The following is a 56,818-nucleotide window of genomic DNA, read 5'->3' on the forward strand; positions in this document are numbered from 1 at the left end:
CGCCGGGCGGCGGCGCGGACGGGATGGGCGGGGCGCCCGCGGGACCGGCCGGCGGGTAGCCGTAGCCGCCGGGGCCGCCGGCGGGCGCCCCGCCCATGCCGGGTCCGGCGGGGCCGGGGCCCGTGGGGCCCGCCTGGCTGCTGGAGGAGGCGAGTGTACGGCTGCGCACCCGGTACAGACCGGTGTCGAGGTCCTCGGCCTTCTCCAGGTGCACCTTGATGGGGCCCATGAAGGTGTAGCGCTGCTGCTTGGCGTAGTCGCGCACCATGCCCGCGAGTTCGTCGCCGAGCTGCCCGGAGTACGGGCTGAGCCGCTCGAAGTCGGGGGTGCTCAGCTCGACGATGAAGTCGTTGGGGACGACGGTGCGGTCGCGGTTCCAGATGGTCGCGTTGTTGTCGCACTCCCGCTGGAGAGCTCCCGCGATCTCCACGGGCTGCACCTCGGACTTGAACACCTTGGCAAAGGTGCCGTTGACCAGGCCTTCGAGTCGCTGCTCGAACTTCTTCAGGACTCCCATGTGGCACCTCCTCCGTCGTTGCCGTCCTGTGTACTGCCCTGTCTTCTGCTGCGTCTACTGCGTCTACTGCCCGGCGCACTGTTCCGTGCACCGCATAACTGGTACTGCTTACTGATCGTATCCACGCCCCGGTCGATCGGCTGGTTCCCCCTGCCCGCCCGGACCGACGGGTGTCGATGCCTGGCGGAGTTCCCTTCGGGGCTCGCCTTCGAACTTCTTCGGCCGTGCTCGTGCGAGCCCTCTGCCATGGATCGTAGAGGGGGCCGCGGACCAGTGTCCCGCACCCGGCTGTGGACTCCGCCCGGCACCTGGGGAGACGGGGTTCACCGGTACGAGGTTGATACGTGAAGCGGTTCTCGTCGGTTCTTGTCGATACGCGTCGATACGCGTCGGTACGCATGGGTACGCGTCTGCCCGGAGCTGCCGGGCGAGCGGGACAGCCGGGGCGATAAGGGTGGATGCGGGACGGCCGGTGCGGCGGCGTCACGGTGATCGCCCGTGACGGCTCGGGCGGTCCGTGGGCTGCGTACAGGCCGCTCAGGGGCTGCTTGTGGCCGGCGGGGCAGCTCGGGGCGGGCGGGCCTGGGGCGGGTGGAAAGGGATGTGAATCCACCCCGACCAGCGTGCTAATGTTCACCTGTCGGAAGGCGCCGACCCCCTGCGGGGAAAGGCTGGATGACACGCTCGATGCGCGAGTGGCGGAATAGGCAGACGCGCTGGATTCAGGTTCCAGTGCCCGCAAGGGCGTGGGGGTTCAACTCCCCCCTCGCGCACATCGCGAAACCGACGGAACGGGTCGCTGCAAGTGACGAAAGTCATAGCAGGGGCCCGTTTCTCGTTTGCTGCGGGTTGTGAGGCGATGCGCGGCCTGGTCGTGAAGCACGCAGGGCCCCGTCCGTGAGCTATCTCACGGACGGGGCCCTGCTTCGTTTGCCCATGGTTCGTGGTGACGCCGTAGGGGTGGTGCGTCCGGCTGGGCAACTCGTGTCAGGTGACCAGTCGGAGTCCGGGTCTCCGGCTCCCTTGTCGGGCGACGACGGTGTGTCGGGCAGGCGGTCGAGGCTGCCCTTGCCGGTGTTCGCCCTGCTCGCGGCCGCCGTGTCCTCCCCCTGGGTGCTTCATGGCCTCGACCTCCACGCCGGCAGGGGCGACCGCCGCACTCATCGTCCGATCCTGGGGTCCCGCTTCAGGCGTCCGGCGCGATTCAGGGTGCCCGCGTCTCGCGTCCCTTTCGTCTGGGACCCGGCCATGGTGGCGCGGTCATCACAGCAATCCGATGGACGTGAGCGCCGTGTCCCCCGACTCCCGCACCGCGGGCCTGAGCACCGTCCACTCCGACTGCGGGCGACGGACATGGCGGCGTACGCCTGAGGGGCGACCGCTCGTCAAGTAGGCCCTGAAACAGGTGCGTCGGGTCCGCCCGATTCGCACGCCGAGAAAGTTACCTCTCGTTACACAACCATTCACCTCATCTACGTGTCGAACACACGTATTACTCATCTCTTGGGCGGTTTCCAAGCCGCATCCTGGAAGGAACATCGAGCAACCATGGTCCGACCGCTGCGTGCCGCGCTGCGCATACACACGTGGGGCGGCTTTGCGCTGGCGCTCCTGCTCGGGGCGAGCTATGCGGCGCTACCGCTGTTCGCTCTACTTCCCCATTTGTGGGGGTTCATCGCCGCATCGGCCGTCAGCTACGTCACGGACGCGTGGCTGCACCGCGTCGAGCCCGCCTTCATCCGCCGGTTGGCAGGGTTCAGGCTCGACCGGATCATGCGATTCCTGGTCCGTGACGCGCTGCTTCTCGTGCTGGCGGTGCGCATGGACGCACCCGAGCCCGTGCTGGTCGCCGGACTGCTCGTCCTGGGCGGCCAGTTCGGGATACTCGTGCTCTACACCGCGTTGCACCGCGTCATCCACCGGAAGCGGAGGCTTCCGGTCGCCGTGCGCAACATGGACATGAGCGACGCAGGCATCCCCAAGGCTCCGCCGTCCCTGCTGGTCCGCCGCTACCTGCGCCGGCTGCTCCACCTCGACCTGCCGATGCACGCGGGGCTGCTCGTCGGTCTGGCGACCTCCGGCTGGTTCTTCACCAAGGCCGGATACGCGGTGAGCCTCGTCCTGCCCGCTCTCCTGCTGCTGGCACTGGCCGCGCAGGTGCGAACGGCCCGCCGGATGCCTGAGCGGGAGGAGATCATCGCCGCACTCAACCGGCAGCTGGCCGACTACCGGCCGGAGGTGGCCCTGTACTTCAGTTTCGCCGCGGTCTCCCGGAACTTCATGTACCAGGTCAACATGTGGATCGAAACCCTGGAGAACCTCGACCGCCGCCCGCTGATCATCCTGCGGGAACGCGCCTCCTTCTCCTACCTCAGCCGCACCCGCCTCCCGGTCGTGTGTGTGCCCAGGGCCGACGACCTGGCTCAACTGGACCTGCCTGAACTGAAGGTGGTGCTGTATCCGGGCAACGCGGGCAAGAACGTCCATATGCTGCGCGTCGCCGAGGCCAAGCACGTCTTCATCGGTCATGGCGACAGCGACAAGCTCGCCAGCAGTAACCGGGTCAGCAAGGTGTACGACGAGATCTGGGTGGCCGGACGCGCAGGCCGGGACCGCTACCAGCGGATTCGGCACGCCATCGACGACGCTGCGATCGTGGAGGTCGGCCGTCCCCAACTGGCCCCGATCCGACCGCACGCCGAGCACATACCCGGCCCGCTGCCTGTCGTGCTGTACGCGCCGACCTGGGAAGGCTGGAGCGACGACGACTGCCACACCTCCCTGATCCCCATGGGTACGGACCTGGTCGGTGCCCTGCTCGACGAGGGCGTACGGGTCCTGTACAAACCGCATCCGCTGACCGGCAAGCGCTCCGCCGAAGCCGCGGCCGCCGATCGGGCCATCCGGGAGATGCTCGACGCCGACAACCGCCGACGCCAGTCCGTCGGCACCCTGCCCGACCTCGCAGCCGGGCCGGAGCAGCGGATGCGAGAGATCAATGAACGGCTCAACGAACTCGCCGGCCGCAACCGAACCGGCGACGACGCCCAGCAAACGCGTGACGCGCGGATACCGGACCACACCGGCTCCGACGAGTGGCACGCACTGGAAGCCGAATGGCACCATCTCTTCTGGAGCCGCACCGGCCCCCTCCGCCACCAGGTGATCACCGGCCAACTGCCCACCCTGTACGAGTGCTTCAACCAGGCGGACATTCTCATCAGCGACGTTTCATCCGTCGTCGCCGACTTCGTCGCAAGCCTCAAGCCGTACGTCCTGACCAACGCTCACGACCTGCCCGACGAGGAATTCCGCGCCGCCTACACCACCGCGGGCGGCGCCTATCTCCTCGACCGGGCCTGCACCCGACTGCCGGAGATCCTGCGGTCGGTGCGAGAACCACGCCATGACCCGATGGCACTCGACCGGCACACGCTCAAGGAGTACGTCCTCGGCCCCGACCGGCCCACCTCGATGGAGCGGTTCAACACCGCCGTCAACACCCTCGCCGACACGGCCCTCCTCCACCAGCAGGAGCAGGAGCAGGAGCAGGAGCAGGAGCAGGCGCCGAGCGGCACGCTGCTGATACCGGCCCTCGACGCGAACCGAGCCGACCTGAGCTGACGGACAGGACGATCGGCGGCCGGTTCACCGTGGCAGGCGGGACGAGCGCGGTCGGCCTGCTGCGGACGGGCGGATGGGCCGGGACCGGTCGCTGAACACACCAGGCGACCGCCGGAAACCCCGTCGCCGCCGCGGCCCGTGCGCAGTGTCACCCAGGCGGCGTCCGGCGGACGGTCGGCGCGCAGCCAGGCGTGAACCACGGCAGCCCCGGCCCGGGGCTCTTCACGGGCCCCGTGGCGGTCGCTCCCGCGAGTCGGCAGCCCCGCAGCCCGACCAGGCTGCCGCCGTGACGGCGGATGCCACGAGGCTCGGGGGTGGGGCCGGGGTGGGATGCGGTCCGGAGACTGTGATGAAAATCTTATGTCTTTCCGGGTGTGAAGTAGCTGGACGTGCAGGTGTGGGTGCTGTCCGCACCCCTTCCGGGTGCCGTAAGGCGACGGCGGCTCGGTGACCGGATGGCGGCGTGATGGACCTTGGGTGTGGGTCGAACGTTTACTCCAGGGTGCAAACCGACGAGTTGGTTTGATGCCGGAGTGGCGGACGGGCACGGACGCGGGCCGGAGTGCGGGGGCGGTCGGTCAGGGCGCGCCGACGAACGACCGGTACCAAGAGGCCGCATGAGGGAAGGCGTGGGCGAAGGGGGCGCCCGGGGAGCAGTCCAGGGTGCTCCAGAAGGTGTCGTCCCTGAACCAGTGGTCGACGGTGAGCATGCCGAGATGGTGCAGGGCGCGCGGGGAGCCGGCGGCCCGCGCGCAGGCGGTCGCGATGTCGACCGGCGTTCCCTCGCCGGGCTGTTCCACCTGTGTGCAGACGGCCGCGAGCAGCTCCGACGCGGGTACCGGGTCCGGGTGGTTGACGTAGCGGACGCCGGGTCTGTGGGCCGGGGAGAGTGCCGCGGCGACGGCCGCGCGGCCCAGGGTGTCGACGTCGATCATCGAGTGCAGGGCCCCGCAGCCCGCCACGGTCGCCGACAACTCCCTCAGGAGTCCCACCAGTCCGGGGACCACCCAGCGGTCGCCCGCGCCGTACACCAGGTGGGGTCGCAGCACCAGGCCGCCCGCGTCGAGGACGTGCCGTTCGGCCGCGGCGCGGGTGCGGCTGGTGGCGGACGAGGGGGCGACGGGGGCCTCGCCGGGCCGTACGCCGTGGAAGGGGCCCCTGCCGTGGACGGCGGCGGTGCTCACGTACAGGATGCGGCGCACCCCGCTGCGTACCGCCTCCTCCACCAGGGCCTTCGTGCCCCGGTCGTTGACCGCCGCGACGGATTCCGGGTCGCCGGTGATGCGCGAGGCGCAGTGGACGAGGACATCGACGCCGGCGCAACTGCCGCGCAGGGAGGCAGGATCGGCGAGGTCGCCGGGGACGGTCCCGGCGGACGGGGGTGCGCCCAGGGAGGCGTTCGCTTGCGGGGCTTCGGGCCGTGTGTTCCCGGCGGGTGTGCGGCGGGACAGCAACCGGACGCGGGTGTAAGGGCGTTGGCGTGCTGCGGCGGTGACCCGGCTGCCGATGAAGCCGGTGCCGCCCGTGATCAGGAGGTTCACCGTCACGTCAGCGACCGTACTGGGGGCGGCCCCGGGGTCCGGCGGTGGGGCGCCGAGGCGAGGGTGACGGTGAAGACGGGTTCGCCGTTCTGCAGGCCGAAGACCCGTACGGTCACCTCGCCTCCGTTGCCGTTGTCCTCCCGGTCGGGGCTCCTGGCTTCTTCGCCGGCCCCATCCTTGTCGAAGACCTCGGTTTCGAGGAGGCAAGGGCTGTCCAGTTCGGTGTAGCGGCTGAAGGAGGAGGCCAGGTCGGACGGGAGGAAGACGCGTCCGTCGGTTGCCGCTGTCGCCGCCTGGCGGGCCGCCTCGAACAGAACCATGCCGGGGACGTGGTCGTTGGGCCGGGCGAAGAGGACGGGGTGACCGGTGTCGACGCGCAGGAGCCAGGTACCGGGACGGTCCGAGCGGGAGAGGACGACGTCCTCCGCGCGGCGGCGGCCGACCAGTTCATGAGGGACGGGGGGGAAGGGAGATATCGCGGTGCCCGGGCCGGCCGGCTGCCCGGCTCGCAGGCGGCGGTACGCGGCCGGCGAGGTGCAGCCCATGCTGCCGGTGCCCCGGGCGACGAGCCGTCCCGCGCGGTGGAACTCCATGATGGTCCGCATGCTGCTCAGACCGCGGCCCCGGCGGCGTACCTCGGAGCAGACGACGTCGACGGTGACCGGCTCCGCTGCGTCCGCGAGCAGCAGTTCGGAGGGGACGGTGGAGATTCCCAGGTCCCACATGACGAAGTGTGTGTCGAGGGGGGCGCCGAACTCGGCATGGGCGATGGCCATCGTTGTCTGGCGCAGTGTCTCGGCGATGATCATCGGATCCTGGTGGAGGTCGTCCACGGGGCCGAAGAAGGAGTGGTCGGCGGGCCAGTGCGCGGTGACGCGGAAATCGAGTTCGGACAGGCGGACCCATTCCGTCGGGAAGATGTCCGCCGCGCGGGTGCGGTGGGCGAGTTCCGCGGTGACCCGGGTGACGGCGCGGGCACCGGCGGCCTGTCCAGGGGTGGTTGCGGGCGCGCTCCGCTGTCCGGTCCGATCCTCCGTGGGCGTGCTTGGGGCACCTGACTGCGGCATGAGGAACCCTCCGGATAGAAGGCATGGCTCCGGTCAACTTCGCACTAAGATACGGACGAGCCGGTTTTTTTCAAGGGTGATCCACACCGTTGGAGACGAGCCCACAAGCCCACGCGCCCGCACGGCATCGTGGTATGGCGGTATGCCGACCGCACGGCTACCGCATGGCCACTTCACGGCGATCCACGAGATCCACGGAGATCAGGAGGCACCCGATGGCGCGACAGGAGCGCGCGATCCGCACACGGCGGACCATTCTGGACGCGGCCGCGGCCGTCTTCGACGAACGCGGGTACACCTCGGCGACCATCGGCGAGATTCTGGGCCGGGCAGGGGTGACCAAGGGCGCGCTGTACTTCCACTTCGGCTCCAAGGAGGAACTGGCGCTCGGTATTTTCGAGGAGCAGCTGGCGGTGACCCTGCCGCCCCAGTCCAGCAAGCTCCAGGAGCTCGTCGACTCCGGTCTGGTGCTGGCCCTGCGGCTGTGCACGGATCCGCTGGTGCGCGCCAGTGTCGGACTGGCCCTGGACCAGGGAGCGTTGGGGCTGGACCGGACCCCGGCGTTCCGGATGTGGATCGACCAGACCACCCGGACCCTGGCCGAGGCGAAGGCGGGGGGCGAGCTGCTGCCGCACGTCGAGGTGACGGAGACGGCGGAACTGCTGGTCGCGAGCTTTTCGGGAGTGCAGCTCCTCTCGCAACTGCGCTGTCAGCGGCAGGATCTGGAACACCGGGTCGTGGTGCTGTTCCAGCACATGCTGCCGGGCATCGCGGTGCCGGCGGTGCTGGCCCGGCTGGATATCTCGGCGGACCGCGGCCGACGGGCCCTCGATGCGGGGCGAATGGAACCGGCCACGGGGAATGTGGCCACCGAGGCAGGAGCGGGATAGCGGGACAGGTGTGACAAGCGGTCACCGTGGCTCAGGAGATGGCGTGGACGGTGGTTGTGGGGTGGGTGGTGGCAGAGGTGCGGGTGGGGGACGGAGTTGTCCACAGCCCCGGAGCTGTCCATAGCCCCGGAGTTGTCCACAGGGCCTGACGCGTTTCGGCCACCAGGCTGTACGGTCGGCACGGTTGATGTCATGGCCTGCGCCGATGCCCGTGTCGACGTCGAGACGGGGCGACGGTCGGTGGCCGTTCGCGTGCGGCGCGGCCGACGTGTGTGTACGGGCGTACGTGTGGGCGTACGGGGGAGGCGGTTGTGGTGACCGAGATGGGTGCCGGCGGGGCCGGGACGGGCAGGGCGGGGGAGCAGGCGGAGCCGGGCCTCGCCGCCGGTGAGGTGCGGCGGCTGCCGCGCATACCGGGTTTCGCGATGTGGCCGCCCGAGGGCTCGGCCAAGGCGGACGGCAAGGCTCTGCGCCGGCTGGTGCCGCGCAGTGCGCACTCCGCTCTCGACCGGGATCCCTCCCGCCCCGACGCGGTCAGCGCGGTCGAGGAGTCCAGCCGTGGCCGGCTGCCCGAGCTGACGCCGATACGAGTGGGCAGGATGGCGGCGACACCGTTCGCCTTCCTGCGAGGATCGGCGGGCCTGATGGGTCACGACCTGGCCCACACTCCCATGACGCGGATCCGCGCGCAGCTCTGCGGCGACGCGCACGCGGCGAACTTCGGCCTGTACGGCGACGCGCGCGGTGGGTTGGTCATCGACCTGAACGACTTCGACGAGACGGTGTGGGGCCCCTGGGAGTGGGACCTCAAACGGCTCGCCACCTCGCTGGTGCTCGCGGGACGGGAGGTCGGCGCGGACGAGGACACCTGCCGCAAGGCCGCCCGTGACACGGTGGGCGCCTACCGTCGCACGATGCGGCTGCTGGCCAGGATGCCGGTGCTGGACGCGTGGAACGCCATCGCCGACGAGGAGCTGGTCTCCCACACCGACGCGCACGATCTGCTCGGCACGCTGGAGCGGGTCTACGCGAAGGCCCGCGCCAACACCAGCGGCCGTTTCGCGGCCAAGTCCACCGAGGCGACGGAGGACGGCGGACGCCGCTTCGTCGACGCCCCGCCGGTGCTGCGTCGCGTCCCCGACGCCGAGGCCCTCGCGGTGGCCTCCTCCCTGGAGCAGTACGTCGGCACCCTCCAGCCCGACCGGCTTCCGCTGCTGGCCCGGCACGCGGTGCAGGACGTGGCGTTCCGCGTCGTCGGCACGGGCAGTGTGGGCACCCGCTCGTACGTCGTGCTGCTCCTCGACCACCGGGGCGAACCTCTTGTCCTCCAGGTGAAGGAGGCCCGCGCCTCGGCGCTGGTGCCACATCTGCTGACGGCCGGCTTCGACGTCCCCGACGCCGGTCACGAGGGCCGTCGGGTGGTCCTGGGCCAGAAGCGGATGCAGGTGGTCAGCGACAGCCTGCTGGGCTGGACGACCGTCGAGGGGCGGCCCTACCAGGTACGGCAGTTCCGCAACCGCAAGGGCAGCGTCGACCCGACGGCCCTGTCCGCCGACCAGGTCGACGACTACGCCCGGATGACCGGCGCCCTCCTGGCCCGCGCCCACTCCCACAGCGCCGACCCCCGTCTGATCTCGGGTTACTGCGGCAGGAACGACGAACTCGACGAGGCGATGGCCGACTTCGCCTTCCGGTACGCCGACCGCACGGAGGCGGACCACGCGGACCTGGTGGCAGCGGTGCGGTCGGGCCGGATCGCGGCGGAGATGGGGGTCTGAGTACTGCTTCCGTCCTTCCGGAGGCTCTCCGGTGGCCTACGGGTGCCCCTACGCGGTTCGTCAGGGGAATCGTGTCCGTGGGGGCGCGGTGGCTGACCTGTTGTGGGACGACGTCAAGTGCTTCTTCGACCCGGATCTGCTGGGGGCGCTGCCGGACCTGTGGGTGCCTGATGCCTCGGCGCAGGACTGGCAGGCGGTTCTCGATCTCGTCGTCGCGAGTGCTTGGAGGCGCCAGTACTCCGAAGGCGAGACGGTGCTGCCGATCCCGAGGGCGGAGGACGTGCTGTCCCGCACGGCTGACGCCGAGTGCCCGGCCCTGAGGGTGTGGCCCGCGGCCGATGTGCTGGTGATCTTCCGCTTCCACGCTGCGGAAGAGATCGACTTCGATGTGGATCTGCGGGAGCTCCAGGGCCAGGAACGACTCGATGTGTTCTGCGGGTTCCTGCGGGCGCTGGGGCGGCGGCTGGGCAAGCCGGTGATCATGGATGCCGAGGGCGGTGAGGGCAGCCGTCCGGTGCTTGGGTACGACGTCGAGGCCGACCGGGTGAGGGTGTGGGCGGGGCCGATGGGGCCATGACCTTGGTCGGTCCCAGGACCTTGGTCGGTCCCTGGTCGGTTCCTGGTCGGTTCCTGGTCGGTTCCTGGTCGGCCGGGTGGAGAGGCCGGCCGGCTGCCAGGGGGCAGGGTGGGCGGCGTCAGGAAGCAGGGTGATGGGATTCGGGGGTGACGGTGGTGCCCTACGCTGTTCGGGTGACGACCTCGGAGGGTGAGCAGGGCAGCGGCGGCGCCGGTGCGGAGCAGGCGGCGGCCGGCGGCGGTGCGCAGCGGCCCGAGGCGCGGCTGGAGCAGGCCGTGCGGGCCGCGGAGCAGGCGCTGATCGAGTTCGAGATCGCGGTGGACACCTTCCGCATCGAGGTCGAGAACTTCTCCCGGCTGCACGAGCAGCGGCTCGGCCCCGTGTACGCCCGCCTCGAGGAGCTGGACGCCCGCATCCTGGAGGCCAGGGCCGCCCGCAGCGGTGATCCCGAGGACCGTCGGCTGGCCGACGACGCGCGCTCCCGGCTGCAGCCGATCCCCGGCGTCGAGGAGCTGCTCAACGGCTGGATGGACGGCAACGGTCTCTTCCCGGAGGCCGCGGCCATGCTCACCGACCAGCCCGTCCGGCCCCCGGAGCGGGTGCGCCCCAGCGAGGAGGCGCGCAAGCTCTACCGCGACCTCGCCCGCAAGGCCCACCCGGACCTGGCGCAGGAGGAGGCGGAACGCCACCGCCGCGAGGAGTTCATCACCCGTGTCAACGCGGCCTACGCCCGCGGCAGCGAGGCCGAGCTGCGTGAACTCACGGAGGAGTGGGCGGCGGGACCGAAGCTGAGAGAGCGGGCCCCGAGCGCCGGTGAAGAGCTCTATGCCCGGCTCGAATGGCTCGCCCAGCGCAAGGAACTGCTCACGCTGGTCGCGAAGGAGCTCGAGGAGGGCGCCATCGGCTCGATGCTCCGACTGGCCCCGGACGACCCGGACCGTCTCCTGGAGGAGATCGCCGCGCAGCTGCGTGCCCAGGTGGCCGAGCGCGAGGCGGAGCTGGCGGCTCTGGAGGCCCCGGAGAACTGAGCTTCCGCCCTGCTGCGATGAGCTCCGGTCTCTTGTGGCGAGGGGCTCCGCTCCCTGTGGTGGTAGCCGGCCCGGTGGCGTGAGCTTCGGCCCGGTGGCGTGAGCTTCGGCCCGGTGGGCGTGAGCTTCGGCCCGGTGGGCGTGAGCTTCGGCCCGGTGGCGTGAGCTTCGGCCCGGTGGCGTGAGCTTCGGCCCGGTGGGCGTGAGTCCCGGGCCGTGGCTTCCGGTAGCGTCGGGGGTATGAGTTTTGCGACTGGGGTGCCCACGGTCGGGGTCTCGGACCTCAAGGACGGCGACTTCCTGCTGGATGTCCGTGAGAACGACGAGTGGACGTCCGGTCATGCCGAAGGAGCGCTGCACATTCCGATCAGTGAGTTCGTCGCCCGTTACGGCGAGCTGACCGAAGCGGCTCCGCAGGACGGCCGGGTGCATGTGATCTGCCGTTCCGGCGGGCGTTCGGCCCAGGTCACGATGTATCTGGTCCAGCAGGGCATCGACGCCGTGAACGTGGACGGCGGCATGCAGGTCTGGGAGTCCGCCGGACGCCCCGTCGTCACCGATGGCGGACAGCCCGGACACGTTCTGTAGGAACCGGAAGGGCGGCGGCCACCACGCGCGGCCGCTCCTCCGGCTCAGCACGGCGGGCTCAACCCAGCGGATGCGTCGCCGGCAGATCTCTCCCCGGTCCGGTGCTCCCTCGTGTGCTGTCACCCGGCCGAGCGAGAGTTCCGGGTGCTTGGTGGCGGGGGCGGGGCCGGGATCGCACCGTGTCCCCGGTGCCGACGGCCGTCAGCGGTCGAAGTCCAGTTCCACCCTCTCCGTCACCGGATGCGACTGGCAGGCCAGTACATAGCCCGCGTCGGTCTCCTCCGACTCCAGCGCGAAGTTGCGGTCCATCCGCACCTCGCCCGAGACGAGGAAGGCGCGGCACGTTCCGCACACCCCGCCCTTGCAGGCGTAGGGCGCGTCGGGGCGGTTGCGCAGCACCGTCTCCAGCAGGGACTCGCCGGCCTGGACGGGCCAGGTGCCGCCGCGTCCGTCGAGCAGGGCGGTGACCGTGCTGTGGGCGGGGGCCGGTGTCGTGGGGGCGGCCGGTGCGCCGGTGTCCACGTGGAAGACCTCCTCGTGGATGCGGGAGCGCGCCACGCCCAGACCGCGCAGGGCCCGTTCGGCCCCCTCGACCAGCCCGTACGGGCCGCACAGGAACCAACCGTCCATCTGTCCCACCGGCAGCAGGGCCGGCAGCAGGGCGGCGATCCGCTCCTCGTCGAGCCGTCCGGACGGCAGCCCCGCCTGCTGCTCCTCCCGCGAGAGCACCGGCACCAGCTGGAACCGGTCGGGGTAGCGGTCCTTCAGGTCGGCGACCTCCTCCAGGAACATCGTCGAGGCGGCTGTCCGGTCACTGCGGATCAGGCAGAACCGGGCCCCGGGCTCGCGCTCCAGAAGGGTCGAGACGATGGAGAGCACCGGGGTGATGCCGCTCCCGCCGACGATCGCCGCGTACCGGCCGGGCGCGGGCGGGAGGGTGAACCGGCCCGCCGGGATCATCACCTCCAGCTCGTCCCCGACGCCGATCTCTTTCAGGGCGTACGTCGAGAAGGCGCCGCCCTCGACCAGTCGCACCCCCACCCGCAGCGTGCCGGGCCCCACGCCGTCGGGGGCCGGGGAGCAGATCGAGTAGGTGCGCCTGATGTCCTCGCCGTCGGCCCTGCGGCGCAGGGCCAGGTGCTGGCCGGGAACATAGCGGTACTCCTCGCGCAGGTCCGGCGGGACGGCGAGGGTGAGGGCGACGGAGTCGTCGGTGAGCCGGTCGACGGCGGCCACCCGGAGCCGGTGGAAGCGCGCCATCACAACTCCTTGAAGTGGTCGAACGGTTCACGGCAGGCCAGGCACCGGCGCAGCGCCTTGCACGCGGTGGACGAGAAACGGCTGAGCAACTCGGTGTCGGCGGAGCCGCAGTGCGGGCACCGCACGGGCTCCGGCGTGGGCTCGTCCGCTCCGTTCGCCCGTGGGTTGCGGGTGCGGGTCGGCCCGAGAGCCACCGCGATCGCACCGGACGCCGGCCGTACGCGCGGCGGGGCGATGCCGAACTCCCGGAGCTTGCGCCGCCCTTCGTCGGTGATGTCGTCGGTCGACCAGGCGGGAGCGAGCACTCTGCGGACGGTGACCTCGCGCACTCCGTGATCGCGCAGCACCCGCTCTATGTCCGCCGACATCGCCTCGACGGCCGGGCACCCCGTGTACGTGGGGGTCAGTTCGACCTCGACGGTGTCCGCCCCGTGCGCGTGCACCGCGCGCACCACGCCCAGCTCACGCAGGGTCAGCACGGGCAGCTCGGGGTCGGGCACCGAACCGGCCAGTTCGAGCAGTTCCGCCTCCAGTGGGGTGGTGGCCGCCGGGGTCACCATGTCGCCCCCGGGTGGCTGCGGTGCAGGTGCTGCATCTCGGCGAGCATGCGGCCGAAGGACTCGGTGTGCAGCCCCTGGCGTCCGGCACCGGCCGTCCACGCACCCGTGCGCGGGCCGTCGGGCACGGTGAGCGTGGCCCTGTGCAGCACCTGCGTGATCCGCTCCAGCCAGGCCGTCTCCAGGGCCGGCCAGTCGACGCCGAGGCCTTCGACCGGCTGGAACATCTCGCCGGTGTACCTCCACAGGGCGTCCACCGCCCGCTGCATCCGGGTGTGGCCGGTGGCGGTGCCGTCGCCGAGCCGCAGGGTCCATTGCTCGGCGTGGTCGCGGTGGTAGTCGACCTCCTTGACGGCCTTGCCGGCCAGCGGTGCCAGCGGGCCGTCCCCGGCGGCGAGTTCGGTGTGCAGGAGGTACTGGTAGGTGGAGAAGTACAGCTGGCGGGCGATGGTGTGGGCGAAGTCGCCGTTCGGCTGCTCGACCAGCTGGAGGTTGTGGAAGGCGCGCTCCTCGCGGAGAAACGCCAGCTCGTCCTCGTCGCCCGCCAGCGACAGCAGTACGCGGGCCTGGCCCAGCAGGTCCAGCGCGATGTTGGCGAGGGCGACCTCCTCCTCCAGCACGGGGGCGTGGCCGGCCCATTCGCCCAGGCGGTGGGAGAGCACCAGGGCGTCGTCGCCGAGGGCGAGTGCGGCCGCCGTGAGGACGGTGTCCTGGGCGGATGTCGTCGTCACAGGTGCCGCACCCCCTCGGGGATCTCGTAGAACGTCGGGTGCCGGTAGGGCTTGTCGGCGGCCGGTTCGAAGAACGGGTCCTTCTCGTCGGGCGAGGACGCGGTGATCGCGGACGAGGGCACGACCCAGATCGAGATGCCCTCGCCGCGGCGGGTGTACAGATCGCGGGCATTGCGCAGGGCCAGCTCCGCGTCCGGGGCGTGCAGGCTGCCGGCGTGGGTGTGGGACAGTCCCCGGCGCGAGCGCACGAAGACCTCCCACAGGGGCCAGTCGGTGTCGGTCATGGGCGGATCGCTCCTGTCTCGCCGGTCGTGTGCTTGGCCGCGTAGGCGGCTGCCGACTCCCTGACCCAGGCGCCCTCTTCGTGGGCGTGCCTGCGCCGGGTCAGCCGCTCCTCGTTGCACGGGCCGTTGCCCTTGAGGACGTCCCGGAACTCCGTCCAGTCGATCGGGCCGAAGTCGTGGTGTCCCTGTTCCTCGTTCCACCGCAGGTCCGGGTCGGGGAGGGTGAGGCCGAGCGACTCGGCCTGGGGGACGCAGATGTCGACGAAGCGCCGGCGCAGCTCGTCGTTGGAATGCCGCTTGATCTTCCAGGCCATCGACTGCGCGGAGTGCTGGGACTCGCCGTCGGGCGGGCCGAACATCATCAGCGACGGCCACCACCAGCGGTCCACCGCGTCCTGGGCCATCGCGTGCTGCTCGGGGGTGCCGCGGCTCAGGGCCAGCAGCAGCTCGTAGCCCTGGCGCTGGTGGAAGGACTCCTCCTTGCAGATGCGCACCATCGCGCGCGCGTACGGGCCGTACGAGCAGCGGCACAGGGGCACTTGGTTGGTGATCGCGGCGCCGTCCACCAGCCAGCCGATCGCACCGACGTCGGCCCAGGTCAGCGTGGGGTAGTTGAAGATCGACGAGTACTTCTGGCGGCCGGAGTGCAGCTTGTCCAGCAGCTCGTCGCGCCCCGTGCCGAGGGTTTCGGCGGCGCTGTAGAGATACAGGCCGTGTCCGGCCTCGTCCTGCACCTTGGCCATCAGGATCGCCTTGCGGCGCAGCGAGGGCGCGCGGGTGATCCAGTTGGCCTCCGGCTGCATGCCGATGATCTCGGAATGGGCGTGCTGCGCGATCTGCCGGACGAGTGTGGCGCGGTAGGCGTCGGGCATCCAGTCGCGCGGTTCGATCCGCTCGTCGGCGGCCACGACCGCGTCGAAGGCGCGCTCGTACTCCGTGCTGCTGCCCGCGCCGCCGCCCACGCTGTCACCCGCGTCGGCGCCGACGCTGCCGACTGCTGTCGCCATGAGGTCCCCCTCGACCTGGGTTCTTCCCGGGTTCTCCCCGGAACACGCTCCCGACCGATCGTTCGGTTCGTGCGATTCCATGGTGAGACGGGCACCGCGAGGTGTCAACAGCTGTGGATAACCTGCGGGGGCGGGATCGTCGGCGGGGCGGGCCGCCTGTGGGCAACCGGGCCGGCCGTGGATGTGGTGACGGCCACGGAACGCGCGGACCGCTGGGTCTGTGCCGCGATGGCCGGTGCTGAGTACCGTTCCCGTGCGACGCTGCGAAGCGGTGTGCGGGCGGCACCTCGCCCCCGCACGCCGGACGGCGGCGGCGATCGACCGGGATTCGGGCCGGGACCAGTGGGGACCGGGACTGTGGGGACGGGGCGGGATGGACGCGTACGACGAGGGCTCGCACGCCCGGCACGGGCGGACCGGGCCGGGCGTGCCGAGCGCCCCTGCCCCGCCCTCCTTCCCGCCCGCTCCCGCACCGGCGCCCGCAGCCCAGGACGATCCCCGGCCCTCGGATGTCCCTCCGGCTCCGGATGTCCCTCCGGCTCCGGTTGTCCCTCCGGCCTCGGATGTCCCTCCGGCCCCGGACGCGGATCCCCCGACCCCTGAGCCCCGTACCGGCGTGGCCGCCCTCTCCCTCCGGCATCGGATCGTCGCCGCCGTCGCGCTCGGGATCGTCGCTGTCGTCGTCTGTGTGCACATAGGCATGACGTTCCTCTACGTCGCGCCCGCGAACACGGTCTCCAAGGGGCACGCCGAGGCGATCGAGGACTGGATCTACCCGGAGTTCGAGCAGAACTGGAAGCTGTTCGCGCCGAACCCGTTGCAGCAGAACATCTCCGTCCAGGTCCGGGCCGAGGTCCTGACGCCGGACGGGGGAGTGCGGACCACCGGCTGGTACGACCTGTCCGCCGAGGACGGCCGGGCCATCGACGGCAACCTCCTGCCCAGCCACACCCAGCAGAACGAGCTGCGCCGCGCCTGGGACTTCTTCGTCGCCACGCACGACGGCGAGGGCCGGCCGGTGGGGATGCGCGGCACGCTGGCCGAGTCGTATCTGCGCCGGATCATGGTGATGCGTCTCGACCGGTCGGACGCGGCCGGGCCGGGCGGTGTCGTCGACCGGATCCAGGTCCGCTCCCGCACGGCCAACGTGCCGCCGCCGGAGTGGAGCGAGGAAGAGGTCTCCACGAAGCTGGTGTACCGCACGCTGCCCTGGTGGCCGGTGCCCAAGGACGAGGCCCGGGGAGGCATCGGGTGAACCGCTTCTTGCTCAAGGTCTCCGGCGCCGTCGCGCGGGTCACCGATTCCGCCCTCGGCCCCCATCAGACCGCGGTGATCCGGATCGGCTTCAGCGCGACCTGGCTGCTGTTCCTGCTGCGCGAGTTCCCCCACCGCCAGGAGCTGTACGGGCCCGACGGCCCGTGGGACTGGGACCTCGCCGATCAGCTCGTCGGGTCCAACGGCGCCTTCACCGCGCTGCTGTGGTCGGACGGCCAGGGTTGGTTCGAGGCCCTCTACCTGCTCGCGGTGGTGTGGAGCGTCCTGTTGCTGCTGGGCTGGCGCACCCGCACCATGTCGGTGCTGTTCATGGTGGGCGTGCTGTCGCTGCAGAACCGCAGCGTCTTCATGGGCGACGGCGGCGACAACGTCCTGCACCTGATGTCGGTCTACCTCGTGTTCACGCGCTGCGGCCAGGTGTGGTCCCTGGACGCGAGGCGCGCCCGGCGCGCGGACGAGGTACGCGCGCGTGGAGAGCGGCCGCAGGACCGGACGGGCCCCGCGCTGTGGGGGGTGCTGGGCTTCCTGCTGCTCCTGGCGACCCTGGCCGGCCGGATGGACGGCGACTGGTTCGTCCCGGCGCTGCTGTGGACCGTATGGCTGGCGCAGGCGCTGTGGTGGCTGGTGGGGCGCTACGCGAGGACCCCGCAGCCGCGTGGCCTGCTGGATGTCGTCGCCAACATCGTGCACAACGGTGCCCTGCTGGTGATCATGGCCGAGGCCTGTCTGATTTACGCCACGGCCGGCTGGTACAAGATCCAGGGCTCCCGCTGGCAGGACGGCACCGCGGTGCACTACCCGCTGCACCTGGAGTACTTCTCCCCCTGGCCGGCCCTCGGTGACCTGCTGACCGCCAGCGGCACCCTGGTGATGCTGGTGACCTACGGGACGGTCGCCGTACAGGTCGCCTTCCCGTTCACCCTGTTCAATCGGCGGGTCAAGAACCTGCTCCTGGCGCTCATGATCACCGAGCACGCGGTGATCGCCGTCGTCCTGGGGCTGCCCTTCTTCTCCCTGGCGATGATCGCGGCCGACGCGGTCTTCCTGCCGACGTCGTTCCTGCGCCGCATGGGCAACGCCTGCAGGCGCGCCTACGGGTGGGTACGCACCCGGATACTCCGGATCCTGCCGCCGCGCACGCGCGCGGGCGGCGCGCCGGTGCCCGTACCCAGGACCGGGAGCCCAGGAGAGCCGGTGGATCACCTGGATCAGGTGGATCACGTGGACCGGGAGGAGCAGGCCGGTCAGGGGCCGACCGTCCCCGCGCCCGGAAAAGCACCCAGCACGCGCCCGTAGGCTGCATGTCATGGCCGCCCCCGACCGCGACACCGCCCCCGACAGCAACTCCGTGCCCCCTACGACCCCCGCCCAGGACACCGCCCCCGTGGCCCGCTGGCACCGGCACAGCGGTGGTGCGGTTCTGCTCGACGGCTTCCACGCCCTCAAGCACGCCGTGCGCTTCGGGGCCGAGGTCGAGGCGGCGGTGACCGCGGACCGGGCCGCCGCGCTCGCCCTCGCCGACGAGCTGGCCCCGGATGTCCGGGAGGCACTGGCGACGCTGCTGGCCGAGGTGCCGTACGAGACGTACGCCTCGCTCGTCCCGCGCCCACATCCCACCGCCGTCGCCGCCCTCGCGGTACGCCCCTCCCGCGCGGGCAACCTGGCCAGGCTGGCGCAGACCCCGCGCACCGCGCCCGTGGTGGTCCTGGACCAGCCGCGCAACCTGGGCAACGCGGGCGCCGTGATCCGGCTGGCCGCCGGTTTCGGGGCGACCGGGGTCGTCACCACCGGCACCCTCGACCCCTGGCATCCCACGGTCGTGCGTGGCGGGGCCGGGCTGCACTTCGCGACCGCCGTGGAGCGGCTGTCCGTCGACGAGCTGCCCGTCGGCCCGGTGTTCGCACTCGATCCGGAGGGCCAGGACATCCGCGCGCTGAAACTGCCGGACGGCGCGCTGCTCGCCTTCGGCTCGGAACGCAGCGGGCTCTCGCCCGAGCTGCGCGCGCGTGCCGACCATCTGGTGGCGCTGCCGATGCGCCCCCAGGTCTCCAGCTACAACCTCGCGACCAGTGTGGCCATGACGCTGTACCACTGGAGCGCCACCGGGGGCGCACCCGCCTGAGCGCCTTCCGCGCCGGCCGGGCCTACGCCTCCCGGCGCACCTCGATCACCCGGAAGCGGTTGGCCACGAACGCGGCGTCGGTGAGGGTCGCGTTGGCCGCCGGGTTACCGCCGGAGCCGTGGAAGTCGGAGAAGGCGGCCGTCTGGTTGACGTACACCCCGCCGGTGAGGTTGAGGGAGAGCTGGGCGGCCTCCTCCAGGCAGACCTCCCGCACCTCCTCCTCGAACTCCGGGGAGGTCGTGTACGCGCCGACGGTCATCGCGCCCTTCTCGCGGACGGTGCGCCGCAGCAGCTCCGCCGCGTCGGACGCCGAGTCGACGGCGACGGCGAAGGAGACCGGTCCGAAGCACTCGCTCATGTAGGCGGCCTCGGCGTCCGGCTTCGCACCGTCCAGCTTCACGATCACCGGCGTACGGACCACCGCGTCCGGGAACTCCGGGTGGGCGATCTCGCGGGAGGCGAGGGCGACCTCGCCCAGGCCGGCGGCGGCCTCCAGACGAGCCTTGACGCCGGGGTTGACGAGCGCGCCGAGCAGGCCGCCCGCGCGCGCGTCGTCGCCGAGCAGGCCGTCGACCGCCCGCGCCAGGTCGGCGACGACCTCGTCGAAGGACTTGGGGCCCTGGTCGGTGGTGATGCCGTCGCGCGGGATCAGCAGGTTCTGCGGGGTGGTGCACATCTGGCCGCTGTAGAGCGACAGGGAGAACGCCAGGTTGGCGAGCATGCCCTTGTAGTCGCCGGCCGATTCCACGATCACCGTGTTGACGCCGGCCTTCTCCGTGTACACCTGCGCCTGGCGGGCGTTGGCCTCCAGCCAGTCGCCGAACTCCGTGGAGCCGGTGTAGTCGATGATCCGGATCTCCGGACGCGTGGCCAGGGTCTTGGCGATGCCCTCGCCGATCGGGGTCTCCCCTGCTCGAGCGGAGCCGAGAGCTTGGGGACGCTCGGCGGCCAGCGCCACCAGGTTCGGGTCGAAGCCGGCCTCGGTGAGCACCTGGCGCGCGACCTGGACGGTGAGCGCGAGCGGCAGCACCGCCCGGGGGTGCGGCTTGACCAGGACCGCGTTGCCGGTGGCGAGGGAGGCGAACAGGCCCGGATAGCCGTTCCACGTCGGGAAGGTGTTGCAGCCGATGACCAGGCCGATGCCGCGCGGGACCGGTGTGAACCGCTTGGTCAGCACCAGCGGGTCGCGCTTGCCCTGCGGCTTGGTCCACTGCGCGGTGTCGGGGGTGCGCACCTGCTCGGCGTACGCGTACGCCACCGCCTCCAGGCCACGGTCCTGCGCGTGCGGGCCGCCGGCCTGGAACGCCATCATGAACGCCTGGCCGGAGGTGTGCATGACCGCATGGGCGAACTCGAGCGTCCGGTCGCTGATCCGCTTGAGGATCTCCAGGCAGACCACCGCGCGGGTCTCGGCGCCCGCGTCCCGCCAGGCCCGCATCCCGGCCCGCATGGCGGGCAGCAGCACGTCGAGGTCCGCGTGCGGGTAGCTGACGCCCAGTTCGAGACCGTACGGCGAGGTCTCGCCGCCCACCCAGTCGTCGGTGCCGGGCTGACCGAGGTCGAGGCGGGTGCCGAGCAGCGCGTCGAAGGCGGCCTTGCCCGCCGCGAGGTCCAGGCTGCCGTTCTCCCCGTAGGCCTTGGGGTGCTCGGGGTGCGGGGACCAGTAAGCGCGCGTGCGGATCGCTTCCAGTGCCCGGTCCAGGGTGGGCCGGTGCTGGGCGGTCAGCTGCTGCGCGGTGAGTTCGGCGGCCATCGGGGACCAACTCCTCGTCGAGTTCGGGGACCGGGCAAAGCCTGGGGCAGGAGGTGGGGGGCAGGGACATCGGAAGCCGACGGTGCCGGACGGCGGGGACGGCTTCCGACGCCGGAGGGAAGGGCGTCGGAGGCAAGGGATGTCGGAAGTCGGGCGGTCGGAGTTAGAGTAACCGAACGATCGGTCGGGACAAGGGGGTCCGCCGCATCTGTGGACAAGCCCGTGCGGGAGGATCGCGCACATGACAGCACTCGACCTCAGCAGCCCCGTGGCCGTCGTCGGCACCGGCACCATGGGCCAGGGCATCGCCCAGGTCGCACTGGTCGCGGGTCATCCCGTGCGGCTGTACGACGCCGTCCCCGGCCGGGCCCGGGAAGCGGCCGAGGGGATCGTGGCCCGGCTCGACCGGCTCGTGGCGAAGGAACGGCTCACTGCCGCCGACCGGGACGCGGCCCGCGCCCGCCTGCTGCCCGCCGACGACCTCACCGGACTCGCCGACTGCGCCCTGGTCGTCGAGGCCGTCCAGGAGCGGCTCGACGTCAAGCAGGAGCTGTTCCGCGCGCTGGAGGACGTCGTCTCCGACGACTGCCTGCTGGCCACCAACACGTCCTCCCTGTCGGTCACCGCCATCGGCGGCGCCCTGCGCGTCCCCGGCCGCTTCGTGGGCCTGCACTTCTTCAACCCGGCGCCGCTGCTGCCGCTCGTCGAGGTCGTCTCCGGGTTCGCCACCGACGTCACGTACGCCACGCGCGCGTACGAGACGGCCCGCGCCTGGGGCAAGACACCGGTCGCCTGCGCCGACACCCCCGGCTTCATCGTCAACCGCATCGCCAGGCCCTTCTACGCCGAGGCCTTCACGGTGTACGAGTCCCAGGGGGCCGATCCGGCCACCGTCGACGCGGTGCTGCGCGAGTCCGGCGGTTTCCGCATGGGCGCCTTCGAACTGACCGACCTCATCGGGCAGGACGTCAACGAGTCCGTCACCCACTCGGTGTGGCAGTCCTTCTTCCAGGACGTGCGCTTCACACCGTCCCTGGTCCAGCGCCGGCTGGTCGAGTCCGGCCGTCTCGGCCGCAAGAGCGGCCGGGGCTGGTACGACTACGCGGACGGCGCCGAGCGCCCCGAGCCGCACACCGCGGAGCAGGCCGGGCCACCCGCGTACGTGGTCGCCGAGGGCGATCTGGGGCCCGCCTCCGATCTGCTCGCCCTGATCCGCGAGGCCGGAATCCAGGTCCGCGCGGAGGACGAGGACAACGGCACCCGCCTGGTACTGCCCAGTGGCGGCCAGCTGGCGCTCGCCGACGGGCAGACCTCCGTGGAGTACCGGGATGTCGTCTACTTCGACCTGGCGCCGGACTACCGCGGGGCCACGCGCATCGCCCTGTCCCACTCCCAGGACACCTCCGCGCGGACCGTCGCCGAGGCCACCGGACTGTTCCAGGCGCTCGGAAAGAAGGTCAGCGTCATCGGGGACGTCCCCGGCATGATCGTCGCGCGCACGGTGGCGCGGATCATCGATCTGGCGCACGAGGCCGTCGCCAAGGGCGTGGCCACCGAGGAGGACGTCGACACCGCGATGCGCCTGGGCGTCAACTACCCCCTCGGGCCCTTCGAGTGGAGCCGCCGCCTGGGCAGCGGATGGGCCGGCTCGCTCCTGGAGGACCTGCACGAGCGCGATCAGTCCGGCCGCTACGCGCCGTCCCTCGCGCTCTACCGGCACGCGTGCGCCACCGAGAAGCGGGAGGACACCCCATGACCACCGCCAGGCGCGACACGTATACCCCGGAATCCCTGCTCTCCGTCGCCGTCCAGGTGTTCAACGAACGTGGCTACGACGGCACCTCCATGGAGCATCTCTCCAAGGCCGCCGGCATCTCCAAGTCGTCGATATACCACCATGTGGCGGGCAAGGAGGAGCTGCTGCGGCGCGCGGTGAGCCGGGCGCTGGACGGGCTCTTCGGCATCCTCGACGAGGAGCACGCGCGCGTGGGGCGTGCCGCCGAGCGCCTGGAGTACGTCGTACGGCGCATGGTCGAGGTCCTGATCGCGGAGCTGCCGTACGTGACGCTGCTGCTGCGCGTGCGCGGCAACACGGGCACCGAGCGGTGGGCCCTGGAGCGGCGGCGCGAGTTCGACCACCGGGTGGCGGCACTGCTGAAGGCCGCGGCGGCGGACGGGGACGTGCGCGGCGACATAGAAGTGCGCCTGGTGACCCGGCTGGTCTTCGGGATGATCAACTCGATCGTCGAGTGGTACCGGCCGGACGGGCGCGGCATGAGCGAGCGCGAGGTGACGGACGCGGTGGTCCAGCTGGCCTTCGGCGGGCTGCGCAAGGCGTCCTAGGGTCTTTCGTTTGGATCAGACGGGATCGGGGAGCGGGGTCCGGTGCCGGAGGGGGCACCGCCCACGCTCTTCGGGCAGTGGGGGACCCCCACCGGCTCATGGGGGTCCCCCCGCTCGAGCGAAGCCGAGCGTGGGGGAGGAGCCGAGAGCTTGGGGAAGGAGGCCCCGGGGGCCGCCGACAACGCGGCGAGGCGCGGTGCCGGGGCCCGCGAGCCCGGCACGATCCACACGAGAGGCCCTGGCTCCAGGACCGGCCCGGTGTGGCCCTCGCAGGGGACAGTTCCGCGTGGGGCTGTCCGGGAGCAGTCCTGGGCTTGTCCGGCGGTTCACCTCTGTGGTTCCAGGTCCTCCTCCTCGAACACCAGCAGGGTGCGCGTGCTGAGCACTTCGGGGATCGCCTGGAGCCGGGTCAGTACCAGCTCGCGCAACGCCCGGTTGTCCGGGGTGTGCACCAGGAGCAGCACGTCGAAGTCGCCGCCCACCAGGGCGATGTGGGAGGCGCCGGGGAGTTGCCGGAGCTGCTCGCGGACCGTGCGCCAGGTGTTCTGGACGATTTTCAGGGTGATGTACGCCGAGGTGCTGTGACCGGCCCGTTCGTGGTCGACGCGGGCGCCGAAGCCGCGGATGACGCCGTCCTCCACGAGCCGGTTGATCCGGGCGTAGGCGTTCGCGCGGGAGACATGGACCCGGTCGGCGACGGACCGGACGGACGCGCGGCCGTCCGCCTGGAGCATGCGCAGGATGTCCTGGTCTATGACGTCCAGGGGGCGCGCGGGCGGCAGCGGCCCGCTCCCCTCCGGACTCTCGGCCATTTGTTCAGACGACACCCGGCCCCGCCTCTCCGTCATGGACGTACTGCGTCCATCCCAGGCTGTGGAGAACCGTTTGTCCACAGCCTGGTGCCACCCGTAGCCAAAATGTGCCGACGACCGAACAATCGGTTGGTGAGGCGCGTCACAGACGCCGCGCCTCCATAAGCCGCTCCCACGAGGAGGTGCCGTCATGACGGTCATGGAGCAGCGGGGCGCGTACCGGCCGACCCCGCCGCCCGCCTGGCAGCCACGTACCGACCCCGCACCGTTGCTGCCCGACCCGGAGCCGTACCGCGTGCTCGGCACCGGGCGGGCCGACGCGGCCGACCCGGAGCTGCTGCGCCGGCTGTACGCGGAGCTGGTGAAGGGCCGCCGTTACAACGCGCAGGCCACCGCGCTCACCAAGCAGGGCCGTCTCGCTGTCTACCCCTCCAGCACCGGTCAGGAGGCCTGTGAGGTCGCCGCCGCGCTGGTCCTGAAGGAGCAGGACTGGCTCTTCCCGAGCTATCGCGACACGCTCGCCGTCGTCGCGCGCGGGGTGGACCCCGTCGAGACCCTCACCCTCCTGCGTGGTGACTGGCATACCGGCTACGACCCCTACGAGCACCGGGTCGCACCGCTGAGCACGCCGCTCGCCACCCAGTTGCCGCATGCCGTCGGACTCGCGCACGCCGCCCGCCTCAAGGGCGACGACGTGGTCGCGCTGGCGATGGTCGGCGACGGCGGGACCAGCGAGGGCGACTTCCACGAGGCGCTGAACTTCGCCGCCGTGTGGCGGGCGCCGGTCGTCTTCCTCGTCCAGAACAACGGCTTCGCGATCTCCGTCCCGCTTGCCAAGCAGACCGCGGCCCCGTCGCTGGCCCACAAGGCCGTCGGCTACGGGATGCCCGGCCGTCTGGTCGACGGCAACGACGCGGCCGCCGTGCACGAGGTCCTGGCCGACGCCGTGCGCCACGCGCGCGCGGGCGGTGGCCCGACCCTGGTCGAGGCGATCACCTACCGCGTGGAGGCCCACACCAACGCCGACGACGCGACCCGCTACCGGGGCGAGGCGGAGGTGGAGACCTGGAAGGAGCACGACCCCGTCGCGCTCCTCGAACAGGAACTGACCCGGCGTGGTCTGCTCGACGAGGACGGCGTCGCCGCCGTCCGCCAGGACGCCGAGATCATGGCCGCCGACCTGCGGGCGCGCATGAACCAGGACCCGGTGCTCGACCCCATGGACCTGTTCGCCCACGTCTATGCCGAGCCCACCCCCCAGCTGCTGGAACAGCGGGAGCAGCTGAGGGCCGAGCTTGCGGCGGAGGCCGAGTCCGGACCCGAACCCGAGTCGGGGAGGACGCAGCGATGACCACCGTCGCCGCCAAACCGGCCACCATGGCGCAGGCGCTCACGCGCGCGCTGCGCGACGCGATGGCCGCGGACCCGTCGGTGTACGTCATGGGTGAGGACGTCGGCACCCTCGGCGGTGTCTTCCGCATCACCGACGGACTCGCCGAGGAGTTCGGCGAGGACCGCTGCACGGACACCCCGCTGGCCGAGGCAGGCATCCTCGGGGCGGCCGTCGGCATGGCGATGTACGGGCTGCGGCCGGTCGTGGAGATGCAGTTCGACGCGTTCGCCTACCCGGCGTTCGAGCAGTTGGTGTCGCACGTCGCCAGGATGCGTAATCGCACGCGAGGGAGGATGTCCCTGCCGCTCACCATCCGCATCCCCTACGGCGGTGGCATCGGCGGTGTCGAGCATCACAGCGACTCCTCCGAGGCGTACTACATGGCGACTCCCGGCCTCCATGTCGTCACGCCCGCGACCGTCCCGGACGCCTACGGGCTGCTGCGTGCCGCCATCGCCTCCGACGACCCGGTCGTCCTCCTCGAGCCCAAGCGTCTGTACTGGTCGAAGGACTCCTGGAACCCGGAGCGGCCGACGACCGTTGAACCCTTGGGCCGTGCGGTGGTGCGGCGCTCCGGCCGGAGCGCCACGCTCATCACGTACGGGCCGTCCGTTCCCGTCTGCATGGAGGCGGCCGAGGCGGCCCGTTCCGAGGGCTGGGACCTGGAGGTCGTCGATCTGCGCTCGCTGGTGCCGTTCGACGACGAGACGGTGTGCGCCTCGGTGCGGCGGACGGGACGCGCGGTCGTCGTCCATGAGTCGGGCGGCTTCGGCGGTCCCGGCGGCGAGATCGTGGCCCGGGTCACGGAGCGCTGCTTCCATCATCTGGAGGCGCCGGTGCTGCGTGTGGCAGGGTTCGATCTTCCGTATCCGCCGCCGATGCTGGAGCGTCACCACCTGCCCGGCGTCGACCGGATACTGGATGCCGTGGGGCGTCTGCAGTGGGAGGCCGAAAGCTGATGGCACAGGTGCTGGAGTTCAAGCTCCCCGACCTCGGTGAGGGGCTCACCGGGGCGGAGATCGTGCGCTGGCTGGTCGAGGTCGGCGAGGTCGTCGCCGTTGACCAGCCGGTCGTCGAGGTCGAGACGGCCAAGGCGATGGTGGACGTGCCCTGCCCCTACGAGGGCGTGGTCACCGCCCGCTTCGGCGAGGAGGGCGCCGAGGTGCCGGTGGGCGCCCCGCTGATCACGGTCGCGGTGGGCGGCCCGGCCGACGACGACGGCCGTCCGGCGGGGGAGCCGCGTTCCGCAACGGATGTCTCCCGTGCCGACAGCTCCCGTGCGGAGGGCCCACGCTCGGAGGGCTCCGGCAATGTGCTGGTCGGTTACGGCACTTCGGAGGCGCCGGCCCGGCGTCGCAGGGTCCGGCCGGGGCAGCCGGCGCAGAGCGCGTCGGCGACGCCCACCACGCCCACGGCGAACGGGTGGGCCGCCGCCGCCGGCGGACGGCCACCCGCTGCCCGGCAGGCCCGTACCGCCGGGGCGGTGGACGGGCCGGTTCCCGTGATCTCGCCCCTGGTGCGCCGGCTGGCCCGGCAGAACGGCCTGGACCTGCGGGAGATGGCTGGTTCCGGGCCCGAGGGGCTGATCCTGAGGGCGGACGTGGAGTACGCGCTCCGGGCCGCCGGAACGCAGGCCGGCAAGGACCGGACGCCCACCACCGAGCCGTACCCGCGCGTGCCGCAGACGTCGGCACAGACCGTGCCGCAGACACCGGCACCGGCACCGGCACCGGCACCGGCACCGGCGCAGGCGCAGGCGCACATGCCGACCGTCGGTGCCCCGGAGGCCACCCGCATCCCCCTCAAGGGCATCCGCGGTGTCATGGCCGACAAGCTCTCCCGCAGCCGTACCGAGATCCCCGACGCGACCTGCTGGGTGGACGCCGACGCGACCGAGCTGATGCGGGCACGGGACGCGATGCGGCGTTTCGCCGAGGAGCGCCCCCAGAGCCCCGTGGCCGGCGGGCCGAAGATCTCCGTGCTCGCCCTGCTGGCCCGGATCTGCACCGCCGCGCTGGCCCGCTTCCCCGAGCTCAACTCCTCCGTGGACATGGCGGCCAGGGAGGTCGTCCAGCACACGGCCGTGCATCTCGGCTTCGCCGCGCAGACCGAGCGCGGGCTCGTCGTCCCTGTCGTACGGGACGCGCACGCGCGCAACGCGGAATCGCTGACGGCGGAGTTCGCCCGGCTGACCGAGGCGGCCCGCACGGGAACACTGACGCCGGCGGAACTCACGGGCGGCACGTTCACGTTGAACAACTACGGCGTCTTCGGCGTCGACGGCTCCACCCCGATCATCAACCACCCCGAGGCGGCCATGCTCGGCGTCGGCCGCATCGTCCCCAAGCCCTGGGTGCACGAGGGCGAGTTGGCGGTGAGGCAGGTCGTGCAGCTCTCGCTCACCTTCGACCACCGGGTCTGTGACGGCGGCACGGCAGGCGGCTTTCTGCGGTACGTGGCGGACTGCGTGGAGCAACCGGCGGTGCTGCTGCGGACGCTGTGACGTCCTGTTCTCCCTGTCCGTGCTGTCCGTGCCCCCGCGTTCCCCGTGCTCGCGGGGGCACGCATACTCGGGGGGTGACCGAGTACGAGCTCCCGGGTGCCCCCGGAGCCGCTGGCGACCGCGCCCGTGACCGCGACCCCGCGCCGGGCCGGGCGGCGCCCACCGCGTACGACGAGTCCGCCGCGCCCCCCAAGCGCCCCACGCCCGCCGTGCCCCTCGCGTACGACGCCCTCGTGCTGGCCGGTGGAGGTGCCCGGCGGCTCGGGGGTGCGGACAAGCCCGGGGTGCGGGTGGGCGGCCGATCGCTGCTCGACCGCGTGCTGGCCGCCTGCTCCGGCGCCCGCACCACCGTCGTCGTGGCCGACCCCCGGCCCACCTCCCGGCCCGTTTCCTGGGCGCGTGAGGAGCCGCCGGGCGGCGGACCGCTCGCCGCGCTCGACGCGGGGCTCCGGCTGAGCACCGCGGAGTACGCCGTACTGCTCTCCGCCGACCTGCCGTTCCTCGACGGACCCACCGTCGACGAGCTGCTGACCACCCTTCGAACGAGCACGGTGGACGGGGTCCTGCTGACCGACGCCGACGGCCGGGACCAGCCGCTCGTGGCCGCGTACCGGACGGCGGCCCTGCGTCGCGGACTGGCCATGCTCGCCGAACGGCACGGCGCGTTGGCCGGGTTGCCGCTGCGCCGGCTGACCGGCGCGCTCGACCTCACCCGAATCCTCGGCCCAGTGGCGTCGTTCGACTGCGACACCTGGGACGACATCGCCGCCGCCAGAGCACGCATCAGGGAGCATGGACACGTGTTGGATGAATGGATTTCCGCAGTCAAGGACGAGCTGGGCATCGAGCTGGACGTCGACACCGGCGTTCTCCTCGACCTGGCCCGTGACGCCGCCCATGGTGTGGCCAGGCCGGCGGCGCCGCTGACCACCTTCCTCGTCGGCTATGCGGCCGCCCGCGCGGGCGGTGACCAGGAGGCCGTCGCCGAGGCCGCACGCAAGGCCGCCGCCCTCGCCACCCGCTGGGCCGACGAGGACACCACCGACGCCACGCCCGCGCAGCCCGCGGACGGGCAGTCCGCAGACAAGCAGTCCGACGCCGCCGACACAACCCCCGGTGGGGCCCCCGACCCGGCCCCGGCCTCCGATCCGGCCCCCGGCACGCGCCCGGACGCCGAATGAACGCGCCCGAGGCCCGAGCCGACAAGGGCACCGGGGCCACCGACGACGCCGAGGACTCCGATGATCTCGACGTCGAGGAGGCTCTCGCCCTCGTGAACGACGTTTCCGGCCGCACCCCCGGTGACCCCGCGCGCGCCCGCACCCCCCGCCGGGGCGGGCCCCGGACCGCCGCGGACGGGCGAAGCCCCGCCACCCGCCATGACGACCATCACGCCCTCTCCTGGACCGAGGCCCGCACCGTCGCCGAGCGCGCCGCACGCCGGGGCACCGGCAGCCGGGCCGCCCACCGTGCCCCGGTCCCCGTGCCGCTCGACGCCGCCCTCGGCCTCACCCTGGCCGCCCCCCTCACGGCCCTCACCGACCTGCCCTCCTTCGACACCTCGGCCATGGACGGCTGGGCGGTCTCCGGTCCCGGTCCTTGGGCAGTACGGGAGGAAGGCGTCCTCGCCGGACACGCCGAGCACCCGCCGCTCACCGACGGCGAAGCCGTCCGTATCGCCACCGGCGCCCGTGTCCCCCCGGACACCACCGCCGTCCTGCGCAGCGAACACGGCCGTACCGATGACAACGGCCGGCTGCACGCCACCCCGCCCCGAGCCGCCACCACACCCCGGCCGGCGGGCGCGCCCCACGCCGGGCCCGTCTCCTCGGTCGCGCACGGTCAGGACATCCGCCCACGCGGCCAGGAGTGCCGCAGTGGCGAGCAGTTGCTGTCCGTCGGCACCCTGGTGACCCCGGCCGTGCTGGGCCTCGCCGCGGCCGCCGGATACGACACGCTCAGTACCCTTCCCCGCCCCCGCGTCGACGTCCTCGTCCTCGGTGACGAACTGCTCACCGGCGGCCTGCCGCACGACGGACTGATCCGGGACGCCCTCGGCCCGATGCTGCCGCCCTGGCTGCGCGCGCTCGGTGCCGAGGTCACCACCGTCCGCCGGGTCCGCGACGACGCGCAGACGCTGTACAAGGCGATCACGAGGTCCGACGCCGATGTCGTCCTCACTACCGGCGGTACCGCCGCGGGCCCCGTCGACCACGTCCACCCGACGCTGCGCCGTATCGGCGCCGAACTCCTCGTGGACGGAGTCGAGGTGCGTCCCGGCCACCCCATGCTCCTGGCCCGCATCAAGGAGAACCAGTACCTCGTCGGTCTGCCCGGCAACCCCCTTGCCGCGGTCTCCGGGCTGCTCACGCTCGCCGAACCCCTGCTGCGGACCCTCGCGGCCCGCCCCGCCCCCGAGCCGTACACGATGCCGCTGCGGGACGCGGTTCATGGACACCCGCACGACACCCGGCTCATCCCGGTCGTACTGCGCGGTGACGTAGCCCTGCCGTTGCACTACAACGGCCCGGCCATGCTGCGGGGCATCGCGGCGGCCGACGCCCTCGCGGTCGTCCCCCCGGGCGGCACACGACCCGGCCAGGAGGCGGAACTGCTCGACCTGCCCTGGGCGTCCGGGGGAATCGGGGTGTGTTTCACGTGAAACTTTCGGGTGAGGACGCCATTGCCCGCCAGGCGGACGAGCACCTGGTGACCCATCGGGTGAAACTGCCGAGGAAGGTGATCGAGCACCCGATCCGACAGGTCGTCAAACGGCTGTCCATCGCGTTGTTCCTCCTCGTGCTGACGGCGTTGATCGTGTACGTCGACCGCGACGGCTACATCGACAACTCCGACGGCACCCTCGACTTCCTCGACGCCTTCTACTACGCGACCGTCACCCTTTCGACCACGGGATACGGCGACATCACTCCGGTCAGCGACGCTGCCCGGCTGACCAACATCTTCGTCGTCACGCCGTTGCGCGTGATGTTCCTGATCATCCTGGTCGGCACCACCCTCGAAGCCCTCACCGAACGCACGCGGGAGGAGTGGCGACTGAACCGTTGGAGGTCCACGTTGCGTGATCACACCATCGTCGTCGGATTCGGCACGAAGGGCAGGTCCGCGATCAAGACCGTCTGCGCGACGGGGCTCCGCAAGGAGCAGGTCGTGGTGGTCGACCCCAGCAGCAAGGCGATCGAGGCCGCGGCGGCCGACGGATTCGCGGGTGTCATAGGGGACGCGACGCGCAGTGAGGTGCTGAAACGGGCTGAGGCCTATCGGGCGAAGCAGATCATCATCGCCACACAGCGCGACGACACGGCCGTGCTGGTGACGCTGACGGCCCGCCAGCTCAACCGCGGCGCGAAGATCGTGGTCGCGGTGCGCGAGGAGGAGAACGCCCCCTTGCTGAAGCAGTCGGGTGCCGACGCGGTCATCACCAGTGCCAGCGCGGCCGGCCGGCTGCTCGGTCTGTCCGTGCTCAGCCCCGCGGCCGGCATGGTGATGGAGGACCTCATCCAGCAGGGCACCGGTCTCGACATGGTCGAACGGCCGGTCATAAAGGCCGAGGTGGGCAAGTCGCCGCGCGAGGTCGGTGATCTGGTGGTGAGTGTCCTGCGTGGGCACCGGGTGCTCGGCTACGACGACGAGAACGTCGGGACGCTCGAGCTGACGGACCGGCTGATCACCATCGTGCGAGTGACGCCGGGCACCCAGGTCACCCCCGACATCCGCCCGCTCCACGACTGACACCGCCAGGACATTCGAGAAACAACGCGGTGCCCCGGGGGCAGGTGCCCCGGGGCACCGCGTTGTTCCTCGCGGCATTCGCCGGCCCGCGTCACTTGCGGTTGTAGAGCCGCATCGTGATCGGTCCGAAGACCAGGATGAACAGGGCGGACCAGCCCAGCGACCAGGCCACCTCGTCGGCCGGCCAGTCCCCCGCCATCAGTCCGCGCACCGCGGACGCCAGGTGCGTGACGGGACTGTTGTTGACGAAGGCCTGGAGCCAGCCCGGCATGGTGCCGGGGTCGACGAAGACGTTGGACAGGAAGGTGAGCGGGAAGATCAGCAGCATGCTGACGCCCATCACGGACTTCTCGGTGCGCAGCATCAACCCGAACATCGTCCAGATCCACGCGAACGCGAACGCGAAGATCACCAGCAGCGCGATCCCGGCGAGCACACCGGCGACCCCGCCGTCCGGCCGGTAGCCGAGGACGATGCCCACGGTGAGCATCACGACGGACGCGATGGTGTAGCGCAGGGCGTCCCCGAGCAGATAGCCGACCATCGTCGAGGGCCGCCAGATCGGCAGGGTGCGAAACCGCCTCCGCCCATGGACCGAGGCCGGTCCCCGGACCGAGGCCGGTCCCCGGACTTGAGCCGCCCACGGCCCGGCCAGGGGTAGCGTCGTTCCCATGTATGCGATCACGATTCCCGAACCCGGTGGGCCCGAGACGCTGGTATGGGCGAAGGTCCCCGATCCCGTTCCCGGCGAGGGCGAGGTACTGGTCGAGGTGGTGGCCGGGGCCGTCAACCGCGCCGACATCATGCAGCGGCAGGGCTTCTACGACCCCCCGCCCGGCGCCTCCCCCTACCCGGGCCTGGAGTGCTCCGGCCGGATCACCGCGCTCGGTCCCGGGGCGACCGGGTGGGCGGTCGGTGACGAGGTGTGCGCGCTGCTCGCGGGCGGAGGCTACGCGGAGCAGGTCGCCGTCCCGGTCGGCCAGTTGCTCCCCGTCCCCGAGGGACTCGACCTCAAGCAGGCGGCGGCCCTCCCGGAGGTCGTCTGCACGGTCTGGTCGAACGTCTTCATGGTGGCCCACCTCCGCCCCGGCGAGACGCTGCTCGTGCACGGCGGCTCCAGCGGCATCGGCACCATGGCGATCCAGCTCGCCAAGGCCGTCGGTGCCAAGGTCGCCGTCACGGCCGGTACGAAGGAGAAGCTGGAACGCTGCGCCGAGCTGGGCGCCGACATCCTGATCAACTACCGCGAGCAGGACTTCGTGGCCGAGCTGAAGCAGGCCACCGACGGCGCCGGCGCGGACGTCATCCTCGACAACATGGGCGCCAAGTACCTGGACCGCAACGTCAAGGCCCTCGCCGTCAACGGCCGGCTCGCGATCATCGGCATGCAGGGTGGCGTCAAGGGCGAGCTGAACATCGGCGCCCTCCTCGGCAAGCGTGCCGCCATCAGCGCGACCTCGCTGCGCGCCCGGCCGCCGGCGGAGAAGGCGGCGATCGTCGCGGCCGTGCGGGAACACGTCTGGCCGCTGATCGACGGCGGCCATGTCCGTCCCGTCGTCGACCGTGAGATCCCGATGCCGGACGCGGCCGACGCCCACCGGGTGGTGGAGGCCAGCAGCCACATCGGCAAGGTGCTGCTGATCGCGCCGTAGGACGTCCGGATGTCCGTGGGCTTCGCGCTTCAGCTCCGTCGCAGCCTGAGGCCCACGAACGCCAGTCCCAGCCCGAGCCCTATCAGGACCAGTCCGCTGCCCAGCGGCAGGATGCGCAGCATGGGCCCGGCGGAGCGCTCGGTGCCGGGGTTCGCCGCGTGCCGGCGCGACACCTCGGAGGGCACCGTGGCGGCAGCCTCCTGCGACGGGGTTGCCCGATGGGTGGCGCCGGTCCCGGGTTTCTCGGCTCCGTCCGTACCGTCTCCGGAGTCCGGGGCGGACCCGCTGTCCTTCGCCCCGACATGGGCCTCGCCCGGCTTCTCGGGGACGCCACTCACGCCGTCGCCCGGACCGGAGGGCTCCGGTACGGGGGTTGCGCCGTCGCCGGTGCCGCGCCGGCCGTCGCTCGGTCCGCCGTCCCGTCCACCCCGCGGGTCCGCCTTCCCGGTCCCCTCGGTCCCTTCGGGCCTCTCGCTCCTCTCCTCCGGTCCGGGCATCTCCCGCCCCGGCCGCTTCCGCCCCTCCCCGGGCCGGCTACCGGCCCTGGAGGGATCGTTGGAGAGCGACGGCGCCGCAGCCGCAGCCGCCGAAGCCACAGCCGAAGCCGGGCGGAAGGGTAAGGGCACGGAAGAGAGAGCAGGAGAGGATGAGCGTGCGGTTGCGGGGGAGGGCACATCGAACCCTCCGGCCACCGCCTCCTGACGCCCGCCCGCCGCCCCTTCGGAGCCGTAAGCCACCGCCGTACCGAAGGGCGTCACGGCAGCGCTGTACGGCATCGCCGCCCCCGCTCCCGTCCCGGCCGCGGCCCCCGCTCCCGTCACCACCCCGAGTGCGACGCCCGCCCGCAGGACGAGCCCCGCCCTCGTTACCCTCACTGCACACAGCCATGGAGCCACGACGGTGACCTCCCGCACCGGCCGGTGCCTGTTCGCACCGTCGGCAAGATGGGCCGGATGGACCCCCACATGCTCGCATTCCCGTGCATCCCCGGCATTTCGGATTCCTCCAGTCAGGGGGCAGTCAGGGGGCCCCGGAGGTGTGGGGCGGGCGTGCGAGAGAATGGCCGTATGGAGATGCCGAGGAACGAACGGTCGCCGGACAACCCGCATATTCTGGTCGTCGGCCAGGACGGGATGGCGCTCGGCGGGGGCACGGGGGACGAGGACTCCCGCGAGGTCCCGGTGACGGAGCAGGTGGAGCAGCCCGCGAAGGTCATGCGGATCGGCAGCATGATCAAGCAGCTGCTGGAGGAGGTGCGCGCGGCCCCTCTGGACGAGGCCAGCCGGGTCCGGCTCAAGGAGATCCACGCCAGCTCGGTGAAGGAGCTGGAGGACGGACTCGCGCCCCAGCTGGTCGAGGAGCTGGAGCGGCTTTCGCTGCCCTTCACGGACGAGGCGACCCCGAGCGACTCCGAACTGCGGATTGCGCAGGCCCAGTTGGTGGGCTGGCTGGAGGGCCTCTTCCACGGCATCCAGACCACGCTCTTCGCCCAGCAGATGGCCGCGCGCGCCCAGCTGGAGCAGATGCGCCGGGCCCTTCCGCCGGGCGTCGGTGACGGCGGAACCGAGGAACCCCCGATGGGCGGCCGCGTGGGTGGCCCCTACCTGTAGTCGTCCCTGCCCGCTTCGACAGGACGACGGTCGAAAGGGGGCCCGGCATCGAAGCCGGGCCCCCTTTGTATGTCCTTCGTCCCTTGTCCCTGTGTCCTGGTGAGCTCAGGTTTCCACAGGAGCTCAGGAGCTCAGCCGTTCGGCGGATTGCCCGTGGAGACGTCGAGCTGGATCTTGGGCATGTCCTCGGGGTCGACGTCCGTACCGGCGGCGGGGAACTGGTTCATGACTGCGCCTTCGCCGTACGTGTTCTCGTCGACGTTCCGCACGTCCAGGTCCCAGCCGGCGGCCTGGAAGCATTCCTTGACCGACGCTATGTTCTTGAACTTCAGCTTCGGGAGCTTGATCTTGTCCTCGTCGTTGTAGGACTCCTCCGGGTCCGTGCACTCCTCCGAGTCGATCGTCCTGTCCGGGTCGGGCCCGCGGTAGCCGGCCGCCTTGGAGGCCGGCGCCGACACCGACGCGCTGACGCCCGGGTCGCCGGCCTGGTTGTTCTCGTCGCCGTTGCCGTTGGCCAGCAGCGCCGCGACCAGGCCGCCGGCGGCGAGGACGGACACGACGATCGAGCCGATGATCACCGGCTTGTTGTTCCTGCCGCCGCCGCCCGATCCGCCCGAGCCCGGACCCTGGGGCGACAGGTTGTACGGCGGTGGCGTCGACGGGCCGCCGTGCTGCGCGCCGTACGGGGGGTGGGGTGTCGCGTGGCCGCCCTGCGGGGCGCCCTGCTGCGGATAGCCGTATGCCGGGGCAGGGCCCGGCGCGGCCGGGGTGCCGTACGGGTTCGGAGTGTGGTGCGGGGGCGGGCCCGGCGTGTACGGCGTCTGGACGCTGCCCGGGGCCACCGGCGCCGACTGGTCGACGGGCGGGAACACCGCGGAGCCGACGCCCGAGCCGCTCTGCCCGTGCGTGCCGGGGACGATGCTCGGCGGGGCGGCCTGGAAGGACTGGCTCACCCGCAGGCACTCGCCGCGCATGGCTTCGGCGCTGGGGAAACGCTCGTTCGGATTCTTCTTCAGCGCGCGGGTGATCAGCGCGTCCACGGCCGGGGGCAGCGAGCGGTTGACCGAGGAGGCGAGCGGCGGCTCCTCCTGCACGTGCGCGTACGCGATGGCCAGCGGCGAGTCGGCGTCGAACGGGAGCCGTCCGGTGACCAGTTGGAAGAGCATGATGCCGACCGAGTACAGGTCGGAGCGGGCGTCGACGCCCCGCCCGAGCGCCTGCTCGGGCGAGAGGTACTGCGGGGTGCCGACGACCATGCCGGTCTGTGTCATCGAGGTCACGCCGGACTGCATGGCACGGGCGATGCCGAAGTCCATCACCTTGACCACGCCGCGCTTGGTCGTCATCACGTTGCCCGGCTTGATGTCCCGGTGGACCAGGCCCATCTCGTGGCTGATCTCCAGGGCGGCCAGCACGTCCGCGGTGATCTTCAGCGCCTTGTCGGCGGGCATCGCGCCCTGCTGCCGTATGTCCTCGTCGAGCACGGAACCCAGCGGACGGCCCTCGACGTACTCCATGACGATGTACGGCATCGTCATGCCGTCCACATCGTCCTCGCCGGTGTCGAAGACCGAGACGATGTTGGTGTGCGTGAGCTTCGCCACGGACTGGGCCTCGCGGCGGAAGCGTTCGCGGAAGGCCTGCTCCCTGCCGAGTTCCGTGTGCAGGGTCTTGATCGCGACCTGACGGTCGAGCACGCTGTCGTACGCGAGATGGACGGAGGCCATGCCGCCCTGGCCGAGCAGGTCCCGCAGTTGGTAGCGGCCGCCGGCCAGCGCCCGCCCCGTGTTGTGGCCCTGTGCGCCGTCCTGGCTCATGTTCCGCGTCCCCCGTAGCCTCTCCGGCGCTGCTGCCGTCGGCGACCGATTCCTCGTAGATCCAATGCGCTATACCCGGCCAAGTCTGCCCCAGGCCACTGACACGTCAAGCGTGGGGCCCGTTCCGTGGCCGTACGGGAGAGAAGCGTCGCGGAAGCGTTACAAGGGACGTGAGGCGGGTGCACGGAATTTGCACGACGATATGGATTGCGGGTTTCATGGCCGGTCCGTCTCATGCCCGTTCCTGGCAGCCCGTCCCGGACGGGAGGCCGGCGTGAAGGCTGTAGCGTGGCCGACGGAGACCGTGACAACACCGCGCGCACCGCGGGCAGAAACGACGGCGAGGACTGATGGCACAGCAGCAGCGCGCTCAGGGCCCGTCCGACCCCGAGGCGACTGGCGGCGGCATGTCGGACGCGCCGGACAACTGGGGTAACGGCGGGCTTGTCGGTGACGGACGTTACCGGCTGACACACAGGCTCGGCCGGGGCGGCATGGCCGAGGTGTTCGCCGCGGAGGACGTGCGGCTCGGGCGGACGGTCGCCGTCAAACTGATGCATACCGATCTCGCCGAGGACCCGATCGCCAAAGCGCGTTTCACGCGTGAGGCGCAGTCGGTGGCCGGTCTCAACCACCACGCGATCGTCGCCGTGTACGACTCCGGTGAGGACATCGTGGGCGGCCAGGCCGTGCCGTACATCATCATGGAGATCGTCGAGGGCCGCACGATCCGCGATCTCCTGATCAACGCCGAGGCGCCCGGCCCCGAACAGGCGCTGATCATCGTCTCCGGCGTCCTGGAGGCGCTGGCCTACTCGCACCAGCACGGCATCGTGCACCGTGACATCAAGCCCGCCAACGTCATCATCACGGACAACGGTGCCGTGAAGGTGATGGACTTCGGCATCGCCCGCGCGCTGCACGGCGCGTCCACGACGATGACGCAGACCGGCATGGTCATGGGCACCCCCCAGTACCTCTCGCCGGAGCAGGCGCTCGGCAAGGCCGTCGATCACCGGTCCGACCTGTACGCGACCGGCTGCATGCTGTACGAACTGCTGGCACTGCGGCCCCCGTTCACCGGCGAGACGCCGCTGTCCGTGGTCTACCAGCACGTGCAGGACATCGCCACGCCCCCGTCGGAGGTCTCGGACGCCAGCCCGCCGGAGCTGGACGGGCTTGTCATGCGCTCACTCGCCAAGGAGCCGGACGACCGGTTCCAGACGGCCGAGGAGATGCGCGGGCTGATCCAGTACGGGCTGCAGATGCTCTACGACCAGGGCGGCCACACCGGCACCTGGAACACCGGTCCGGTCGACATGCACGACGGCGGGCGCACCCCGGCGGCGGGTTTCGCGGGCACGACGGCGATGCCGCACCCGGACGCCTCCGGCACCGCGGCCATCCCGAAGCCGATTCTCCCCAACCTGTACGGCGGCGGGGACGACGGCGGTTTCGAGGGCGGTGACAACCGGGGCAACGGCCGCGGCAAGCTGTGGATTCTCGCGGTGCTCGCGGTGATCGCCGTCGTCGCGGGGGTCGCGCTGGCACTGAACAGCGGCAGCGGCGACAAGGGTGACAAGGAGCCGTCCGAGTCGCCGTCCTCCTCGCAGACCAGCGACGAGAAGGAGAAGTCCAGCGCGTCGCCGGACGAGGACGACACCACCGCCGAACCGGAGGCGCCGAACACAGGCACCGGCACCGGCAACGGCTCCGGAGGCGGTGGCTGGGTCCCGCCGTACACCCCGTCCCCGACGGCGCCGCCGAGCCAGCCGCAGACCGAGGAGCCGACGGGCGAGCCGACGAACGTCCCGACGACGCCGACGGTGACGCAGACCGAGGAACCGCCGGAGACCGAGCCGGAGCCGGAGCCGGAGACGGGCGGCAACGAGGGTGGCGCGGTCAACGGCGGTACGGAGGGCGGCGCGGCCGCCGGCGCCGTCACCGGCGGCTGACCACGGACTACGAGCACGGACTACGGGGCGGGCGCTCAAGCGTCCGCCCCGTCCCGCGTCCGCCTCACCCCGCGCGGGGCCGTCTCACTCAGAGCACGTCCCGCGCGGGCTCATGCCGTGAACGGCCCGCCAGGCGCCCGCCTCACCCCGTGAACGCCGCGCGCACCGCGTCGTACTCCCGGCTCCACCACACCACCAGTGCGGCCGTGGCCGGGAACTGGGGGTCCGCGCGGGTGTCGTCGCGCTCGTAGTGCCAGCGGAGCATCCAGAAGTCGTTGAGGCGTTCCCACCACACCCGGTGTACCGCCGCGGCGAGCTGGGCGGGCGTGGCCCCCGCGCCGCACCGGTACGCGCGCGCGTAGGACCGTACGCGCGGCAGGTCGAGGGTGCCCGAGGGCCGGACGAAGAAGATCGCCGCCGCGCGTACGGCCTCCTCCGCGCGGGGCTGTACGCCGAGCCGGTCCCAGTCGACGATCGCCGCGGGCGCGCTCCCCCGGTACAGCACGTTGAACGGGTGGAAGTCGCCGTGCACCCACCCCACCACGTCCCCGCGCGGAGGGCGCCGGTCGGCGTGCCGCTCCAGAAGGGTCCGCCGTTCCAGGAGCCGGCGGCGGGCGAGGGCGTCGAAGGAGTCGGCGGGGCGGTGCCGGCGGACGCGGCCGAGCAATTCGTCGATGAGGGTGAGGGTGTCGGCCGGGTCGGCGCTTTCCGCCGGGGCGCTGTGGGTCCGTGCGGGTGCTGGCATCACGCGTTCCAGGCCGGCGTGCACCGCGCCGAGCAGTGCCCCGAGCCGTGCGCACTGTCCCGGTGTGAGCTGCCCGCCGTGCCGGTGCCGGCCGTCGATCCAGGGATGCAGGGCGTACGCGTGGCCGCCGACCACGGCGACCGTGCGCCCGTCCCGGGCGGGCAGCGGCGGGGCCACCGGCACGCCCAGTTCGGCCAGGCGCCGGGTGGCCCGGTGCTGGCGGACGATCGCGGCCGGATCGGCGGTCTCGGGGTCGAAGTGGTGCTTGAGGAAGTAGCGGCCGCGGGTCGTACGCAGGCGGTAGCCGCGGTTGAGCAGGCCCTCGTCGACGGGCTCGCAGGTCACCGCGGAACCGGCGGCGTACCGGCGCAGCAGGGCGCCCAAAGGGGGCGCGTAAGAAACAGGGGGTGGTACACGTAAGGGCGACACGCGCCAGATGCTAAGGCACCGCGTGGACCCGTGAGCTGCGCGTTGTCACAGGCAGTCATTTACGGTCGCACTATGTGCCCGATCTGCCGCCGGGCGGGAACCGGATGGGATGCCCGGCAGACACCGGGCGGGAGCCCGGCGGAAGCCCGGTGGGTGCAGGGCCCGCCGCCGATCTTCCATCGGGCGCGGCGCAGGGCGCGGGACACACCCCTTCCCGTGTCCGGGGTCGCCGGGATAACGTGCCGTTGCTCCGGCCTCCTGCAAGGCTGTGACCAGCGCACCTTTCCCGCCTTTCGGATTTACTTGGAAATCCAAGCAAAATCCCAGGTCAGGAAGGGTTTCACAGAAATGTGGCGCACTGGGTAACGTGCTATGTGCAGGTCGCTCGCCGGGGCACCTGTCACGCCTGTTCCCGGCCGAGCGGCACCCACCCCGTGCCCGTGGTCGAGAAGAGGTGAGCCTCCCCCAGGCTTCGACGAGCTGGAGGGGGACCCCAGACCTACCGGCAATCCCGGGGGTCGGACCGACGGAGGAGCACACGTGACCGTGGAGAGCACTGCCGCGCGCACACCGCGACGCAGCGCCGGAAGTGATGCCGGCGCCACCGGCGCCAAGCGCACCACCACCAGCACCACCGCCAAGAAGGCGGTCCCGGCCAAGAAGGTGGCTGTGGCCAAGAAGGCCCCGGCGGCCAAGAAGGCATCCGCCGCGAAGAAGGCCCCGGCGGCCGGGAAGACCGGTGGAACGAAGCCGCAGAGCGCCGAACCCGGCCTCGTACAGCTGCTGACGCCCGAGGGCGAGCGGGTCGGGAACGCCGAGTTCGACCCGTACGTCGTGGGCGTCACCCCCGAGGAGTTCCGCGGCCTGTACCGCGACATGGTGCTCACCCGCCGCTTCGACGCCGAGGCCACCGCGCTCCAGCGCCAGGGCGAGCTGGGCCTGTGGGCCTCGCTGCTGGGCCAGGAGGCGGCGCAGATCGGCTCGGCGCGCGCGCTGCGCGACGACGACTACGTCTTCCCCACCTACCGCGAGCACGGCGTCGCCTGGTGCCGCGGGGTGGACCCGACCAACCTGCTCGGCATGTTCCGCGGCGTCAACAACGGCGGGTGGGACCCGAACAGCAACAACTTCCACCTGTACACGATCGTCATCGGCTCCCAGGCGCTGCACGCCACGGGCTACGCCATGGGCATCACCAAGGACGGCGCGGACAGCGCGGTGATTGCCTACTTCGGCGACGGCGCTTCCAGCCAGGGCGACGTGGCCGAGGCCTTCACCTTCTCCGCGGTCTACAACGCCCCGGTGGTGTTCTTCTGCCAGAACAACCAGTGGGCGATCTCCGAGCCGACCGAGAAGCAGTCCCGCGTCCCGCTGTACCAGCGCGCGCAGGGCTTCGGCTTCCCGGGCGTGCGGGTGGACGGCAACGACGTGCTGGCGAACCTCGCCGTGACCCGGTGGGCCCTGGAGCGGGCCCGCGCCGGTGAGGGGCCGACGCTGATCGAGGCGTTCACCTACCGCATGGGCGCCCACACCACCTCCGACGACCCCACCCGCTACCGCCACGACGAGGAGCGGGTCGCCTGGGAGGCCAAGGACCCGATCCTGCGCCTTCGCCGCTACCTGGAGTCCGCACACCACGCGGACGAGGGATTTTTTGCGGAACTGGAGACCGAGAGCGAGACGTTGGGCAAACGAGTGCGCGAAGCGGTCCGTGCCATGCAGGACCCTGACCACTTCGCCATCTTCGAGAACGCGTACGCGGACGGACACGCCCTCGTCGACGAGGAGCGGGCCCAGTTCGCCGCCTACCAGGCGTCGTTCGCCGACGTGGACGGGGGTAAGTGACATGGCAGAGAAGATGGCCCTGGCCAAGGCGATCAACGAGTCGCTGCGCCGCGCTCTGGACACGGACCCCAAGGTCCTCGTCATGGGTGAGGACGTCGGCAAGCTCGGCGGCGTGTTCCGGGTGACGGACGGGCTGCAGAAGGACTTCGGTGAGAGCCGCGTCATCGACACCCCGCTCGCCGAGTCGGGCATCGTCGGCACGGCGATCGGCCTCGCCCTGCGCGGCTACCGCCCGGTGGTCGAGATCCAGTTCGACGGTTTCGTCTTCCCGGCGTACGACCAGATCGTCACGCAGCTCGCGAAGATGCACGCGCGTTCGCTGGGCAAGGTGAAGCTCCCGGTCGTCGTGCGCATTCCCTACGGCGGCGGCATCGGCGCGGTGGAGCACCACTCCGAGTCCCCGGAGTCGCTGTTCGCGCATGTGGCGGGCCTGAAGGTGGTCTCTCCGTCGAACGCGTCGGACGCGTACTGGATGATGCAGCAGGCCATCCAGAGCGACGACCCGGTGATCTTCTTCGAGCCCAAGCGGCGCTACTGGGACAAGGCCGAGGTCGACGCCGAGGCGATCCCCGGCCCGCTGCACACCGCGCGCGTGGTCCGTGAGGGCACCGACCTGACGCTGGTGGCGTACGGCCCGATGGTGAAGCTCTGCCAGGAGGTCGCGGACGCGGCCGCCGAGGAGGGCCGCTCCCTGGAGGTCCTGGACCTGCGCTCGGTCTCGCCGCTCGACTTCGACGCGATCCAGGCGTCGGTGGAGAAGACGCGCCGCCTGGTCGTCGTCCATGAGGCACCGGTGTTCTTCGGTTCGGGCGCGGAGATCGCCGCGCGGATCACGGAGCGCTGCTTCTACCACCTGGAGGCCCCGGTCCTGCGGGTGGGCGGCTACCACGCCCCGTACCCGCCGGCCCGCCTGGAGGAGTCCTACCTCCCGGACCTGGACCGGGTGCTGGACGCCGTCGACCGCTCGCTGGCGTACTGAGGGAAAGGGAGGGTCGTGACGACGATGACGCAAGCGCCCGTCCGTGAGTTCAAGATGCCCGACGTGGGCGAGGGGCTGACCGAGGCCGAGATCCTCAAGTGGTACGTCCAGCCCGGTGACACGGTCACCGACGGCCAGGTGGTGTGCGAGGTCGAGACGGCGAAGGCGGCCGTGGAGCTTCCCATCCCCTACGACGGGGTGGTCCGCGCGCTGCACTTCCCCGAGGGCACCACGGTGGACGTGGGCACGTCCATCATCGCGGTGGACGTCTCGGGCGGGGCGGCCCCGGAGCCGGAGGCCCCCGCGGCCGCGCCGGTTGCCGTACCCGCACCCGCCGCTGCCGCACCCGCCGAGCAGCCGGCGAAAACCGAGCCGACGGCGGTGGGCTCGGGCCGCCAGCCCGTGCTGGTCGGCTACGGAGTGTCGACATCCGCCACGCGCCGCCGCCCGCGCAAGTCCGCCCCGGACGGCTTCGCCCAGCAGACGGTGGCGGGGGCCCAGGCGGAACTGAACGGCCACGCCCCGGCTGCCCCGGCTGCCCCGGCGCCCGCCGCCGGTCCGGTGGCCGACGCGCAGCGCCCGCTGGCCAAGCCACCGGTGCGCAAGCTGGCGAAGGACCTCGGCGTCGACCTGGCGACGGTCACCGCGACCGGCCCGGACGGCATCGTCACGCGCGAGGACGTCCACGCGGCGGTGGCGGCAGTCGCGGCAGCGCCGAAGGCACCGGAAGAGCCGACGACCGTTCCCGTCCCGGTGACCGCTTCCGCGCCGGTGTCGTACGACACCGCCCGGGAGACCCGTATCCCGGTCAAGGGGGTGCGCAAGGCGACGGCGGCGGCGATGGTCGGCTCGGCGTTCACGGCGCCGCACGTCACCGAGTTCGTGACGGTCGACGTGACACGCACGATGAAGCTGGTCGAGGAGTTGAAGCAGGACAAGGAGTTCACGGGCCTGCGCGTGAACCCGCTCCTGCTGATCGCCAAGGCCCTGCTGGTCGCGATCCGGCGCAACCCGGGCGTCAACGCGTCCTGGGACGAGGCGGCCCAGGAGATCGTGGTCAAGCACTACGTGAACCTGGGCATCGCGGCGGCCACCCCGCGCGGTCTGATCGTCCCGAACATCAAGGACGCCCACGCCAAGACGCTGCCGGAACTGGCCGAGTCCCTGGGTGAACTGGTGTCCACGGCGAGGGACGGCAAGACCTCCCCGTCCGCGATGCAGGCCGGCACGGTCACCATCACCAACGTCGGCGTCTTCGGTGTCGACACGGGCACGCCGATCCTCAACCCCGGCGAGTCCGCGATCCTCGCGGTCGGCGCGATCAAGCTCCAGCCGTGGGTCCACAAGGGCAAGGTGAAGCCCCGTCAGGTCACCACCCTGGCGCTGAGCTTCGACCACCGCCTGGTCGACGGCGAACTCGGCTCCAAGGTCCTGGCCGACGTGGCCGCGATCCTGGAACAGCCGAAACGGTTGATCAGCTGGGCGTGACGATCACGAACCGAGTAGGTTCAGCACAGGAGGGGCGCCGCAAGTTGGTGTTGCGACGCCCCTCCTGCTGTGCCCGGGCTCAGATCTGATGGAGCACATACACCGGAGCCCCGTCCTCAGCCCCGCCCCGCGAGCGGATACAGGCGTGCTTGCGCAGCAGCCGGAGGCACTCGTTGACGCGACGCACGGAAAGCCCCGTACGGGAGGCGATCGACTCCAGCGGCTCGCACAGTTCACCCTTCTCGACGAGTACCGGAGCGATCACCACGGCCACCGCCCACACGTCCTCGGTCACGGACAGCCGCTGCCGCCAGTCGGCCAGGACCGTTTCGGTGGTGGGCAGCGTAGCGAGGTGGACCTTGGGCGTCCGACGTTCGAGGACGAGGGTGTCGAACCGGTCCGCGATGCGTTCCATCGCCCGGACCATGGCCTGCTGCACGGCGAGGGTGGCCTGTTGTGCGGCCAGCATCTCCCTCTGCATGGCCAGCGTCTCCTTTTGCAAAGCGATCGATTCGCGCTGCCCGTTGGCCAGCTCCTCGTCCAGCTGAAGGTTGTGCGCCTCCAGCCGGACGATGGCCTCGGCGACCTGTTCCGGCATGGCGTAGGCGATGGGGGCACCTGGCTCGGGTGACTGCACCTCGGCCTTGTCGAGAGAGTAGGAGCCCTCGCGCTGAACGGTCTCGATCACTTCGGCGACCCACTGCTTGAAGGGGGCGCAAGCCGGTTTCGTGCAGGCGTTGACGAGGAGAATGAGACCTTGGAGATCGATGAGTTGCAGGTCTCTTCGCCAGCTCCTACCTGCGGGAATGCCGAGACAGTGACTTCCAGTCACTGTCTCGAGATTGTCTCGATGCTCCTCCGGGACATGGTCGAGGAGTGCCTTTCGGGGTGTGGTGTAGCCCAACCGCTTGCAGACGTCCACCGCCGGGAACCAGTGCGTCCCGTCCGGCATGGTCAGTCTCCGGACCCGTTCTCCGGTCGCCGCGTACACGAAGTCGCTGACGTCGATCGCCTCATGCCGTTCGGCATGCTTCGGTCGTTTGCTGGGTTCGTTCATGTGAACCACCTCCGCTACGGAACGTAGAGCGGGGCGGAGCGAATATGCCGGCCGGTTCGAGGATGTTCACGACTGCGAGCGAAGATGATCGAAACCGCTGTTCCGGCCGACGGGAGTGTGTATGGGGACGGCAGTGTGAGGCATGGGAAAGGGGCCCACATGCAACTGTGGGCCCCTTTCGTGTTCCAACGTGTCAGGTCTTGCTGAAGCCGTAGTCCAGGAACTTCTTCGCGTGGCCCGAGCCGGTCCTCACGCCGATGGTGCCGCTGTAGTTGTCGAGCGGAACGGTGAGTCCGCGAACCGGCTGTCACAGGGCGGTGCTGCCTACCATCAGGATCTTGATGGCAACAGTGCTGCCGTCGATCTCATAGGTCACTCGGTACTTCCCCACCCGTAAACGCCGGAGGCTGGTTCCTCCGAGTTTGCTACTGGAGGGCGGCTCGGGGTCGGCGGCGAGGGCATTGACCGCTTTCACCAGCGGTTTCACCGCGTCGCCGTCCCGGGCTCGGATCGCTTCAGGCCTTCGGAGGCCGTCCGCTCCCAGATGATGGTGTAACTCACGAGGCTTCCGCCCCCATGACGAGGGCGTTGATCTCTGCCTGGGTGGCTGTGGGACCGTCCGCGAGGCGTGCGTGCAGGGACACGGCCGCATCGGCGAAGTCGATTGCCTGCTCGCGCGCGTCCTCGTGCGGCGCGGCGTCGGCGAGGGCCTGGGTCCACCAGTGGTTCAGGAAGGCGTCAAAGCCGTCGGCGTCACCCAGAGCGCCCAACTCCGTGTAGAACTCGGCGCGACGATCAATGCGGAGCGCCGCACCGATCCCGTCCACGGTGCGGGGAACGACCTCGCCGGTGAACCCGGTGGCCCCGGGGTGCCCCCGGTCGACGACGAGTTGTGCGACGTGCCTGCGGGCGCGGGGGATGTTCTGGGGATAGGGCGTGTAACTGACCGTGTCGTAGCGGTCGTAGCCCTTGGAAAGCGGGAGCGGACAGGAGTCGGTCATGGGGCGCACCTCCTTGTGCGAGCCGGCGGTGGCTCCGCCGTGCGGGTGTGGGCAGCACGGCGCACTTCCACCAACTGATGGCTTTAGGTGATTGCTTGGAAGCCGACGGTGGCGGTGAGCTGCTGCGTATGCGTGAGAGGCGGGGGATGCGCCAATCTCATGCGGCTGAGGCGTTGTCGGCTTCGGTGGCCAAGGTGGCCAAGATGGAGCGAGGCGGAGTGCCCATCCGGGATCCGGACCTCCGTTCGCTGTGTCATCTGTACGGCGAGACCGACGAAGTGGTGATCGGAAGGCTTCTGCAGCTTGCGCGCACGGATCGGGAAAGACGCAAGGCGAGTGGTTGGTGGAATCAGTATCCGCAGCTCCCGGCGATGGTCGAGTACGTGGCGCTGGAGGACATCGCCACCAGCATTCGCACGTGGCAGCTCGCCTTCATCCCAGGGCTGTTGCAAACGCCCGATTACGCACGAGCGGTGGCGGTCGGCGCCGGTTCCTGGGAGGACCCGAGCGAGGTCGAGCCGTTTGTGGAGGCCCGGTTGGCCCGTCAGGCAAGGCTGCGGTCGGAACATCCGCTGGAGTTGTGGGCGGTGATACACGAAGGGGCACTGCGCCAACTCGTCGGCGGCCGGGACGTGATGCGGGAACAGCTGGGGTACCTGCTGGACCTCTCCCGCACCGACAACGTGAAGGTGCAGGTGGTGCCCTGGCTGGCGGGTGCCCATCCGGGCATGATCGGCGCGTTCAGCATTGTCTCGTTCACCGAACCTGGCGCGCTGGACGTCGTACACATGGACGTACCGTCTTCTACGCTCTGGTTGGAGAGCGAGGAGGACGCCGCCAGACACCGGCGCATCTTCGACCGCATCGCGCGGGTGGGGCTGGCGGAGCGTAATGCCCTCGATCTGATGGAAGCGATCCGCAAGGAGATGTAGGCGTGGTGACCGAGTTCGAGTTCCTCAAGTCCACCTACAGCGGCGGAGACGCCGGCCAGGAGTGCGTCGAGGTCGCCCGCAACGTCCCCGGTGCCGTCGCCGTCCGGGACTCCAAGGACGCCGGCGGGGCGATACTCCGGCTCGGGGCGTCCGCCTGGGCGGCGTTCCTCGCGGGGGCCGTCAAGGAGTGAGCTTCACGGCCCGCCTGATCGCGGGGGCCCACCGGAAGGGGTGGGCCCCCGCGTGCGCGGGCCGCTTACCCGGAGACGCCCCTGCTGTCCGCCCGGGTGGACAGCAGGTGTCCGAACAGTCCGCCGGCGCGGAGCCAGTCCAGTTCCAACGGCGTGTCGATGCGGGATGTGGCGGCACCGTTCCACAGCACGTGGTCGCCGCGGCGGACCCGGACGGTGGCGTTCGTCGAGGACGCGAGGTCGTCGATGCCGAGGAGGTCGATCTCCTCGGTTCCGTCGAACAGGTCGGGGGACGGGCCGTCCCATTGGACCGGCAGGACGCCGAGGGCGACCAGGTTGGTGCGGTGGATGCGTTCGAAGCTCCGTGCCAGCACCGCGCGCACGCCGAGGAGCCGAGTGACCTTGGCTGCCCAGTCGCGTGCGGAGCCCGCTCCGTACATGTCGCCCGCCACGACGACGAGCGGGGTGCCCCGGCGGCGGTGGTACTCGGCCGCGACGTGGACGGGCACCGGTGTCTCGTCGGGCGCGGTGCGGGTCCAGCCGCCTTCCCTGTCGGGGGCCAGGTGGTTGGACAGGCGCGGGTTCGCGAAGCCGCCCCTGACCATGACGTCGTGGTTGAGGCGGCGGGAGCTGAAGGTACCCAGAGCCCGCTCGTCGACTCCTCGCTCGATCAGCCAACGGCCCGCGGCGGAGTCACGCAGAATCCGTGCGACCGGCGAGATGTGGTCGGTGGTCACCGCGTCACCGAGCACCAGCAACGGACGGGCGCCGAGCAACTCTCCGTCGACTGCGGGTCTGGTCAGATCCGCGTCAGTGAACGGTGGCCGTCGAATGCTGCCGGCTTCGCCGTCCCAGGGGTAGGTGTCGTCCCGTGGATGCTCGAGCGCCAGCCATCGCTCAGTGGTCAGGGGCCGGCGGGCTCCGCGGCCCAGCGACGCAGCCTCATGGGCGGACAGCAGCTCGTCGATCTCACTCTCATCCGGCCAGAGGTCGGCGAGCACGATCGGTGAGCCGTCGGCGGCGTGACCGAGGGGTTCGCGCTCCAGGTTCGTCCGCACCGTGCCGGCCAGTGCGTAGGCCACGACCATGGCCGGCGAGGCGAGGTAGGCGTGCGCGACCTCGGGGTGAATGCGACCGGTGAAGTTGCGGTTTCCGGAGAGGACCGCGGCCAGGGCGGTGTCCTTGGTCCGGGCCGTCGCATCAAGTGCCGGGCTCAAGGGCCCGGAGTTGCCCATACAGGTGCCGCACCCGAATCCCGCGACGTGGAAGCCGAGGTCGTCGAGGTACTTCTGCAGACCGGCCGAGACCAGGAGGTCAGCCGCCGACCTGGAGCCCGGCGTCAGTGAGGTCTTGGTCCACGCCGCCGGCCGGAGACCCGCCTCGACCGCGTTGCGCGCCAGGAGGCCTGCGGCGACCAGGGAGCGCGGGTTCGAGGTGTTGGTGCAGCTCGTGATCGCCGCAATGGCCACCTTGCCGTCCTGAGGCCGGGCGGCGCCACGGGATGCGGGGACCTCGCCCGGACTGAGCGCTTCGTGTGGCCTCGAGGGACCTGCGAGGGTTGTCGAAATGGAGTCCAGTTCGACGGTCACCTTGGTGTCGAAGCGCGGAACCGGGACGGCCGGACTGTGCAGCAGGCCTTGTGCCTTCAAGTACTGCTCGGTCAGGTGGACCTGTTCGGGCGAACGACCGGTGGTCGCCAGGTAGGCGAGGGTGCGGCGGTCGGCCGGGAACCATGCCATGGTCGCGCCGTACTCCGGTGCCATGTTGGCGACCGTCGCGCGATCGGGCACCGACAAGGAGGACAGGCCCGGGCCATGGAATTCCACAATGGACCCCACGACATTCAGCTCACGCAGTCGTTCGGCCAAGGTCAGGGCCAGGTCGGAGGCGAAGACCCCCGGGGCGAGCCGTCCGGTGAGCTCCACACCGACGACGCGCGGCACACGGATCATGATGGCCTGACCGAGCGCGGCGGCGGTGGCCTCGATGCCTCCCACTCCCCACCCGGTGACTCCCAGGGCGTTGATCATCGTGGTGTGCGAGTCGGTTCCGACCAGTGCGTCGAGCGCGGCGATTCGCGTGCCGTCGGACTCCTCGGTGGTCACCACCGGGGCGAGGACCTCGAGGTTCAGCTGATGGCAGATGCCCACGCCGGGGGGCACGACCTGAAGTCCGGGAAGCCGTTCCTGGGCCCATCGCAGGAACCGGTAGCGATCATGGTGCCGCGCATACTCCAGGTCGATGTTCCGTGGCGCCGCGGTCCCGCTCGCGTACTCGTCCACTTCCAAGGCGTGGTCCACGACCAGATCGAGCGGAAGCACCGGCTCGAGCGCCGATCCGTCCAGGCCGTCGGCGGCGGCCCGCTCGAGCAAGGTGATCAGGTCGGCCAGCACCGGAATACCGGACGCGTCCTGCAGGAGGACACGGCCGGGGAAGAACGGAACCGCCGCGGATGTGTCACGTCGAGTGATCGCGCGTACATGCTCGGGGAGCACCTGCGGGTGCCCCTGGTGGCGCAGGATGCCTTCCACCAACGTCCTCAGCGACCATGGCAGGTCACTGATGGGCCCGGCGCCGTTGGCCTCGGCATCAGCCAGGCTGTGGTACTGCAAGGGAACCCCGGGCGCGCCGTCGACCGGTAGCGCCCTGAGGGACCCGAACGAGTCCGGCGCGGTGAACGGCGTGCTCATGGCGTGTCCGTGGTCTCGGCGGTCCCGGCGGCCCATGCCCGTTCCGCGTGGCCGGTATACGTCGGGAGGAGCGGCGGAGGCATCGGGCCCTTGATGCGGCGGCCGCTCTGGGACTCCTCCCAGCTGTGGGCCAGCACGCCGACGGACCTCGACAGGATGAAGAGTCCCCGGGCGAGTTCGGCGGTGAAGCCGAGTTCGGCGTAGATCACGGCGGTGGCGCCGTCGATGTTCATCGGGACGGGGCGCTCCCGCCCGACCGACAGTTGGGCCTCCAACTCCTTGGCCGCGGCGAGGTGATGACCGGCGACGACCCCGGCGTCGACGGCTTCCTGGACGAACTCCAGGAGCGGGTCCCGGCGCGGGTCGCGGGGGTGGAACCGGTGGCCGAACCCGGGGATGTAGGCCCGGCGTTCGCGGTGGGCGGCGACCTCGGCGGCAACGGCCTCCTGAAGGGAGACCGCGGCGGGGGAGGAGCCGTCGTCAGCGCCCTCGCCGCCTCCACTGGCGGCGACCAGGCGTTGCAGCAGTTCGACACATTGCTGCCCGGCACCCCCATGGACGTCCCCGAGCAGTCCGACACCGGTGGACATCGCGCCGTGCAACCCCACACCGCACGTGGCGGCCATGCGGGCCGCCGCGATGGAGGGCGCCTGGGGTCCGTGGTCCACCGCGGCCACGAGTGCCTTCTCCAGAAGGGCCGCCTGGGCGGGGGACGGCATCGAGCCGCGGACCATGGTCCAGATGGTCTCCACGAAGCTTGCCCGGCGGATGAGGTCCTGGACCGGGTATCCGCGGAACCGGATGACGCCGGGTTCGATGTCCGACACCTCGGTGGTCCACCAGTCGGCCACCTTGCGGGAGGTCACGGCGTCGAGTGCCGCGGCGCGGGCCGGCGAGGTCCGGTCCATGGGCTCGTTGCGGCCGGCGCCTGCGCTGTCGGTGGTGTCCGGTCGGGTTCTCATACGGCTCCCTCCTTGCGGAAGTCCTCGATCTGTTCGGTGGTGAACCCGATCTCGAGCAGGATCTCCTCGGTGTGCTCGCCGAGTGCGGGTGGTGGCGAGGAGGGCCTCACCGCTCGACCGTCGACATGGGTGGGCAGTCCCAGGACCTGGACGGTTCCGGCCGGTGCGACGGGCATCGGCACCTCGGAGACCAGTTCCCGGTGCTCGACCTGTGCCGAGGTGAGCGTTTCGGGGACCGACACCACCGGAGCGGCCGGAACCCCCGTGTCCAGCAGGACCTCGTCCCATTCGGCGGCGGTCTTCTCCTTGAGCGAGATCTCGAGCTCGTCGCGCAGGAGTTCGCGGTTGAGCTTGCGGTCCTCACGGGTGACGAAGCGAGGATCGGTGAGGAGTTCCTCGCGGTGGAGGACCTTGCACAGCGTCTCGAACTGTTCCTGTTTGTTGGCCGCGATGTTGAGCATTCCGTCGGCGGTGGCGAAACTGCCCGACGGCGCCGAGGTCATGTTCTCGTTGCCCATGGGCACGGGCTCCTGGCCGGTCACCAGGTGGTTGGAGACGATCCAGCCCATGGAGGTGATGGCCGCGTCCAGCATGGAGGTGTCGAGACAGGCACCCTGCCCCGTGCGCCGCTGCCTGACGACGGCGGCGCACACGGCCATGGCGGCGGCGAGGCCACCGAAGCTGTCGCACACCGGGTAGCCGACGCGCAAGGGCGCGGACCGGGTGTCACCGGTCACGCTCATGATGCCGGAGAGGCCCTGGATCACCTGGTCGTACGCCGGGCGACCGCGCATCGGCCCGGTGGCGCCGAAGCCGGAGACGGCGCAGTAGACCAGGCGGGGGTTCAGTTCCCGCAGTCGCTCCCAGCCGAAGCCGAGGCGCTGGAGAACTCCCGGGCGGAAGTTCTCCAGGAGCACGTCGGCATCGACCAGCAACTGTTCGAACACCTTCTTGCCGCCGTCGGTCTTGAGGTTGACCGTCACGGACCGTTTCTGGGAGTTCTGGGCGAGGAAGGACACGCCCATCCGCGCGGCGCTCAGTTCGGGGTCGGCGCCGAGCTGGCGTGCCAGGTCACCGCTCCCGGGCGTCTCCACCTTGATCACATCGGCGCCGAGCAGGGCGAGTTGATAACCGGCGAACGGTCCGGCGAGCACGTTGGTCATGTCCAGGACTCGAACGCCCTCGAGCAGGTCTGCGGTCACAGGAAGGCCTCCACGGTGCCGAGCCCGACGGCACTGATCTGCCGGGCTGCTTTGGTTGCGGCGTCGACGTACTGGGCGACCCGGTCAGCGGTGAACCGTGAGGTGGGGCCGCTCATGGAGAGCGCGGCGAGAAGACGACCGTCGGCGGCCGTGATCGGAGCCGCCACCGCGGAGGCGCCCAGTTCGCGATCGCCGTGCGTGATGGCGAAGCCGGCCTCGCGGGTGCTCGCGGCCCCGGTGCGCAGGTCCTTCGCGTCGACGTGTGCGTCCTGTGCGGACAGGGCTGCCAGCACGGTGTCCGGGCAGCCGCCGAGCAACACCCTGGCCGCGGCACCCCCGGTCATGGAGTAGGGCTCACCGACCCGCACCACGCTCCGTACGGTCGCGGTGCCCTCGACCTGGGCCACGCAGATGCGGTGCAGATCCTGGCGAATGTAGATGTTCACCGTTTCGCCGCAGTCGTCGCGCAGGGCCGTCATCACCTGCCGGGCTTCGGCGCCCACCTCCCACATGGCCTCGGCCAGCTTGACCCACCGCAGGAACGAGGGGCCGATGCTGTAGGTCGATTCGCTCGGGCTGGTGATGATCCCCGGATTGCTGAGCGTGCTGAGCAGACGGACGACCGTCGACTTGGGCAGACCGGTGAACTCGACGAGTTCACGCAGTGAGCGGACCTTGTGCTCGGCGTCGAACGCTCTCAGAAGGTCGAAGGCACGGGTCACGCTACGCACGCCGCCGTCGGCTGCAGCGGCCGCTGAGGGCAATGTCATGTCGTCACCATAGGTCCATCAGGTGGTTCACGTAAACCAACTGATGGATTGACGCGCGAAGTCTCGCGTGATTCCATCCGTGACACACACCACAGAACCGTCAGGTGGTTTAAGCGAACCATCCAGTGGTCAGCGCAGACTGGCGAGGAGAGCCCATGACCATCACCTCGAACCTCGAGGAACAGCGCAGAACCGAAGCCGGCGATCCGAGCATGGCGCGGCGAGCCGCCGTCGCCGGCGGTGTCGGCACGGTGATCGAGTACTACGACTTCAGCGTGTACGGCTTCCTCGCGCTGAGCTTGGCACCACTGTTCTTCCCCCAGCAGGACCCGGCCACGGCGACGTTGGCGGCGCTGGCCCTGTTCGCCTCGTCCTACGTGGTGCGGCCGATCGGCGGATGGTTCTTCGGCATCCTCGGCGACAAGCGGGGCCGGCGCTTCTCGCTCGTGGCGACCGTCCTGATCATGTCCGCTGCCTGCGTCGCGATGGGCTTGCTGCCCACGCACGCCAACGTCGGTATCGCGGCGACGGTCGCGATCGTGCTGGTCCGTCTGGTGCAGGGATTCGCCGCCGGCGGCGAGATCGGCGGCGCCGCCACCTATGTCGCCGAACTCGCGCCTCCCGGCCGCCGTGGCCTGTACGGCAGCTCGACCGCGATCGGGGCGACGCTCGGCTTCGCCGTGGCCGCGGCCGTGGTGGGGGCGGTCCGCCTCGGTTTCAGCCCCGAGCAGATGGCGTCCTGGGGCTGGCGGGTTCCGTTCCTGCTCTCGGCTGTCTTCGCCGTCCTGGCCCTGTGGGCGCGGCTGCGCATCGAGGACAGCCCGAAGTTCAAGGAACTCGAGGAGCGTCGTGACGGAGCGGCCTTGGAGAAGCGCCCGCTCATGTCGGTGATCCGGGACCACCCGGTCTCGGTGCTGCGCGTGCTCGGTCTCTCGATCGCCCTGAACGGCACCGTCTACATCGGGCTCACCTACTTCGGGATCTTCCTGGAGCTGAAGGGCAATGTCTCGCCCACCGCGGTTGCCTGGACCGCTGCCGCAGGCATCGCGCTCGCGGCCATGACCTACCCGTTGCCCGGCCTGCTCTCGGACCGGTTCGACCGAAAGCCCATCCTGGTCACGGCCTACCTCGCGTTCATAGTGATCGCCTGGCCCGCGTTCCTCGTCCTGTCCCACACGAGCAGCCTGCTGGCGATCGGCCTCGTCTACTTCGTCTTCATGTTCTTCAGCGGATGGGTGCAGGTGCCCACCTGGGCGCTGGTGGCCGAACTCTTCCCGACGAAGGTCCGCTTCACCGGCATCGCGCTGGGATACAACCTGGGGGCGATCGTCGCCGGCGGAACCGCGCCGTTCATCGCCGAGAGCCTCGTGCAGAGCACCGGGTACGACACCAGCCCCGCGGGCTGGATCATCCTGGTCGCGCTGATCGGCCTGCTCAGTGTCGCCTCGGTGGGACGGACCGCCTCCAAGTCGCTTCCACACCTCTGAGGGAGACGAGAAACCGATGGGCAACACCACGGCAGCGGACGTCGACCAGAACCGTCACGCCGCACCGCCCGACTCCGCCGCGGGCCCCGAGGAGCGGATCGCCCGCTTCGTGGCGCACACCCGGGCCGCCGACATCCCCGCGGAGGTGCTCGACGTCACCCACCAGGTCCTGAGGACCGTGTGTGGCACCGCGGTCGCCGGAGCAGCGCAGGACGGGATCGCCGAACTCCGGCAGCTGGTCGTCACCCAAGGGGGGCGAGCGGAGGCCAGGTCCTTCGTCCACGGAGACCACCTGACGGCCCAGAGCGCCGCGCTGCTCAACGGCTCCATGGCGCGTGCGCTGGACTACTGCGACACCATGGTGCCCGGACTGCACCTCGGGTCCTCGGTCGTGCCCGCGGCGCTCGCCGCCGCAGAGCTGCGTGGAGGCTGCACAGGGGCCGAGCTCCTGGCCGCGCTGGCAGTGGGTCTCGAGGCAGGTGTGCGGTTCAACCTCACCGAGGAGCAGTACGGTGGGCTGGACCCGACGGGCGTCGCCGGTCTGATGGGAGCCACCGCTGCCGCGGCGCGGGCTGCCGGTCTCGACGCGGAGCACACGCTGCACGCGCTGGCATTCTCCTTCAACCGTTGTTCGGCGAGTTTTCAGAGCAATGTCGACGCGTCCCTGGCGGTGCGGCTCATCCAGGGATGGACCGCGGCCTCGGCTGTTCAGAGCGTGCAGTTCGCCCAGGCCGGACTGACCGGACCCCGTCACTTCATCTCCGGCCCGTTCGGGTACGCGCGACTGTACGCACGGGGCGAGCGCTCCCCGGAGTCGTTCGCCGACCGGATCGGCCGTCACTACGATCTGGAGGGGATCTTCTTCAAGAAGTACCCCAGTTGCGGGCTCACCCAGGGAATCACCGAGTCGGCCCTCCTGGCGCTGAGCGACGACTCGGTGAACACGCGGGAGATCGAGCGGGTGGACGTCTTCCTGCCCGACTTCGCCTTCAAGCTCATCGGTAAACCCTTCGAGGCCGGTACCAACCCGCGGGTCAACGCCCAGTTCAGTGCGCAGTACTGCGCTGCGAACGCTCTGGAGCGGGGAGCGTCGTCGCTCAAACACTTCGAACCCGAACAGGTCGCCGAACTGGGCGCGTCCGCCATGATCTCGCGGATCCACGTGCACTTCGACCCCGCACTCACCGGTCATTCGGCGTCGCGGTTCGAGATGCGCACCGCCGGCGGAGGCCGGTGGGTCAGAACCCTCGAGATCGGTCCGGGATATCCGGGTAACCCGCTCACTCCCGAGGATCATGCGCAAGGGTTCGACGACTGCGTGGGCTACGCGCCCTGGGGCCTGCAGCCCGAACAGGTGCGGGACCTGAAGAGAATGACCTCGGACCTTGCCGCGGTCCAGGACATCCGTGATGTCGTGTCCGCGTTGATCAGTCCGAGCGCGGTGCCACTGGCGACTCGTGGGAGTCGTGCGGCGTGATCGAGGGAGAAGTCCGTGCGGATCGATTCCGCACGGACTTCTTTTCGTTGTGTCAGGCTCGTTGTGTCAGGCCGTGACGGGGCGGATCGGAGCCGGCGAGGTCCGGCGCCGTCCTCTCCGTCGGCCCACCGCCCCGGGCGTGCTCGGCACCGTCGACCAGGAGACCCGGCGCGCCGGTCACGACCGAGCCCTTCACACGGCCGACTCAGGAGCGGCATGATCATCACAATGGGGAAGCGGGGCAGGCCGTATGGCCTGCCTAGACTGTTTCCCGAGCAGCAGAGACCGCGCAACCACGGATGTGAGACAGCCGTCTCGCATCGACAAGACTCCGGGAGGTCACCCCATGAGCGACGAGCTCGATGAGTTCTTTGTCGAGGAGGTCGAGGTGGGCGACGGGGAGAAGTCCAAGACGCTGAACCTGGCCGACAATCCGACAGTCCTCCTGGTGTGGGCCGCCAATCGTTTCAACCGGAGCTTCTCCCGGCATTACCAGAACGAGTTCGGCATCAGCGCGATGGAGTGGCGGATGCTGGTGATGCTCTGCAAGGAACCGGACGTCCCGGTGACCGCCGCCAGCCCTGCCGTGGGCTACGACAAGGGCGCGGTCAGCCGGTCCCTGAGCAAGCTCGCCAAGCTCGGCCTGGCGGAGGCCAAGGTCCTCGGCAACAATCCGCGCAACCGGCTGTGGCACCTCACGCCCGCAGGGTACGAACTCCACGACCGGATCCTCAAGTCGGCTCTGGAACGCCACAAGCAGGTGCTCGCCGGATTCACCCCCCAGGACGTGGAGAAGTTCAACGAGATGCTCAGGCTCTTCGGCGAGAACGCCGAGAACCTGCCGGAGTGACGACAAGCCGGGGCCGGCGCCATGGGAATGGCGCCGGCCCCGGCCAGAACGCTGTCTCAGGCGGGACGTTCCTGATCCTTGATCACGCCGAGCGGTGTCGGCACGACGGTCCCCGTGGTGTCGAGGAGCGGGCCGATCCAGTCCGTCGCCCGGGCCTGGTAGTTGTTGATCGCGTGGGTCTGCGTCGCCATGAGGTCCGTCAGATAACGCCCGAACGGCTGTGCGTTGTAGATGCCGGTGCCGCCCGCGACGCGGTACAACTCGGTGCCGTACCGG

The 56,818-nt window shown here is 70.8% G+C and carries 49 protein-coding genes, 1 tRNA gene and 1 pseudogene (1 of these 51 cut by a window edge); 29 read left to right on the forward strand and 22 right to left on the reverse strand.

What is annotated here, in order from left to right:
- A partial coding sequence (locus ACFPZI_RS06805) for a DUF3662 domain-containing protein (protein WP_381359585.1) occupies positions 1-517 on the reverse strand: 517 nt, incomplete at its 3' end.
- A gap of 689 nt (positions 518-1,206) precedes the next feature.
- On the opposite strand from ACFPZI_RS06805, the gene ACFPZI_RS06810 reads away from it, so the two are divergent.
- Positions 1,207-1,290 (forward strand) — tRNA-Leu (locus tag ACFPZI_RS06810).
- Positions 1,291-2,065: 775 nt separating this feature from the next.
- Complete coding sequence (locus ACFPZI_RS06815; protein WP_381359588.1) at positions 2,066-4,141, forward strand: hypothetical protein; 2,076 nt, start codon at positions 2,066-2,068, stop codon at positions 4,139-4,141.
- A 578-nt stretch (positions 4,142-4,719) separates the two neighbouring features.
- Here ACFPZI_RS06815 and ACFPZI_RS06820 read toward each other — a convergent pair.
- Together ACFPZI_RS06820 and ACFPZI_RS06825 are read right to left on the reverse strand one after the other, a co-directional pair.
- Positions 4,720-5,688 (reverse strand): NAD-dependent epimerase/dehydratase family protein, encoded by a 969-nt coding sequence (locus ACFPZI_RS06820; RefSeq protein WP_381359590.1) that lies wholly within the window; start codon positions 5,686-5,688, stop codon positions 4,720-4,722.
- On the reverse strand, positions 5,685-6,749 hold the full coding sequence (locus ACFPZI_RS06825) for a ScbA/BarX family gamma-butyrolactone biosynthesis protein (protein ID WP_381359594.1): 1,065 nt from the start codon (positions 6,747-6,749) through the stop codon (positions 5,685-5,687). The genes ACFPZI_RS06820 and ACFPZI_RS06825 overlap by 4 nt, the downstream gene beginning before the upstream one ends.
- A 215-nt stretch (positions 6,750-6,964) precedes the next feature.
- Between ACFPZI_RS06825 and ACFPZI_RS06830 the strand changes: the two genes are divergently transcribed.
- The 5 genes from ACFPZI_RS06830 to ACFPZI_RS06850 all read left to right on the forward strand — a co-directional run bounded on the left by ACFPZI_RS06830 (position 6,965) and on the right by ACFPZI_RS06850 (position 11,610).
- The gene (locus ACFPZI_RS06830) at positions 6,965-7,639 is read left to right on the forward strand and encodes a ScbR family autoregulator-binding transcription factor (protein WP_381359597.1); all 675 of its coding nucleotides are present in this window, start codon (positions 6,965-6,967) and stop codon (positions 7,637-7,639) included.
- A 323-nt stretch (positions 7,640-7,962) separates the two neighbouring features.
- Positions 7,963-9,417 (forward strand): DUF2252 domain-containing protein, encoded by a 1,455-nt coding sequence (locus ACFPZI_RS06835; RefSeq protein ID WP_381359981.1) that lies wholly within the window; start codon positions 7,963-7,965, stop codon positions 9,415-9,417.
- An 88-nt stretch (positions 9,418-9,505) separates the two neighbouring features.
- Positions 9,506-9,994 (forward strand): hypothetical protein, encoded by a 489-nt coding sequence (locus ACFPZI_RS06840; RefSeq protein ID WP_381359600.1) that lies wholly within the window; start codon positions 9,506-9,508, stop codon positions 9,992-9,994.
- Positions 9,995-10,167: 173 nt separating this feature from the next.
- Positions 10,168-11,022 carry a hypothetical protein gene (locus tag ACFPZI_RS06845; RefSeq protein ID WP_381359603.1) on the forward strand — a complete coding sequence of 285 codons (855 nt, stop codon included), beginning with the start codon at positions 10,168-10,170 and terminating at the stop codon, positions 11,020-11,022.
- A 258-nt stretch (positions 11,023-11,280) separates the two neighbouring features.
- Positions 11,281-11,610: a rhodanese-like domain-containing protein gene (locus ACFPZI_RS06850; RefSeq protein ID WP_381359984.1), complete on the forward strand. Its 330-nt coding sequence runs from the start codon at positions 11,281-11,283 to the stop codon at positions 11,608-11,610.
- 201 nt (positions 11,611-11,811) lie between these two features.
- Here ACFPZI_RS06850 and ACFPZI_RS06855 read toward each other — a convergent pair whose 3' ends face one another.
- From ACFPZI_RS06855 to paaA, 5 genes are read right to left on the reverse strand one after another with little or no spacing between them, the layout of a single operon-like run.
- Positions 11,812-12,870, reverse strand: coding sequence for a 2Fe-2S iron-sulfur cluster-binding protein (locus ACFPZI_RS06855; protein ID WP_381359605.1), 1,059 nt, complete (start codon positions 12,868-12,870; stop codon positions 11,812-11,814).
- Positions 12,870-13,430, reverse strand: coding sequence for a 1,2-phenylacetyl-CoA epoxidase subunit PaaD (gene paaD, locus ACFPZI_RS06860; RefSeq protein ID WP_381359608.1), 561 nt, complete (start codon positions 13,428-13,430; stop codon positions 12,870-12,872). The genes ACFPZI_RS06855 and paaD overlap by 1 nt, the downstream gene beginning before the upstream one ends.
- Positions 13,424-14,158 (reverse strand): 1,2-phenylacetyl-CoA epoxidase subunit PaaC, encoded by a 735-nt coding sequence (gene paaC / locus ACFPZI_RS06865; protein WP_381359610.1) that lies wholly within the window; start codon positions 14,156-14,158, stop codon positions 13,424-13,426. Before paaC ends, paaD begins: the two co-directional genes overlap by 7 nt.
- Positions 14,155-14,442, reverse strand: coding sequence for a 1,2-phenylacetyl-CoA epoxidase subunit PaaB (gene paaB, locus ACFPZI_RS06870; RefSeq protein ID WP_381359613.1), 288 nt, complete (start codon positions 14,440-14,442; stop codon positions 14,155-14,157). The genes paaC and paaB overlap by 4 nt, the downstream gene beginning before the upstream one ends.
- Positions 14,439-15,449: a 1,2-phenylacetyl-CoA epoxidase subunit PaaA gene (gene paaA / locus ACFPZI_RS06875; protein ID WP_381359616.1), complete on the reverse strand. Its 1,011-nt coding sequence runs from the start codon at positions 15,447-15,449 to the stop codon at positions 14,439-14,441. The genes paaB and paaA overlap by 4 nt, the downstream gene beginning before the upstream one ends.
- Before the next feature lie 373 nt (positions 15,450-15,822).
- Between paaA and ACFPZI_RS06880 the strand changes: the two genes are divergently transcribed.
- From ACFPZI_RS06880 to ACFPZI_RS06890, 3 genes are read left to right on the forward strand one after another with little or no spacing between them, the layout of a single operon-like run.
- Positions 15,823-16,704 (forward strand): DUF5819 family protein, encoded by an 882-nt coding sequence (locus ACFPZI_RS06880; RefSeq protein WP_381359986.1) that lies wholly within the window; start codon positions 15,823-15,825, stop codon positions 16,702-16,704.
- Positions 16,701-18,020: an HTTM domain-containing protein gene (locus ACFPZI_RS06885; RefSeq protein WP_381359618.1), complete on the forward strand. Its 1,320-nt coding sequence runs from the start codon at positions 16,701-16,703 to the stop codon at positions 18,018-18,020. The genes ACFPZI_RS06880 and ACFPZI_RS06885 overlap by 4 nt, the downstream gene beginning before the upstream one ends.
- Before the next feature lie 10 nt (positions 18,021-18,030).
- Entirely contained in the window at positions 18,031-18,846 is an 816-nt protein-coding gene (locus tag ACFPZI_RS06890; protein WP_381359621.1) for a TrmH family RNA methyltransferase, read from the forward strand.
- Between the two features lie 22 nt (positions 18,847-18,868).
- Here ACFPZI_RS06890 and paaN read toward each other — a convergent pair whose 3' ends face one another.
- Entirely contained in the window at positions 18,869-20,599 is a 1,731-nt protein-coding gene (gene paaN, locus ACFPZI_RS06895) for a phenylacetic acid degradation protein PaaN (RefSeq protein ID WP_381359624.1), read from the reverse strand.
- A gap of 241 nt (positions 20,600-20,840) precedes the next feature.
- Between paaN and ACFPZI_RS06900 the strand changes: the two genes are divergently transcribed.
- Positions 20,841-22,355, forward strand: a complete 1,515-nt coding sequence (locus tag ACFPZI_RS06900; RefSeq protein WP_381359625.1) for a 3-hydroxyacyl-CoA dehydrogenase — start codon at positions 20,841-20,843, stop codon at positions 22,353-22,355.
- Complete coding sequence (locus ACFPZI_RS06905; RefSeq protein WP_381359628.1) at positions 22,352-22,942, forward strand: TetR/AcrR family transcriptional regulator; 591 nt, start codon at positions 22,352-22,354, stop codon at positions 22,940-22,942. Before ACFPZI_RS06900 ends, ACFPZI_RS06905 begins: the two co-directional genes overlap by 4 nt.
- A 326-nt stretch (positions 22,943-23,268) precedes the next feature.
- Here ACFPZI_RS06905 and ACFPZI_RS06910 read toward each other — a convergent pair whose 3' ends face one another.
- Positions 23,269-23,754 carry an Lrp/AsnC family transcriptional regulator gene (locus ACFPZI_RS06910; protein ID WP_381359631.1) on the reverse strand — a complete coding sequence of 162 codons (486 nt, stop codon included), beginning with the start codon at positions 23,752-23,754 and terminating at the stop codon, positions 23,269-23,271.
- Positions 23,755-23,944: 190 nt separating this feature from the next.
- Here ACFPZI_RS06910 and pdhA (ACFPZI_RS06915) point away from each other — a divergent pair, with 190 nt between their 5' ends.
- From pdhA (ACFPZI_RS06915) to ACFPZI_RS06940, 6 genes are all read left to right on the forward strand, one after another.
- The gene (gene pdhA, locus ACFPZI_RS06915; protein WP_381359634.1) at positions 23,945-25,105 is read left to right on the forward strand and encodes a pyruvate dehydrogenase (acetyl-transferring) E1 component subunit alpha; all 1,161 of its coding nucleotides are present in this window, start codon (positions 23,945-23,947) and stop codon (positions 25,103-25,105) included.
- Positions 25,102-26,106 carry an alpha-ketoacid dehydrogenase subunit beta gene (locus ACFPZI_RS06920; RefSeq protein WP_381359637.1) on the forward strand — a complete coding sequence of 335 codons (1,005 nt, stop codon included), beginning with the start codon at positions 25,102-25,104 and terminating at the stop codon, positions 26,104-26,106. Before pdhA (ACFPZI_RS06915) ends, ACFPZI_RS06920 begins: the two co-directional genes overlap by 4 nt.
- Positions 26,106-27,650 carry a dihydrolipoamide acetyltransferase family protein gene (locus tag ACFPZI_RS06925; RefSeq protein ID WP_381359639.1) on the forward strand — a complete coding sequence of 515 codons (1,545 nt, stop codon included), beginning with the start codon at positions 26,106-26,108 and terminating at the stop codon, positions 27,648-27,650. The genes ACFPZI_RS06920 and ACFPZI_RS06925 overlap by 1 nt, the downstream gene beginning before the upstream one ends.
- A 233-nt stretch (positions 27,651-27,883) precedes the next feature.
- Positions 27,884-28,831 (forward strand): DUF6457 domain-containing protein, encoded by a 948-nt coding sequence (locus tag ACFPZI_RS06930; RefSeq protein WP_381359988.1) that lies wholly within the window; start codon positions 27,884-27,886, stop codon positions 28,829-28,831.
- Complete coding sequence (locus ACFPZI_RS06935) at positions 28,828-30,312, forward strand: molybdopterin molybdotransferase MoeA (RefSeq protein ID WP_381359642.1); 1,485 nt, start codon at positions 28,828-28,830, stop codon at positions 30,310-30,312. Before ACFPZI_RS06930 ends, ACFPZI_RS06935 begins: the two co-directional genes overlap by 4 nt.
- Positions 30,309-31,403: a potassium channel family protein gene (locus ACFPZI_RS06940; RefSeq protein WP_381359643.1), complete on the forward strand. Its 1,095-nt coding sequence runs from the start codon at positions 30,309-30,311 to the stop codon at positions 31,401-31,403. The genes ACFPZI_RS06935 and ACFPZI_RS06940 overlap by 4 nt, the downstream gene beginning before the upstream one ends.
- Before the next feature lie 91 nt (positions 31,404-31,494).
- Here the strand turns inward: ACFPZI_RS06940 and ACFPZI_RS06945 are convergent.
- Positions 31,495-31,983 (reverse strand): annotated as a pseudogene (locus ACFPZI_RS06945) (ABC transporter permease); the annotation flags it as partial.
- A 91-nt stretch (positions 31,984-32,074) separates the two neighbouring features.
- Here ACFPZI_RS06945 and ACFPZI_RS06950 point away from each other — a divergent pair.
- Positions 32,075-33,055 (forward strand): NAD(P)H-quinone oxidoreductase, encoded by a 981-nt coding sequence (locus ACFPZI_RS06950; protein ID WP_381359646.1) that lies wholly within the window; start codon positions 32,075-32,077, stop codon positions 33,053-33,055.
- 29 nt (positions 33,056-33,084) lie between these two features.
- On the opposite strand, the gene ACFPZI_RS06955 is transcribed toward ACFPZI_RS06950, so the two are convergent.
- Positions 33,085-33,393 carry a hypothetical protein gene (locus ACFPZI_RS06955; protein WP_381359649.1) on the reverse strand — a complete coding sequence of 103 codons (309 nt, stop codon included), beginning with the start codon at positions 33,391-33,393 and terminating at the stop codon, positions 33,085-33,087.
- Between the two features lie 729 nt (positions 33,394-34,122).
- On the opposite strand from ACFPZI_RS06955, the gene ACFPZI_RS06960 reads away from it, so the two are divergent.
- Positions 34,123-34,665: a bacterial proteasome activator family protein gene (locus ACFPZI_RS06960; RefSeq protein WP_381359652.1), complete on the forward strand. Its 543-nt coding sequence runs from the start codon at positions 34,123-34,125 to the stop codon at positions 34,663-34,665.
- A gap of 131 nt (positions 34,666-34,796) precedes the next feature.
- Here ACFPZI_RS06960 and ACFPZI_RS06965 read toward each other — a convergent pair whose 3' ends face one another.
- Complete coding sequence (locus ACFPZI_RS06965) at positions 34,797-36,482, reverse strand: protein kinase domain-containing protein (protein ID WP_381359654.1); 1,686 nt, start codon at positions 36,480-36,482, stop codon at positions 34,797-34,799.
- A 350-nt stretch (positions 36,483-36,832) separates the two neighbouring features.
- Here ACFPZI_RS06965 and ACFPZI_RS06970 point away from each other — a divergent pair, with 350 nt between their 5' ends.
- The gene (locus tag ACFPZI_RS06970; protein WP_381359657.1) at positions 36,833-38,437 is read left to right on the forward strand and encodes a protein kinase domain-containing protein; all 1,605 of its coding nucleotides are present in this window, start codon (positions 36,833-36,835) and stop codon (positions 38,435-38,437) included.
- 142 nt (positions 38,438-38,579) lie between these two features.
- On the opposite strand, the gene ACFPZI_RS06975 is transcribed toward ACFPZI_RS06970, so the two are convergent.
- On the reverse strand, positions 38,580-39,611 hold the full coding sequence (locus ACFPZI_RS06975; RefSeq protein WP_381359660.1) for a phosphotransferase enzyme family protein: 1,032 nt from the start codon (positions 39,609-39,611) through the stop codon (positions 38,580-38,582).
- 540 nt (positions 39,612-40,151) lie between these two features.
- Here ACFPZI_RS06975 and pdhA (ACFPZI_RS06980) point away from each other — a divergent pair.
- From pdhA (ACFPZI_RS06980) to ACFPZI_RS06990, 3 genes are read left to right on the forward strand one after another with little or no spacing between them, the layout of a single operon-like run.
- Positions 40,152-41,456 (forward strand): pyruvate dehydrogenase (acetyl-transferring) E1 component subunit alpha, encoded by a 1,305-nt coding sequence (gene pdhA / locus ACFPZI_RS06980; RefSeq protein WP_381359662.1) that lies wholly within the window; start codon positions 40,152-40,154, stop codon positions 41,454-41,456.
- 1 nt (position 41,457) lies between these two features.
- The gene (locus tag ACFPZI_RS06985; RefSeq protein WP_381359663.1) at positions 41,458-42,435 is read left to right on the forward strand and encodes an alpha-ketoacid dehydrogenase subunit beta; all 978 of its coding nucleotides are present in this window, start codon (positions 41,458-41,460) and stop codon (positions 42,433-42,435) included.
- A 15-nt stretch (positions 42,436-42,450) separates the two neighbouring features.
- On the forward strand, positions 42,451-43,923 hold the full coding sequence (locus tag ACFPZI_RS06990) for a dihydrolipoamide acetyltransferase family protein (protein WP_381359666.1): 1,473 nt from the start codon (positions 42,451-42,453) through the stop codon (positions 43,921-43,923).
- A gap of 79 nt (positions 43,924-44,002) precedes the next feature.
- Here ACFPZI_RS06990 and ACFPZI_RS06995 read toward each other — a convergent pair whose 3' ends face one another.
- The 3 genes from ACFPZI_RS06995 to ACFPZI_RS07005 form a co-directional block, all read right to left on the reverse strand.
- Positions 44,003-44,980, reverse strand: a complete 978-nt coding sequence (locus ACFPZI_RS06995) for a BRO-N domain-containing protein (protein ID WP_381359669.1) — start codon at positions 44,978-44,980, stop codon at positions 44,003-44,005.
- A gap of 307 nt (positions 44,981-45,287) precedes the next feature.
- On the reverse strand, positions 45,288-45,467 hold the full coding sequence (locus tag ACFPZI_RS07000) for a type II toxin-antitoxin system RelE family toxin (protein ID WP_381359672.1): 180 nt from the start codon (positions 45,465-45,467) through the stop codon (positions 45,288-45,290).
- A 70-nt stretch (positions 45,468-45,537) separates the two neighbouring features.
- Entirely contained in the window at positions 45,538-45,981 is a 444-nt protein-coding gene (locus tag ACFPZI_RS07005; RefSeq protein ID WP_381359675.1) for a hypothetical protein, read from the reverse strand.
- Positions 45,982-46,058: 77 nt separating this feature from the next.
- Here ACFPZI_RS07005 and ACFPZI_RS07010 point away from each other — a divergent pair, with 77 nt between their 5' ends.
- Both ACFPZI_RS07010 and ACFPZI_RS07015 read left to right on the forward strand, forming a co-directional pair.
- Positions 46,059-46,913 (forward strand): helix-turn-helix domain-containing protein, encoded by an 855-nt coding sequence (locus tag ACFPZI_RS07010; protein ID WP_381359991.1) that lies wholly within the window; start codon positions 46,059-46,061, stop codon positions 46,911-46,913.
- Between the two features lie 2 nt (positions 46,914-46,915).
- Positions 46,916-47,104 carry a DUF397 domain-containing protein gene (locus ACFPZI_RS07015; protein ID WP_381359677.1) on the forward strand — a complete coding sequence of 63 codons (189 nt, stop codon included), beginning with the start codon at positions 46,916-46,918 and terminating at the stop codon, positions 47,102-47,104.
- 65 nt (positions 47,105-47,169) lie between these two features.
- On the opposite strand, the gene acnA is transcribed toward ACFPZI_RS07015, so the two are convergent.
- Genes acnA through ACFPZI_RS07035 form a run of 4 tightly spaced genes read right to left on the reverse strand, consistent with a single transcriptional unit; the run spans position 47,170 to position 52,728 of the window.
- Positions 47,170-49,794: an aconitate hydratase gene (gene acnA / locus ACFPZI_RS07020; RefSeq protein ID WP_381359679.1), complete on the reverse strand. Its 2,625-nt coding sequence runs from the start codon at positions 49,792-49,794 to the stop codon at positions 47,170-47,172.
- Positions 49,791-50,756, reverse strand: coding sequence for a citryl-CoA lyase (locus tag ACFPZI_RS07025; RefSeq protein WP_381359682.1), 966 nt, complete (start codon positions 50,754-50,756; stop codon positions 49,791-49,793). Before ACFPZI_RS07025 ends, acnA begins: the two co-directional genes overlap by 4 nt.
- Positions 50,753-51,958: a CaiB/BaiF CoA transferase family protein gene (locus ACFPZI_RS07030; RefSeq protein ID WP_381359684.1), complete on the reverse strand. Its 1,206-nt coding sequence runs from the start codon at positions 51,956-51,958 to the stop codon at positions 50,753-50,755. Before ACFPZI_RS07030 ends, ACFPZI_RS07025 begins: the two co-directional genes overlap by 4 nt.
- Entirely contained in the window at positions 51,955-52,728 is a 774-nt protein-coding gene (locus ACFPZI_RS07035) for an IclR family transcriptional regulator (RefSeq protein ID WP_381359687.1), read from the reverse strand. Before ACFPZI_RS07035 ends, ACFPZI_RS07030 begins: the two co-directional genes overlap by 4 nt.
- A gap of 155 nt (positions 52,729-52,883) precedes the next feature.
- Between ACFPZI_RS07035 and ACFPZI_RS07040 the strand changes: the two genes are divergently transcribed.
- From ACFPZI_RS07040 to ACFPZI_RS07050, 3 genes are all read left to right on the forward strand, one after another.
- Entirely contained in the window at positions 52,884-54,215 is a 1,332-nt protein-coding gene (locus ACFPZI_RS07040) for an MFS transporter (protein WP_381359690.1), read from the forward strand.
- 16 nt (positions 54,216-54,231) lie between these two features.
- Complete coding sequence (locus ACFPZI_RS07045) at positions 54,232-55,692, forward strand: MmgE/PrpD family protein (RefSeq protein WP_381359691.1); 1,461 nt, start codon at positions 54,232-54,234, stop codon at positions 55,690-55,692.
- Between the two features lie 346 nt (positions 55,693-56,038).
- Positions 56,039-56,542: a MarR family winged helix-turn-helix transcriptional regulator gene (locus ACFPZI_RS07050; protein ID WP_381359693.1), complete on the forward strand. Its 504-nt coding sequence runs from the start codon at positions 56,039-56,041 to the stop codon at positions 56,540-56,542.
- Between the two features lie 56 nt (positions 56,543-56,598).
- Here the strand turns inward: ACFPZI_RS07050 and ACFPZI_RS07055 are convergent, their stop codons facing one another.
- Positions 56,599-56,818, reverse strand: partial view of an acyl-CoA dehydrogenase family protein gene (locus ACFPZI_RS07055; protein ID WP_381359696.1) — the end only. 1,061 nt of this gene lie beyond the right edge of the window; 220 of the gene's 1,281 nt are visible here — the last part of the coding sequence; its start codon lies beyond the right edge, outside the window; the stop codon is at positions 56,599-56,601.

This window comes from Streptomyces chlorus, from assembly GCF_042655885.1.
Taxonomy (GTDB): domain Bacteria; phylum Actinomycetota; class Actinomycetes; order Streptomycetales; family Streptomycetaceae; genus Streptomyces; species Streptomyces chlorus.

Coding starts and splice junctions, on each gene's coding strand:
- ACFPZI_RS07050 (WP_381359693.1), top strand. CDS start 56,039: ATGAGCGACGAGCTCGATGAGTTCTTTGTCGAGGAGGTCGAGGTGGGC.
- ACFPZI_RS06830 (WP_381359597.1), top strand. CDS start 6,965: ATGGCGCGACAGGAGCGCGCGATCCGCACACGGCGGACCATTCTGGAC.
- ACFPZI_RS06835 (WP_381359981.1), top strand. CDS start 7,963: ATGGGTGCCGGCGGGGCCGGGACGGGCAGGGCGGGGGAGCAGGCGGAG.
- paaB (WP_381359613.1), bottom strand. CDS start 14,442: ATGACCGACACCGACTGGCCCCTGTGGGAGGTCTTCGTGCGCTCGCGC.
- ACFPZI_RS06935 (WP_381359642.1), top strand. CDS start 28,828: ATGAACGCGCCCGAGGCCCGAGCCGACAAGGGCACCGGGGCCACCGAC.
- ACFPZI_RS07035 (WP_381359687.1), bottom strand. CDS start 52,728: ATGACATTGCCCTCAGCGGCCGCTGCAGCCGACGGCGGCGTGCGTAGC.
- ACFPZI_RS06890 (WP_381359621.1), top strand. CDS start 18,031: ATGGCCGCCCCCGACCGCGACACCGCCCCCGACAGCAACTCCGTGCCC.
- ACFPZI_RS06900 (WP_381359625.1), top strand. CDS start 20,841: ATGACAGCACTCGACCTCAGCAGCCCCGTGGCCGTCGTCGGCACCGGC.
- ACFPZI_RS06970 (WP_381359657.1), top strand. CDS start 36,833: ATGGCACAGCAGCAGCGCGCTCAGGGCCCGTCCGACCCCGAGGCGACT.
- ACFPZI_RS06965 (WP_381359654.1), bottom strand. CDS start 36,482: ATGAGCCAGGACGGCGCACAGGGCCACAACACGGGGCGGGCGCTGGCC.
- ACFPZI_RS07010 (WP_381359991.1), top strand. CDS start 46,059: ATGGCTTTAGGTGATTGCTTGGAAGCCGACGGTGGCGGTGAGCTGCTG.
- ACFPZI_RS06815 (WP_381359588.1), top strand. CDS start 2,066: ATGGTCCGACCGCTGCGTGCCGCGCTGCGCATACACACGTGGGGCGGC.
- ACFPZI_RS06950 (WP_381359646.1), top strand. CDS start 32,075: ATGTATGCGATCACGATTCCCGAACCCGGTGGGCCCGAGACGCTGGTA.
- ACFPZI_RS06880 (WP_381359986.1), top strand. CDS start 15,823: ATGGACGCGTACGACGAGGGCTCGCACGCCCGGCACGGGCGGACCGGG.
- ACFPZI_RS06855 (WP_381359605.1), bottom strand. CDS start 12,870: ATGGCGCGCTTCCACCGGCTCCGGGTGGCCGCCGTCGACCGGCTCACC.
- ACFPZI_RS07005 (WP_381359675.1), bottom strand. CDS start 45,981: ATGACCGACTCCTGTCCGCTCCCGCTTTCCAAGGGCTACGACCGCTAC.
- paaD (WP_381359608.1), bottom strand. CDS start 13,430: ATGGTGACCCCGGCGGCCACCACCCCACTGGAGGCGGAACTGCTCGAA.
- ACFPZI_RS07045 (WP_381359691.1), top strand. CDS start 54,232: ATGGGCAACACCACGGCAGCGGACGTCGACCAGAACCGTCACGCCGCA.
- ACFPZI_RS06960 (WP_381359652.1), top strand. CDS start 34,123: ATGGAGATGCCGAGGAACGAACGGTCGCCGGACAACCCGCATATTCTG.
- ACFPZI_RS07040 (WP_381359690.1), top strand. CDS start 52,884: ATGACCATCACCTCGAACCTCGAGGAACAGCGCAGAACCGAAGCCGGC.
- acnA (WP_381359679.1), bottom strand. CDS start 49,794: ATGAGCACGCCGTTCACCGCGCCGGACTCGTTCGGGTCCCTCAGGGCG.
- ACFPZI_RS06925 (WP_381359639.1), top strand. CDS start 26,106: ATGGCACAGGTGCTGGAGTTCAAGCTCCCCGACCTCGGTGAGGGGCTC.
- ACFPZI_RS06985 (WP_381359663.1), top strand. CDS start 41,458: ATGGCAGAGAAGATGGCCCTGGCCAAGGCGATCAACGAGTCGCTGCGC.
- pdhA (WP_381359634.1), top strand. CDS start 23,945: ATGACGGTCATGGAGCAGCGGGGCGCGTACCGGCCGACCCCGCCGCCC.
- ACFPZI_RS07025 (WP_381359682.1), bottom strand. CDS start 50,756: ATGAGAACCCGACCGGACACCACCGACAGCGCAGGCGCCGGCCGCAAC.
- ACFPZI_RS06905 (WP_381359628.1), top strand. CDS start 22,352: ATGACCACCGCCAGGCGCGACACGTATACCCCGGAATCCCTGCTCTCC.
- ACFPZI_RS06910 (WP_381359631.1), bottom strand. CDS start 23,754: ATGGCCGAGAGTCCGGAGGGGAGCGGGCCGCTGCCGCCCGCGCGCCCC.
- ACFPZI_RS06995 (WP_381359669.1), bottom strand. CDS start 44,980: ATGAACGAACCCAGCAAACGACCGAAGCATGCCGAACGGCATGAGGCG.
- ACFPZI_RS06920 (WP_381359637.1), top strand. CDS start 25,102: ATGACCACCGTCGCCGCCAAACCGGCCACCATGGCGCAGGCGCTCACG.
- ACFPZI_RS06825 (WP_381359594.1), bottom strand. CDS start 6,749: ATGCCGCAGTCAGGTGCCCCAAGCACGCCCACGGAGGATCGGACCGGA.
- paaA (WP_381359616.1), bottom strand. CDS start 15,449: ATGGCGACAGCAGTCGGCAGCGTCGGCGCCGACGCGGGTGACAGCGTG.
- paaN (WP_381359624.1), bottom strand. CDS start 20,599: ATGGCCGCCGAACTCACCGCGCAGCAGCTGACCGCCCAGCACCGGCCC.